This window comes from Corynebacterium sp. ACRPH, from assembly GCF_022347285.1.
Taxonomy (GTDB): domain Bacteria; phylum Actinomycetota; class Actinomycetes; order Mycobacteriales; family Mycobacteriaceae; genus Corynebacterium.
Genome location: NZ_JAKRND010000003.1, coordinates 1 through 57671 on the forward strand (window position 1 = coordinate 1; position 57671 = coordinate 57671).

Annotated in this window: 51 protein-coding genes and 1 pseudogene (1 of these 52 running past the window's edge); 40 read left to right on the top strand and 12 right to left on the bottom strand. The window is 63.9% G+C overall.

The features are described 5' to 3' along the window. The first annotated feature begins 199 nt into the window (after window positions 1-199). The 7 genes from MHX66_RS01985 to rplQ all read left to right on the top strand — a co-directional run bounded on the left by MHX66_RS01985 (window position 200) and on the right by rplQ (window position 5295). A complete protein-coding gene (locus MHX66_RS01985) occupies window positions 200-1393 on the top strand; it encodes a dicarboxylate/amino acid:cation symporter (protein WP_239199105.1) in 1194 nt (397 codons plus the stop codon). Window positions 1394-1643: 250 nt separating this feature from the next. Continuing rightward, window positions 1644-1862 carry a translation initiation factor IF-1 gene (infA, locus tag MHX66_RS01990; protein WP_003854422.1) on the top strand — a complete coding sequence of 73 codons (219 nt, stop codon included), beginning with the start codon at window positions 1644-1646 and terminating at the stop codon, window positions 1860-1862. A 247-nt stretch (window positions 1863-2109) separates the two neighbouring features. After that, the gene (gene rpsM / locus MHX66_RS01995; protein WP_005291872.1) at window positions 2110-2478 is read left to right on the top strand and encodes a 30S ribosomal protein S13; all 369 of its coding nucleotides are present in this window, start codon (window positions 2110-2112) and stop codon (window positions 2476-2478) included. A 3-nt stretch (window positions 2479-2481) separates the two neighbouring features. After that, window positions 2482-2886 (top strand): 30S ribosomal protein S11, encoded by a 405-nt coding sequence (gene rpsK, locus MHX66_RS02000; protein ID WP_005291870.1) that lies wholly within the window; start codon window positions 2482-2484, stop codon window positions 2884-2886. Window positions 2887-2912: 26 nt separating this feature from the next. Further along, window positions 2913-3518, top strand: a complete 606-nt coding sequence (gene rpsD, locus MHX66_RS02005) for a 30S ribosomal protein S4 (protein WP_005291869.1) — start codon at window positions 2913-2915, stop codon at window positions 3516-3518. Between the two features lie 144 nt (window positions 3519-3662). Beyond that, entirely contained in the window at window positions 3663-4676 is a 1014-nt protein-coding gene (locus MHX66_RS02010; RefSeq protein WP_239199108.1) for a DNA-directed RNA polymerase subunit alpha, read from the top strand. 55 nt (window positions 4677-4731) lie between these two features. Next, window positions 4732-5295: a 50S ribosomal protein L17 gene (gene rplQ / locus MHX66_RS02015; protein WP_239199111.1), complete on the top strand. Its 564-nt coding sequence runs from the start codon at window positions 4732-4734 to the stop codon at window positions 5293-5295. Window positions 5296-5461: 166 nt separating this feature from the next. Here rplQ and MHX66_RS02020 read toward each other — a convergent pair whose 3' ends face one another. After that, window positions 5462-6076 (bottom strand): cation transporter, encoded by a 615-nt coding sequence (locus MHX66_RS02020; RefSeq protein WP_239199114.1) that lies wholly within the window; start codon window positions 6074-6076, stop codon window positions 5462-5464. Between the two features lie 102 nt (window positions 6077-6178). Here MHX66_RS02020 and truA point away from each other — a divergent pair, with 102 nt between their 5' ends. Next, window positions 6179-7156 (top strand): tRNA pseudouridine(38-40) synthase TruA, encoded by a 978-nt coding sequence (gene truA / locus MHX66_RS02025; protein WP_239199117.1) that lies wholly within the window; start codon window positions 6179-6181, stop codon window positions 7154-7156. A 1308-nt stretch (window positions 7157-8464) separates the two neighbouring features. Further along, entirely contained in the window at window positions 8465-9760 is a 1296-nt protein-coding gene (gene eccB, locus MHX66_RS02030; RefSeq protein WP_239199120.1) for a type VII secretion protein EccB, read from the top strand. A gap of 209 nt (window positions 9761-9969) precedes the next feature. Here eccB and MHX66_RS02035 read toward each other — a convergent pair. After that, a pseudogene (locus MHX66_RS02035) lies at window positions 9970-10644 on the bottom strand (S8 family serine peptidase); the annotation flags it as partial. A 175-nt stretch (window positions 10645-10819) separates the two neighbouring features. Then, the gene (locus tag MHX66_RS02040; RefSeq protein WP_239199123.1) at window positions 10820-11971 is read right to left on the bottom strand and encodes an EsaB/YukD family protein; all 1152 of its coding nucleotides are present in this window, start codon (window positions 11969-11971) and stop codon (window positions 10820-10822) included. Between the two features lie 234 nt (window positions 11972-12205). On the opposite strand from MHX66_RS02040, the gene MHX66_RS02045 reads away from it, so the two are divergent. From MHX66_RS02045 to glmM, 8 genes are all read left to right on the top strand, one after another. Further along, window positions 12206-15382, top strand: coding sequence for an FtsK/SpoIIIE domain-containing protein (locus MHX66_RS02045; RefSeq protein WP_239199126.1), 3177 nt, complete (start codon window positions 12206-12208; stop codon window positions 15380-15382). Between the two features lie 54 nt (window positions 15383-15436). After that, on the top strand, window positions 15437-16720 hold the full coding sequence (locus MHX66_RS02050; RefSeq protein WP_239199129.1) for a type VII secretion-associated protein: 1284 nt from the start codon (window positions 15437-15439) through the stop codon (window positions 16718-16720). A gap of 150 nt (window positions 16721-16870) precedes the next feature. Further along, on the top strand, window positions 16871-17158 hold the full coding sequence (locus tag MHX66_RS02055) for a WXG100 family type VII secretion target (RefSeq protein ID WP_035003052.1): 288 nt from the start codon (window positions 16871-16873) through the stop codon (window positions 17156-17158). A 60-nt stretch (window positions 17159-17218) separates the two neighbouring features. After that, on the top strand, window positions 17219-17500 hold the full coding sequence (locus MHX66_RS02060) for a WXG100 family type VII secretion target (RefSeq protein ID WP_071057436.1): 282 nt from the start codon (window positions 17219-17221) through the stop codon (window positions 17498-17500). 385 nt (window positions 17501-17885) lie between these two features. Then, complete coding sequence (locus MHX66_RS02065) at window positions 17886-18791, top strand: PRC and DUF2382 domain-containing protein (RefSeq protein WP_239199132.1); 906 nt, start codon at window positions 17886-17888, stop codon at window positions 18789-18791. A 297-nt stretch (window positions 18792-19088) separates the two neighbouring features. Next, window positions 19089-19532 (top strand): 50S ribosomal protein L13, encoded by a 444-nt coding sequence (rplM, locus tag MHX66_RS02070; RefSeq protein ID WP_034984948.1) that lies wholly within the window; start codon window positions 19089-19091, stop codon window positions 19530-19532. Beyond that, on the top strand, window positions 19532-20092 hold the full coding sequence (gene rpsI / locus MHX66_RS02075; protein ID WP_005291842.1) for a 30S ribosomal protein S9: 561 nt from the start codon (window positions 19532-19534) through the stop codon (window positions 20090-20092). Before rplM ends, rpsI begins: the two co-directional genes overlap by 1 nt. Before the next feature lie 160 nt (window positions 20093-20252). After that, window positions 20253-21596 (top strand): phosphoglucosamine mutase, encoded by a 1344-nt coding sequence (glmM, locus tag MHX66_RS02080; protein ID WP_239199135.1) that lies wholly within the window; start codon window positions 20253-20255, stop codon window positions 21594-21596. Between the two features lie 183 nt (window positions 21597-21779). On the opposite strand, the gene MHX66_RS02085 is transcribed toward glmM, so the two are convergent. Both MHX66_RS02085 and MHX66_RS02090 read right to left on the bottom strand, forming a co-directional pair. After that, window positions 21780-22433 carry an NAD(P)-dependent oxidoreductase gene (locus MHX66_RS02085; protein WP_005291837.1) on the bottom strand — a complete coding sequence of 218 codons (654 nt, stop codon included), beginning with the start codon at window positions 22431-22433 and terminating at the stop codon, window positions 21780-21782. Beyond that, complete coding sequence (locus MHX66_RS02090; protein ID WP_239199138.1) at window positions 22430-23329, bottom strand: EamA family transporter; 900 nt, start codon at window positions 23327-23329, stop codon at window positions 22430-22432. The genes MHX66_RS02085 and MHX66_RS02090 overlap by 4 nt, the downstream gene beginning before the upstream one ends. 79 nt (window positions 23330-23408) lie before the next feature. Here MHX66_RS02090 and MHX66_RS02095 point away from each other — a divergent pair, with 79 nt between their 5' ends. From MHX66_RS02095 to MHX66_RS02110, 4 genes are all read left to right on the top strand, one after another. Beyond that, window positions 23409-24302 carry a LysR family transcriptional regulator gene (locus tag MHX66_RS02095; RefSeq protein ID WP_231913371.1) on the top strand — a complete coding sequence of 298 codons (894 nt, stop codon included), beginning with the start codon at window positions 23409-23411 and terminating at the stop codon, window positions 24300-24302. Between the two features lie 234 nt (window positions 24303-24536). Continuing rightward, window positions 24537-24821, top strand: a complete 285-nt coding sequence (locus MHX66_RS02100) for a hypothetical protein (protein WP_143336411.1) — start codon at window positions 24537-24539, stop codon at window positions 24819-24821. Next, a complete protein-coding gene (locus MHX66_RS02105; RefSeq protein WP_239199141.1) occupies window positions 24818-26425 on the top strand; it encodes a hypothetical protein in 1608 nt (535 codons plus the stop codon). The genes MHX66_RS02100 and MHX66_RS02105 overlap by 4 nt, the downstream gene beginning before the upstream one ends. Beyond that, window positions 26422-26655, top strand: coding sequence for a hypothetical protein (locus MHX66_RS02110; RefSeq protein WP_239199144.1), 234 nt, complete (start codon window positions 26422-26424; stop codon window positions 26653-26655). Before MHX66_RS02105 ends, MHX66_RS02110 begins: the two co-directional genes overlap by 4 nt. A 26-nt stretch (window positions 26656-26681) precedes the next feature. Here the strand turns inward: MHX66_RS02110 and MHX66_RS02115 are convergent, their stop codons facing one another. Continuing rightward, complete coding sequence (locus tag MHX66_RS02115; protein ID WP_239199452.1) at window positions 26682-27557, bottom strand: dienelactone hydrolase family protein; 876 nt, start codon at window positions 27555-27557, stop codon at window positions 26682-26684. Window positions 27558-27618: 61 nt separating this feature from the next. Between MHX66_RS02115 and glmS the strand changes: the two genes are divergently transcribed. The 6 genes from glmS to groL all read left to right on the top strand — a co-directional run bounded on the left by glmS (window position 27619) and on the right by groL (window position 36717). Further along, the gene (gene glmS / locus MHX66_RS02120) at window positions 27619-29481 is read left to right on the top strand and encodes a glutamine--fructose-6-phosphate transaminase (isomerizing) (RefSeq protein WP_239199147.1); all 1863 of its coding nucleotides are present in this window, start codon (window positions 27619-27621) and stop codon (window positions 29479-29481) included. Window positions 29482-29558: 77 nt separating this feature from the next. Continuing rightward, window positions 29559-31292, top strand: coding sequence for an alanine racemase (gene alr, locus MHX66_RS02125; protein WP_239199150.1), 1734 nt, complete (start codon window positions 29559-29561; stop codon window positions 31290-31292). 257 nt (window positions 31293-31549) lie between these two features. After that, on the top strand, window positions 31550-34105 hold the full coding sequence (gene tsaD, locus MHX66_RS02130) for a tRNA (adenosine(37)-N6)-threonylcarbamoyltransferase complex transferase subunit TsaD (RefSeq protein WP_239199153.1): 2556 nt from the start codon (window positions 31550-31552) through the stop codon (window positions 34103-34105). A gap of 74 nt (window positions 34106-34179) precedes the next feature. Next, complete coding sequence (locus MHX66_RS02135) at window positions 34180-34608, top strand: hypothetical protein (RefSeq protein WP_034972438.1); 429 nt, start codon at window positions 34180-34182, stop codon at window positions 34606-34608. 177 nt (window positions 34609-34785) lie between these two features. Beyond that, on the top strand, window positions 34786-35085 hold the full coding sequence (gene groES, locus MHX66_RS02140) for a co-chaperone GroES (RefSeq protein ID WP_034972436.1): 300 nt from the start codon (window positions 34786-34788) through the stop codon (window positions 35083-35085). Window positions 35086-35097: 12 nt separating this feature from the next. Then, the gene (gene groL / locus MHX66_RS02145; RefSeq protein ID WP_049049767.1) at window positions 35098-36717 is read left to right on the top strand and encodes a chaperonin GroEL; all 1620 of its coding nucleotides are present in this window, start codon (window positions 35098-35100) and stop codon (window positions 36715-36717) included. Between the two features lie 94 nt (window positions 36718-36811). Here groL and MHX66_RS02150 read toward each other — a convergent pair whose 3' ends face one another. Next, window positions 36812-37117, bottom strand: a complete 306-nt coding sequence (locus tag MHX66_RS02150) for a WhiB family transcriptional regulator (RefSeq protein WP_005291806.1) — start codon at window positions 37115-37117, stop codon at window positions 36812-36814. A 421-nt stretch (window positions 37118-37538) separates the two neighbouring features. Here MHX66_RS02150 and MHX66_RS02155 point away from each other — a divergent pair, with 421 nt between their 5' ends. Both MHX66_RS02155 and MHX66_RS02160 read left to right on the top strand, forming a co-directional pair. After that, on the top strand, window positions 37539-38177 hold the full coding sequence (locus tag MHX66_RS02155; RefSeq protein WP_370646250.1) for a sigma-70 family RNA polymerase sigma factor: 639 nt from the start codon (window positions 37539-37541) through the stop codon (window positions 38175-38177). A 45-nt stretch (window positions 38178-38222) separates the two neighbouring features. Further along, window positions 38223-39158 carry a hypothetical protein gene (locus MHX66_RS02160; protein WP_239199156.1) on the top strand — a complete coding sequence of 312 codons (936 nt, stop codon included), beginning with the start codon at window positions 38223-38225 and terminating at the stop codon, window positions 39156-39158. On the opposite strand, the gene MHX66_RS02165 is transcribed toward MHX66_RS02160, so the two are convergent. Beyond that, window positions 39159-39557 (bottom strand): DUF5319 domain-containing protein, encoded by a 399-nt coding sequence (locus MHX66_RS02165; protein ID WP_034985018.1) that lies wholly within the window; start codon window positions 39555-39557, stop codon window positions 39159-39161. Between the two features lie 270 nt (window positions 39558-39827). Between MHX66_RS02165 and MHX66_RS02170 the strand changes: the two genes are divergently transcribed. The 6 genes from MHX66_RS02170 to MHX66_RS02195 all read left to right on the top strand — a co-directional run bounded on the left by MHX66_RS02170 (window position 39828) and on the right by MHX66_RS02195 (window position 46623). After that, window positions 39828-40988: a DUF4143 domain-containing protein gene (locus MHX66_RS02170; protein WP_239199159.1), complete on the top strand. Its 1161-nt coding sequence runs from the start codon at window positions 39828-39830 to the stop codon at window positions 40986-40988. Between the two features lie 173 nt (window positions 40989-41161). Then, entirely contained in the window at window positions 41162-42697 is a 1536-nt protein-coding gene (gene guaB / locus MHX66_RS02175) for an IMP dehydrogenase (protein WP_239199458.1), read from the top strand. A 27-nt stretch (window positions 42698-42724) separates the two neighbouring features. Next, entirely contained in the window at window positions 42725-43888 is a 1164-nt protein-coding gene (locus MHX66_RS02180) for a GuaB3 family IMP dehydrogenase-related protein (protein WP_239199162.1), read from the top strand. A gap of 35 nt (window positions 43889-43923) precedes the next feature. Then, the gene (locus tag MHX66_RS02185) at window positions 43924-44355 is read left to right on the top strand and encodes a hypothetical protein (RefSeq protein ID WP_239199165.1); all 432 of its coding nucleotides are present in this window, start codon (window positions 43924-43926) and stop codon (window positions 44353-44355) included. A gap of 49 nt (window positions 44356-44404) precedes the next feature. Next, window positions 44405-45994, top strand: a complete 1590-nt coding sequence (guaA, locus tag MHX66_RS02190; protein ID WP_011274088.1) for a glutamine-hydrolyzing GMP synthase — start codon at window positions 44405-44407, stop codon at window positions 45992-45994. Further along, window positions 45985-46623: a hypothetical protein gene (locus MHX66_RS02195; RefSeq protein WP_239199168.1), complete on the top strand. Its 639-nt coding sequence runs from the start codon at window positions 45985-45987 to the stop codon at window positions 46621-46623. The genes guaA and MHX66_RS02195 overlap by 10 nt, the downstream gene beginning before the upstream one ends. Before the next feature lie 86 nt (window positions 46624-46709). Here the strand turns inward: MHX66_RS02195 and MHX66_RS02200 are convergent, their stop codons facing one another. Next, entirely contained in the window at window positions 46710-47132 is a 423-nt protein-coding gene (locus tag MHX66_RS02200; RefSeq protein ID WP_239199171.1) for a hypothetical protein, read from the bottom strand. Window positions 47133-47339: 207 nt separating this feature from the next. Here MHX66_RS02200 and MHX66_RS02205 point away from each other — a divergent pair, with 207 nt between their 5' ends. Genes MHX66_RS02205 through MHX66_RS02215 form a run of 3 tightly spaced genes read left to right on the top strand, consistent with a single transcriptional unit; the run spans window position 47340 to window position 51042 of the window. After that, window positions 47340-48176, top strand: coding sequence for a hypothetical protein (locus tag MHX66_RS02205; RefSeq protein WP_239199174.1), 837 nt, complete (start codon window positions 47340-47342; stop codon window positions 48174-48176). Next, a complete protein-coding gene (locus tag MHX66_RS02210) occupies window positions 48160-49965 on the top strand; it encodes a DNA polymerase Y family protein (RefSeq protein WP_239199177.1) in 1806 nt (601 codons plus the stop codon). Before MHX66_RS02205 ends, MHX66_RS02210 begins: the two co-directional genes overlap by 17 nt. Before the next feature lie 36 nt (window positions 49966-50001). Next, entirely contained in the window at window positions 50002-51042 is a 1041-nt protein-coding gene (locus tag MHX66_RS02215) for a sucrase ferredoxin (protein ID WP_239199180.1), read from the top strand. Window positions 51043-51122: 80 nt separating this feature from the next. Here the strand turns inward: MHX66_RS02215 and MHX66_RS02220 are convergent, their stop codons facing one another. Genes MHX66_RS02220 through MHX66_RS02230 form a run of 3 tightly spaced genes read right to left on the bottom strand, consistent with a single transcriptional unit; the run spans window position 51123 to window position 53790 of the window. Continuing rightward, window positions 51123-51803, bottom strand: a complete 681-nt coding sequence (locus tag MHX66_RS02220) for a methionine ABC transporter permease (RefSeq protein WP_034984925.1) — start codon at window positions 51801-51803, stop codon at window positions 51123-51125. Then, the gene (locus MHX66_RS02225; RefSeq protein ID WP_239199183.1) at window positions 51800-52885 is read right to left on the bottom strand and encodes a methionine ABC transporter ATP-binding protein; all 1086 of its coding nucleotides are present in this window, start codon (window positions 52883-52885) and stop codon (window positions 51800-51802) included. The genes MHX66_RS02220 and MHX66_RS02225 overlap by 4 nt, the downstream gene beginning before the upstream one ends. Before the next feature lie 44 nt (window positions 52886-52929). Then, entirely contained in the window at window positions 52930-53790 is an 861-nt protein-coding gene (locus MHX66_RS02230; RefSeq protein WP_239199461.1) for a MetQ/NlpA family ABC transporter substrate-binding protein, read from the bottom strand. Window positions 53791-54007: 217 nt separating this feature from the next. Between MHX66_RS02230 and MHX66_RS02235 the strand changes: the two genes are divergently transcribed. Both MHX66_RS02235 and MHX66_RS02240 read left to right on the top strand, forming a co-directional pair. After that, the gene (locus MHX66_RS02235; protein ID WP_239199464.1) at window positions 54008-57412 is read left to right on the top strand and encodes an error-prone DNA polymerase; all 3405 of its coding nucleotides are present in this window, start codon (window positions 54008-54010) and stop codon (window positions 57410-57412) included. Between the two features lie 96 nt (window positions 57413-57508). Continuing rightward, window positions 57509-57671: the start of a PHB depolymerase family esterase gene (locus tag MHX66_RS02240; protein WP_239199186.1), read on the top strand. It continues 1292 nt past the right edge of the window; 163 of the gene's 1455 nt are visible here — the first part of the coding sequence; the start codon lies at window positions 57509-57511; its stop codon lies beyond the right edge, outside the window.

Here is a 57671-nt window from a genome sequence, read left to right on the forward strand (position 1 = left end):
TGCCGCGTGCCCCGGGTGGCGGGGTGTCGGGGGCGAAGATGGGTTGGGGTGTAGCTGGGGTGGGGCGCGGATGTGTGGGGGGCAGCAGGGGTGGGGTTGGTGGGCTACCGGCGATTATTGGGGAATCAAGTATTGCGAGTAGGCTAAACATAATCGTTTCTAGAGGACCTACAAGCATTTACAAAGGGAAAGCGCCAGCATGAATGCATCCCGATTTTTTAATTCGCTGATATTCAAGATCATCGTCGCGATCGTCCTGGGTATCGTCTGCAGCCTTTTCTTCCCCGAGTGGGCAGGCCGCGTGTTCGCGACCTTGAATGGGCTGTTCGCCAATTTCCTGGGATTCTTCGTCCCGGTTCTGATTTTCGCCCTGATCGCCCCGGCTATTGCCAGCCTGGGCCGCGGGGCAGGCAAGTGGCTGGGCGTGACCGCCGGCATCGCCTACGTCTCCACCATCATCTCTGGTCTGATTGCCTATGGTGTGGCCGAGGGGTTCTACCCGTCGCTGCTGGGCAACGAGTCCATGATCGAGGCGAAGGATATTGACGAAGGCGCACTGGCGCCGTTCTTCTCCGTGGAGATGGATCCGCCGCTGGGCGTGATGTCAGCGCTGTTGCTGGCCTTCACCGTGGGTATTGCAATGGCCTCGATGCGCACCGAGGTTCTGTTCAAGGGCGCTGAGGAACTGCGCGAGGTGACCATGAAGGTCATCCAGAGCTTCATTATCCCGCTGCTGCCGTTCTACATCTTCGGCGTGTTCCTGACGATGGGTATGAACGGCAACTTGAAGCTGACGCTGTCGCAGTTCGCTAAGGTGCTGATCCTTGCCGTGGTTATGACGTGGGTGATCCTGGCGCTGCAGTACCTGCTGGCCGGACTGTTCGCGCAGAGTAACCCGTTCACTGCGCTGAAGAACATGCTGCCCGCATACTTCACCGCGCTGGGTACCTCCTCTTCTGCGGCAACCATTCCGGTGACCTTGGAGTGCACCCGTAGGAACGGGGTATCCCAGTCCGTGGCCGACTTCGTGGTGCCGCTGTGCGCGACGGTGCACCTGTCTGGTTCCATGCAGAAGATCGCCCTGTTCGCGTTCTCCATCGTCTACATGACCGGCGTGGACATGACCGCAGGCATGGCCCTGGGCTTCATCTTCCTGCTGGGTGTGATGATGATCGCCGCCCCGGGCGTGCCGGGTGGTGCGATTATGGCGGCCGTGGGTCTGCTGCAGTCCCAGCTGGGCTTCGACGATGGCCAGGTGGCGCTGATGATCGCCGCCTACATCGCCATCGACTCCTTCGGTACCGCATGTAACGTCACCGGCGACGGTGCGATTGCGATGACCGTGAACCGCCTGGCGAAGGGCGAGCTGCGCCGTGAGGAGCAGCCCGCCTAGAGGCGTAGTCCGGGCCGCCGTCAAGGTTAGGCCACTAAGAAAGAAAAGCGCTCGTGTTAGCTCCCGAAGGGGGCTGGCGCGAGCGTTTTGGCATCCGTGCAGGTCGCGTGTATTGTAAGCAGTTGGTGCATGAGGCTTTCGCATCGGTAAGTGCCCTAGGCGACTGCCATGTGGGAGATCTTGAGACTGCACCGTATGTAGCAAAACATCACCCATACCAGCTATCTGAGCTGGGGAAACGTTGGAGGATATGGCAAAAGAAGGCGCCATCGAGGTTGAGGGTCGCATCGTCGAGCCCCTGCCAAACGCGATGTTCCGTGTCGAGCTGGACAACGGCCACAAGGTGTTGGCCCACATTTCCGGCAAGATGCGCCAGCACTACATCCGTATTCTCCCCGAGGATCGGGTTGTCGTGGAGCTGTCTCCCTACGACCTGACCCGTGGGCGTATCGTTTACCGCTACAAGTAAAACGTTAAGCCTCCATACATCCAATCTAGGTAGCAGCGTCGCCGAGGCGGCAGCTACCTGGTCACTACCTCTGGCCGCGGCGGCCGGAGCCCTCCTTCCAACACCCCAATAGTTGGGGTGTTGGTTTCGCACGTTCAAGGCACCTAGTGCCCGAACAGTCTCTTCCGTGACTGTTGGCGAAATACTCGAAGGATCAAAAGGGACGAGTGTGGAGAAAACCGTCGCTAAACCGGAAGGAAAATGCCCTATGGCACGCCTTGCTGGTGTTGACCTGCCACGCGAGAAGCGCATGGAGGTCGCACTGACCTACATCTTCGGAATCGGCCCCGCCCGTTCCAAGGAGCTGCTGGAAAAGACCGGCATCTCCCCTGATCTTCGCTCCAAGGATCTGACCGACGAGCAGCTGTCCGCTCTGCGTGACGTTATCGAGAACACCTGGAAGGTGGAGGGTGACCTCCGCCGCGAGATCCAGGCCGATATTCGCCGCAAGATCGAGATTGGTTCCTACCAGGGCCTGCGCCACCGTCGTGGCCTGCCGGTCCGCGGTCAGCGCACCAAGACCAATGCTCGTACCCGTAAGGGCCCCAAGAAGACGATCGCAGGAAAGAAGAAGTAACCTATGCCTCCGAAGACTCGTTCCGGCGCGCGCCGTACTGGCCGTCGCGTCGTCAAGAAGAATGTGGCCAACGGCCACGCATACATTAAGTCCACCTTTAACAACACCATCGTGTCCATCACGGACCCGAAGGGCGCTGTGATTTCCTGGGCTTCCTCGGGCCACGTCGGCTTCAAGGGCTCCCGTAAGTCCACCCCCTTCGCCGCTCAGATGGCTGCCGAGTCCGCTGCTCGCAAGGCTATGGACCACGGCATGAAGAAGGTTGACGTATTCGTTAAGGGTCCGGGCTCCGGCCGCGAGACCGCTATCCGTTCCCTGTCCACCGCGGGCCTCGAGGTTGGCACCATTGCCGACGTCACCCCGCAGCCGCACAACGGCTGCCGCCCGCCGAAGCGTCGTCGCGTCTAAAGAGAAGAAAGGATTAGGGATAGAAAATGGCTCGTTATACCGGCCCCGTAACCCGTAAGTCCCGTCGCCTCCGCGTCGACCTCGTCGGCGGCGACAACTCCTTCGAGCGTCGCCCCTACCCTCCGGGGCAGGCTGGCCGTGCTCGCATCAAGGAGTCCGAGTACCTCCTGCAGCTGCAGGAGAAGCAGAAGGCGAAGTACACCTACGGCGTTCTGGAGAAGCAGTTCCGCCGCTACTACGCAGAGGCCAACCGTCGCCCGGGCAAGACCGGTGACAACCTGGTCATCCTGCTGGAGTCTCGCCTGGATAACGTTGTCTACCGCGCAGGTCTGGCACGCACCCGCCGCCAGGCTCGCCAGCTGGTTTCCCACGGTCACTTCACCGTGAACGGCAAGAAGGTCAACGTTCCTTCCTTCAAGGTCTCCCAGTACGACATCATCGACGTGCGTGAGAAGTCCCGCTCGATGCTGTGGTTCGAAGAGGCTCAGGAAGCCCTGGTCGATACGATCGTTCCTGCTTGGCTGCAGGTCGTACCGTCCACTCTGCGCATCCTCGTGCACCAGCTGCCCGAGCGCGCTCAGATCGACATTCCGCTGCAGGAACAGCTGATCGTCGAGCTCTACTCGAAGTAAACCTGACGAACCTATTCGTTAGAATTACTTCGGATAGAACACCAAACGCGGTTTTCTACCGTCCGCACCGTCTACCAAACCTGGTGGCGGTAGTCCCCCTAACGGCGTCATATAGCGGTCGCCGAAAAAGGAGAAGCTTAAACAATGCTCATTTCACAGCGCCCCGCGCTCACGGAAGAGTTCATCGACGATTCCCGCTCCCGGTTCGTCATTGAGCCGCTGGAGCCGGGCTTCGGCTACACACTGGGTAACTCCCTGCGCCGGACCCTGCTGTCGTCCATCCCGGGCGCGGCAGTGACCTCCCTGCGCATCGAGGGTGTGCTCCACGAGTTCACCACCATCCCGGGCGTGAAGGAAGATGTTTCCGACATCATCCTGAACATCAAGTCCCTGGTTCTGTCCAGCGACTCCGACGAGCCCGTCTCGATGTTCATCCGCAAGGAAGGCCCGGGCGAGGTTACCGGCGCCGACGTTGAGGTTCCGGCTGGCGTGGAGGTCCACAACCAGGACCTGCACATCGCCACCCTGAACGAGCAGGGCAAGCTGGAAATCGAGATGACTGTCGAGCGTGGCCGCGGCTACGTTCCGGCTGCTGCAGCTTCTTCTGAGATCGGACGCATCCCGGTCGACCAGATCTACTCCCCGGTTCTGAAGGTCAGCTACAAGGTCGAGGCAACCCGTGTGGAACAGCGCACGGACTTCGACAAGCTGATTCTGGACGTGGAGACGAAGAACTCCATCACCGCCCGTGATGCCATGGCATCCGCAGGTAAGACCCTGGTGGAGCTGTTCGGTCTGGCCCAGGAGCTGAACTACGAAGCAGAGGGGATCGAGATTGGCCCGTCGCCGCAGGAGAGCGAGCACATCGCTGCCTACAGCATGCCGATCGAGGACCTGAACTTCTCCGTCCGCTCCTACAACTGCCTGAAGCGTGAAGAGATTCACACCGTCGGCGAGCTGGCTGCACGCACGGAGTCCGACCTGCTGGACATCCGTAACTTCGGCCAGAAGTCCATCAACGAGGTCAAGGTCAAGCTGGCTGGCTTGGGCCTGGGCCTGAAGGACGCTCCGGAGGGCTTCGATATCACCGATATCGAAGGCTACGACGCAGAGACCGGTGAGTTCATCGACACCGAGGGCGAGGACATCGCGGAATAACCCGGTGGTTAACCGCACGCGCTCACTGATTTAAAGATCCACACGAGGAGAACTAATGCCTACCCCAAAGAAGGGCGCCCGCCTGGGCGGTTCTGCTTCCCACCAGAAGAAGATCCTGTCCAACCTCGCTGCTCAGCTGTTTGAGCACGGCGCCATCAAGACCACGGACGCAAAGGCTAAGCTGCTGCGCCCCTACGTCGAGAAGATCATCACCAAGGCCAAGCGCGGCACCCTGGCGGACCGCCGCAACGTGCTGAAGCTCATCCCGAACAAGGAAGTTGTTGCTTACCTGTTCAACGAGCTGGCTCCGAAGTTCGAAGGCCGTCCGGGTGGCTACACCCGCATCATCAAGCTGGAGAACCGCAAGGGCGACAACGCTCCGATCTCCCAGATCTCCCTGGTGACGGAGCCGCTGGCCTCCACCGAGGCGGAGCGCGCTAACCGCGTTGCTGCTTCCAGGGCCAAGAAGGCTGAGGCCGAGGCTGCTGAGGCTAAGGCTGAAGAGGCTGAGGAGGCCCCGGAGGTTGAGGCTGACACCGCAACCGACAAGACCGCTGAGGCTGAGGCTGCCGAGGCTGCCGACGAGGCTAAGGCTGAAGAGGCTGCTGAGGACAAGTAAGTCCGGCGCTCTCGCCTAGCTTTCGCTCTGGCTTAGCTTTCGCTTTCGCCTAGCTTTGAGGCGGGTCACGGTTACCCAATCGGGTAGCTCGTGGCCCGCCTTTTGTTGCTTATTGGTTGCTTACTTATTGACGCCACCCACCCCCGCCGTAGACCGTCCCAGTCGCCTAGTCCATCTCCAGCTCCGGCTCTTCCGCTCGAGCCTGCTCAAAGACCTCCTTTGCCGCCGAGAGGTTAATCAGACCGATGACCACGCCGACCACAATGTCCGGCCACGCGCTAGCCCAGAACATCATCACCACACCGGCGCCTAGGATCAGCACATTAGCCGCCGCATCATTCCGCGCGGCCAGCCAAGCACCCTGCACCAACGCACTATCTGCCCCGCGTAGTCGCAGCAAAAGCACTGCACAGACGAGGTTAATCACCAGAGCTCCGATGGCCGTCACGCTCAGAGTCACGGGCTCCGGGGGAGTGCCCGTCACAACCTTCCACGCGGCCGTGCCGAACGCTGCGAAAGCCGGAATCAGAATCAACCCCGCCAGGGCATAGCTGGCCTTCCGGCGGCTGGCGACCGACCACCCCAGGGCGGTGAGCACCAGAACGTTGATGAGGGTGTCTTCGAGGAAGTCTGCGGCGTCCGCAAAAAGGGCGGCGGAGCCGATGAGCAGAGCGATCGTCACCTCAACGACGAAGCCAAGGCCATTAAGGGCAGCGACCCACGCGACTAGGCGGCGGGCGCGCGAGTCGAGGGTGGAGGCGGAGAATTCGTTGTCTTGCACGCAGACTAGACTAAGGCGCGCACAGTGCCCATGGCGAATGCAGCAGTTCAGCAGCAGCTAGCCGAGTTAGTCGAACGTCCATCTGAAGGAGGCGCCCCGCCCATGCCCGAGAACCCGCAGGTTCCGCAGGCCGACCCGGCCGGTCAGGCTGACCAGCCCAACCAGGCCGCCAACCTGGTGCGCGTGCGCCTGGACGTGGCCTACGATGGCACGGACTTCCACGGCTGGGCTACTCAGTCCGGCGGGCTACGCACGGTTGCGGGAGTGCTGCAGGAGAAGCTCTCGCTGGTCACTCGCCATCCCGTTGAGCTGGTCGTTGCCGGGCGTACCGACGCGGGCGTGCATGCCAGCGGCCAGGTCTGCCACGCGGACATCCCAGTAGATGCCTTCGAGCAGCGCTCGCTGACTCGCCCGGAGGATCTGGTTCGGCGCCTGTCGCGCATGTTGCCTGCGGACGTGCGGTTGCACGGGGCGAGTGTTGTTCCGCAGGGTTTTGACGCCCGCTTCTCCGCGCTGCGCCGGCACTACATTTATCGTGTGACGACTCATCCGGCCGGGCCTGTGCCTGTGCGGGCGCGGGATACTGCAGCGTGGCGTCACCCGATTGATGTGGAGAAGACTCAGGCGGCCTCCGATGCGCTGATCGGTTTGAACGACTTCGCGGCGTTTTGCAAGGCCCGCGAGGGGGCCACGACCGTCCGCGAGCTGCAGGAGTTCCGCTGGGTGGACGTCTCCACGGAGGTGGAACCGCAAACCTATGAGGCTCACGTGACGGCGGATGCTTTCTGCTGGTCGATGGTGCGATCCCTGGTGGGGGCGGCTCTGATGGTCGGGTCGGGCAAGCGACCGGAGGATTTCACTCCGGGACTTTTGCAGGAGACGAAGCGCAGCTCTGCCGTGCCGGTGGCACCCGCGGCGGGGTTGAACCTGGTGCGGGTGGATTACCCAGCCGACGAGGAGCTGGCGGAACGCGCGCTGACGACCCGCGCCAAGCGCTCGCCGGTCGGTAGCGGGAGCGGGTCGGCGGGCGCAGGCGCAGTAGATGCGGAACTAGCCGCAGGGCCAGATACCGCGCCATGAGGAAAGCGGTGCTTGTGCGCATTCGGCCTCGCGCGGCGATGCTTTGGACGCTTTGAACGAGCGGGCGCGGGAGTGGCTGCGCCCACCGTCGGAGCCGTAGCCGGGGCGGCAACCGGCGCATTCTGTGGCACCGGCTGCGGAGCAGGTTTCGGCGCGGGTTGTGTCGCCGGCTTCGGCACGGGTGCCGTGACGGCGAAGAAGTTGAAGTACTCCCGGTGCTCACCGTGGGCCAGGATCGTACCCGTGCCAACCGGCGGAACCGCGATATACACATCGACCGTGGGGCGCCCCAGCAGTTGCAGGCGCTCGCGCCCCTGGGCGAGCACGTCCTCCGCAGCAGCGAAGCCAACACTCCCGCTGAGCGGACCGCGCGGGTTGCGCGGTCCGCGAGAAGCCACGGTAACCTCCACGAGCAGTACCTGAGTCTTCGTCCCCTCATCGCCGGCGAGTGAATCCGTCGCACCCAGGCCGTCCGCTACGCCCATCGCGCCCGCCGTACCAATGGGATTAGCCATTCCGTTGGCGCTAGCAGCGTTACCACTGAGCCTGTGCAGATCGAATAGCTCTTCCGGCCAATTCATAGACCCCTCCAGCGCCCGCAGCTGCCCGCTCGTTCCAAATACTGCAAAGGTCGCGCCGGGAATGGGGTGCACCAGCATGGATTCTCCCGCGTCGGTCAGCCCGATAAACCATCCCGGTGCAGGCGGAACGCTCAACTGATCCGCCAAGCCGGATACCTGCGCGCCCACCGGCGGAGCCTCTGCGGGCAGAGCCCACACCCCGCACCCGCTGGCGGCAAAAGGCATCCGCGCCGCCGCGTGCTCTGGCACGCCCACCAGCGTGGCCGAGGAATCCCCCAACCAGCCACGGCCGAAAGGTTTGGTGGGGACGGTTGCGGTGGAGAGGGTGGCGTCCATAAGAGAAAGACCCAAACCACCGGCCAGCCGGTCGCTAGAAATCCGTCGCGACGACGGCTCGCCCCACAACCTGTCGTGCACGCAGAGCAGACGGAACCAGCGCGTGCCCTGGTCCGTGGTGGCGCGGCTGCGGGCGAAGGCGAACCAGCCCGCTGCGATGCATCCGATCGCCAGCAATCCGCATAGAACCCATGCCCACCAGGCAGTATACCTAGCATCGGTAGAATCGGCAGCCAAAAATGCCACTGAACCCATTATTGCCATCCCCCAAAGTATGAAATTCCCCCGAAGGCGAGGTTCGCCTCGCGCAAGCAATTCAACCATGAAATACTTAAGCGCGCTAGCGGGGGCTAGAAACAACAAAAACAACAAAGGGGGGAGCGCAATAACCATGCGCACAACGGGGATACAAGTATCTGGGTTTAATTTTCTACTGCGCAGGCTCGAGCTCGCGCTGGTCATTGGGGACCCGCGAATGGCCCACGATCCGCTGCGCAGCCAGCGGCGGGCGCTGGTCGTCGGCGTGTTGCTGAGCCTGTTGATCGCCGGTGGTGCGGTGATGCTGGGGCTACTGCGCCCACAGCCAAGCCTGGACGGGGCCGATCTGGTGGCCGATGAAACCGGCACGCTGCACCTGCGCCTGGAGGATTCCTACCATCCGATCACGAACGTCGCCTCCGCGCGGCTGATCCTACAGCAGCCTGTCGAGGTGCAGAAAACCACCGCTGAACAGCTATCCCAGGTGCCGTTGGGGCAGCCGATCGGCATTCCGCAGGTGCCGGCGCTTTCTGCCGCGCCGGACCGCGAGTGGTTGTACTGCGACCGTGCGGACGGTGGCGTGGGCACGGTCGTGGCCGTCGAGCGCATCAAGGCGCATCGCCATGCTCTGCTGGCTGCGCCTTCGGGTTATTGGCTTATTGACGCCACCACTCGCTCCCGCATAACCCCAGACGCAGCCCGGGCTTTCGGCACGGAGGCGGTGCCCGCCAGCGATGGGTTGGTTCAGCAGTTCCGCCGTAGCCCCGACATCGCCATGCCGGCGGGGAAGACGAAGATGCCCGCGCCTTTCGACGTGGCGGGCAGGGTAATCACGGCTGGCGACCGGGCGTTTCTGGTGGATCGGTCGGGAGTGGGGGAGGTCAAGGGCTCGCGGCGCGACTTTGCCCTGGCCAGCAGCCCCGTGCCGCCGGTGGAGGCACCGCTGGCGGATGTGATGCGCCAGCCGAGTGTGGACGTGTTGGCGGGAATCCCGGAGTTCGACGGTGAGCAGCCCGTGACGTGGGCGCAGCCGCAGATGGTGTGCGCGGGGCCGCAAGGGCTGGCGGAGCCGGAGGATGGCGCCGCAGCTGGCAGCGGCGTAGGGAAGGATGGCGCAGGCGCGGACTCAGCCGGAATCAGCACCGTGCTGGCCGGCGACGAACCAACCGCCTTCTACGGCCCGCGGGGCACGTCGGCGCTGAAGACGGAGCGCGGATACGTGCTGGTCAGCGATAACGGAGTGCGCTACTCCGTGGGGAGCCAGGCCGAGCTGCGCGCCCTGGGGTTCAGCTCGGAGCACGAAGTTCAGTTCGCCCGCGTGGCCTCGCTGCCCGACGGCGGCCTGCTGTCCGCGGAGAAAGCCCGACAGACGACCGTAGCGATGATGCCCAGCGCCAGCACGAGGGAGAGCACGACCGGCACGGAGTAGTCGGCAGCCTCCGGCTGGTGAGGCTGGGTGCTGACGGTCTGCAGCTCGTAGCGTGCGTCGGTCGAGTCATCGCTGCCAATGCTGCCATTGTTGCCGTCGCTGCCAACGCGGTTCCGCGCATCCCGCAGGTCCAGCGCCCTATCCACTGCTGCGGCGGGATTCACAACCAGCATCTGCTTCCCCAATCCCGGGCCGCTCGCGCCGGGAGAGGCTGTGGAGGTCAGCAGCTCGCGGACCTCCTGCACACTGAGGTGCGGGACGATCTGCCAGACTAGCGCCGCTGTCCCGGACACCACCGGCGCGGCGAAACTGGTGCCCTCGAAAGGATCGGGGTTGCCGACGATGGTGTGCACCTTCCCGCGCACGTCCACCTGCCCTTCCACCGGCCCGCCGGGGGCAAATAGGTCCACCCAGTGCGTCGGCGCGCTGTACTGCGCGGGCACGCGACCCTGGTCGGCGGAGTTCTCCTTCCCGGCAGCTGGCCCTGCGACTGACCCTGCACCAGCCGCCGGCTCTTGCGCTCGCGGCGCGACCGCGCCCACTGCCAGCACCGGATCCAAACTAGAGGGAAACGTCGGCGCCCCCTCCGGGCACTGACCCGTGTTGCCAGTGGAAGCCACCACCAGCACCCCGGCCTTCTCCGCCTGTCCTATGGCCTCCCGCAGTTCTGCCGTATCCTCGCAGGCCACCATCGAAATATTGATGACCTTCACCCGCGCCTTCAGCGCTCGGTCGATCGCTCGAACCAGATCCTCCACCGTGCCCTCAGCCCGGGAGGCAACCGCGTTATGTCTAAACGAATGCACCTTTGCTTCCGGCGCTATCGCCCGCAGCACGCTGGTCACCACGGATCCGTGCAGCACGCAAAAATCACGGTCTCCCATCACGCCCGGCCCGGCGGAACCCGTATCAATCACAGCCACGTCCACGTCCCGGCCCCGGGACAGGGCGTGCAGCGCTGGGTACGAGGGGCGTCAATATCCGGCAAAGGCACAGTACCCGGCGCCGCAACGGTGCCTTCCTGGCAGTTCCCGTGGGGCGAGGAATCTTGGATGATCATCAGCCGATGCCTCGAATCGCCTCGAAAATCCCCGTGGTCTGCAGTGCCAGGGGGATGGCCAGACAGAACGCAACGGCCTCCACCATGTCGATCACCCGGCCCAGCATCGGCGACTGCATGCGCACCGCCGGCAGGCCAACCAGCACCAGGCACGCCGCACCCCAGGGTTCGTGCAACGCCAGCCACAGAATCGTCGCCGCGGACAACACCGCCAGCGCCACCGAATGCACCGGCCGGGTACTGCGCGCACTCACGCCCAGCACGGCCACCAGCACCAGCAGCGCCGCGCGCCACAGGCTCAGCGGCTCACCCCACGGCGCCAGCTGGTACACGCATGCACCCAGCACCGCCACGATTGCCACAACCAGGGCGGAGTGCACCTCCACCACCTGGCCCGCGCGGGTGGTCGTCGGCTGAGTAAACACACCAGTCGCGGGCACCTTTGGCAGTTTGATACCCGCCAGGCCGATCGCAATCTGCCCTGAATAAGCCAACGCGAACATCGCCAGCAGCAGCGTAACCCCCGGCCAGAAATTCACCGCCGCGAACACCACCCACGTGGCCGTCACGATCCGCGCCGGGCCGCTGCGCCACACCATGAGAGCCGCCACAAAGCATGCGCACAGCACATTCACGTGTAGGCCCAGCCCGAAGCCGAGGATCGCGGCCAGGTAGGTGAAGTTGCGGTGGTGCAGCGAAGCCGCCGCAGTAGCCAGTGCCGCCACCGCGGTTGCCACGATCGTTGCGGTATCTGCCGAATGATTGAGGTTAAGGACGCCCCCAGCTCCAACCAGCTGATTGTCCAAAGGGTGCCACGCAGGGGCGGCTTGCAGGCTGAACAGCGCAACGATGGCCGCGGCGATCCAGGCAGCAGGGCTGGCGGGGATAGGGCCGGAGAGCTCCTCGACCGCCTCGGCTGGCGGGGCGGGAACGGTGGCGATCTGCAAGGTCAGCGACTCGCCGGGGCGCACCCCAGCCTCCGCCAGGGTGTACTGGGGCTGGACCTGACCAACCGCCCGGTGGAGAGTCCAGTGTTCCCCCGGTTCCGCATCTACGAGGTGTGGAATGAGTTCCGCGACGGGCACATGGTCGGCGATGGCAGCGTTGATGGTGGTGCCCTTCGCGGGCACGGAAATGCTGAGAGCTAGCACAGTAGAAAATCCCCCTGGTGGTGCACGTTTTAGGCCGTGCCCGATTGAGTGTGCAGCGAGGATCCCCCCTTTGGACCCCGCCGGTGTTTCTTACACGGCACAGATAGTAACCCAGGCGAGGCGAGCGCGCTTGCCCTGCGGGCTGTCCGGGGAAGGTTTAGAATCAAAAACCACATCCAGGGGGTTGGATGGGGATTAAGTGGGGACTAGCAGGTAACCGGGGGATTTTTCACCATGCAAACACAGGCGCCGCCGACGCTGCCGAAAGACAAACAACCGTTCATCAGGCTGCTCTTGCCTGCCGTCATGCTGGTCGCTGTGGTGGGCATGGTCGCTGCCATGGTGCTTTCCGGGTCAGGGCGCAACCCGATTAGCTTCATCTTTCCGCTGATGATGCTGGGCAGCATGGCGATGATGTTCCAGCCGGGGGCGAATGTGGACGAGACGCGGCGTTCGTTCCACCGGCACATCGACGCGCTGAAGGACAGTGTGCAGCGCAGCCACGACGAGCAGCTGCAGGGCATGCTGGCAGCCCACCCGCACCCGCAAGCGCTGTGGACGCATGTGCACACCGGCACCGACGTAACCGCCGAGCCGGGCGTGGTGCGCATCGGCACCGCGGTGCAGACCCCGGACGATCCACTGGAAGTGCCGGTGAACGCCCCGCCGGAGGACCTGGAGCCGGTCAGTGCTATGAGCTTGCGGGAGGTCGCGTTGCGTTACGCCACCATCGAAGCGCCGGTATCCGTGGAGTTGGCGAGCTTTCACTGCATCGTGCTGCTCGGCGACGGGGCTGCTGGCCTGGCACGCGCCATGCAGGCGCAACTGGCGATGCAGGACCCGGACATCATCGGGATCACCGGGCCTTTCGAGGAGTGGTTGCCGCACGACGGGCCGCGCAAGGTGCACTTCTGCACGGGACAAAGCCCCGTGGTTGCCGGCGCGGTGGTTACCGACCCGAGCGAGGAGTGGGTGGAAAACGCCAAGGGGCACGGCTTGTTGCTGCAGGTGGACGATGCCGAGGGCGGGTGCCTGCTGAGCGCCTGGACCGTCGATGGCTGGGTGCCCTTCGGAGTGGCCGACCAGCTCAGCGAGGTGGAACTGGCGCAGATTTGCCGCGCCAGGTCCACCGTGAAATCCAGCACTTCACTGCTGGAACTGCCGGGCGGGGACTTGCGCGCACCCATCGGCTTTTCTGGTGCGCCGGTGTACCTGGACATCAAGGAATCCGCCCTGGGAGGCATCGGCCCGCATGGTCTGTGTGTGGGTGCGACAGGTAGCGGGAAGTCGGAACTGCTGAAAAGCGTGGTGATCAGCTTCACCCACCAGCACAGCCCGGAGGAGCTGAACTTCGTGCTCGTGGACTTCAAGGGCGGCGCCAGCTTCCTGGGGATGGATCGGTTGCCCCACACGTCCGCGCTGATCACCAACCTGGCTGAGGAGGCGGGGCTGGTCGACCGAATGCAGGATAGTTTGCTGGGGGAGATGCATCGGCGTCAAGAAAAGCTCCGCGCCGCAGGCCTGACCACGGCGGCGGAATACAACCGCGCCTACCCGGGACAGATGCCGGCGCTGTTTATCGTGGTGGACGAGTTCTCCGAGTTGCTGCACGCCCGGCCCGAGTTCGCCGAAGTGTTCGCCGCGATCGGGCGGCTGGGGCGCAGCCTGCGAATGCACTTGCTGCTGGCCACCCAGCGCCTGGAGGAGGGGCGCCTGCGCGGCTTGGAATCCCACCTGAGTTATCGCATCGCCCTGCGCACATTCTCTGCCTCCGAATCCCGCGCGCTGATCGGCACCACCGAGGCCTACGAGCTGCCCGCCACCCCAGGTGCCGCGATCCTTTCCGCCGGGGACAAAGTACGCTTCCACTCGGCCTATGTCTCCGGCCCGGAATTGCCTCGCGACCAGCGGCTGGTGCGGGTGTTGGGCTCCACCGTGGAGGCGGAGACCACCACCATGCAGATGGTGATCGACCGGCTAGAGGGGCCGAACCAGAATCCGGTATGGCTGCCGCCGCTGCCGGAAGATCTGCCCGCCAGCGAGGTTATGGAGCCCCGCGCGCCGGGCGTGGCCCGCATTGGCCTGGAGGATCTTCCCTTCGAGGGGCTGCAGGTGCCGATGGATGTGGACCTGCGCCGCAAGCATTGGGCGATCGTCGGCCAGCCGCGCACGGGCAAGACCACGGCGGTGCGCAGCCTGGTGTTGGGGTGGATATTGAGCTCGCCGGGCTGGCCCGTGTACATCTTCGACCCGGGCGGTGGACTGAGGGATCTCGCGCGTTTGCCACAGGTGGCGGCGGTGGTGGGGCCCGATGGTCTGGCGCGCCTGTTCGACGAGATGGAGCAGACGGAAGGCCAACGCCTGCTGATCATTGATGGGCTGGACCAGGTAGGGACGGCCAGCGGTGGGGCGGGCGAGGAGGAACAGCGCCTGATCCGCCTGGCCACCACCGGCCTGGAGCGCGGCCTGCATGTGGTGGTCACCGCGTTGCGGTGGAACTTCCGACCCTCGTTGCGGGACGTGCTGACCGGCCAGATCGAACTACGGATGACCCCGCTAGACGCGCATTTCCGCGAAGCGCAGAAATCCCTTCCAGACGTGCCCGGCCGGGGTGTGTCGCCCCGCGGCAAGCACGTGCAGTTCGCCAACTCCACCGCGCAGGACATCGAGCACGTGCGGATGGAAAGCACCCGTCGCGGCGAGCCGGAGGTGGCCATGCGGGTGCTGCCGGAGCGCATCGGTTGGGAGGAGCTGGGCGACCCGCAGGCATTCGCTATCGGCGGCCCGCGCCTGGATCCGGTCCGTTGGGATCGGAGGACTTTCCCGCACCTGGTGGCCATTGGCCAGGCGGGAAGTGGTGTGACAACCGCCCTGCGCGCCGTGATGCAGTCCGTCGCAGACACTCGCAGCCACACCGGCGAGCCGCCGGAGTTCCTGGTTACGGACACGCGCCGCGGGTTGCTGGGTGTTGCGGGTTATCGCGTGCCGGAGGACTTCCGCGCGGACCTGGCCGAGTGGGTTACCACGCTGCGGGACCGCATTCCGGGCAGCGACGTGACTCCGCAGCAGCTGCGGGAACGCTCCTGGTGGTCCGGGCCGGAGCTATTCGTGGTGGTCGATGATGCGGACGCCGATCCCGGCCTCGACCAGCTGCTTCCCCTGTTGCCTTACGCCGCCGACATCGGCCTACACCTGGTGCTCGGCCGCCGTTCAGGGCAGTTCGCCCGCGCGGCCTATCAGCCGCTGACGCAGGCCATGCGCGACCAGAGCGCGTGGTTGCTGTTTTCTGCGCCGCGCGAGGACGGGCCGATTGCGGGGGTTCGTTTAGTACGACGCCCACAGGGGCGCGCCGCCTATGTGCACAAAGAAACCTGGACGGTGCACGTGGCCGAGGTGGCGGAACAGAACTGAGAACTCTTGTGAGTAATTAGGAACGATTGAGAATAAATGAGTGGGGCGGGAAAAATGAGGGTAGATCAGAAGATTGGGGAAGCCCGGGGACTGCTGGCCGAGGCACTGGCGCTGCAGGAATCGGGCGTGCTGGTCAGCGGCATGACGGTGACGGATCTGGCCACGGGGTTCGTGGTGACCGGCGATGTAGAGATGCAACGACCGGGATACTTGCAGTACGAGGGGGCCGATAGCGCAGCGGACGCAATGGACGACGTGGAGTTCCAGCGTTCGGGGCTGAGTCTCGGTAGGCTCTCCGAGCTCTTTGAGATGGTCAGCGAGGTGCTGGAACAACGACAGGAGTACCCGGAGGCAGCGGCGGTGAACCCGCCGGAGCCCCGCGAGCTGTTTCCCTGGGGCATCGGACTGCGGGAGGTAGACGTTCTGGTCACCGGTTCCTTTGCAGTGCAGGTTGTGCACTATCTGCGGATCATGGGCGTGCGTGCGCGACTGGTGGATAACGACATGGTGCTGCGGGTCGCCAGTGAGCTCGCGCTGGCACAGCAAGAGCTGGAACACCTGAACTTTGCCGAACCGGTTCGCCATCGAGACGTGGACACTGCGGTAGCAGAACCCGTAGGGGAAGCGGAAGAGTGGCAGGAGGTGGAGGAGAGGGCGTCAATAAAAAAGGAAGAAAGAAAAGACATCCGCAGGCTACCCGCGGCGCTGGCCGCCTTGGCGCTGTTTATAGTCGGCGGGCTGGTGGCGACGTTCACGGTGTTCGACTCGCAGGCGGCAGAGAACACGGCTGGCGCGGAAGGCACGGAAAGCGCTGCGAGTGCCACGGGGAGCCTGAGCGTGGAGCCAGAGGAACCTATCGCGGACGAACCGGGCCCAGAAGGGACCGGCGAGGAGGCGACAGAACCCTTCCCCGAGCCACACAGGAGGGGCGTGACCACGGCCGACCAGAGCTCACGGCGCGCGGACATACCGATCAGCGTGAACGTGGACGGGTGGCGCTTAGGTAGTGCGACTCGTGCGCGGGAGGAATACGTCGGCGACGACGAAGGGATGCGTGTGCTGGTGGCGGCCAAGGAGACGCCGCTGAAAACACAGGAGGAAATGGATGCGGCGATGCTCGGCGCGCTCAACGACGTGAGCAGCAGCGACGATGGGGTGACAGTGGTGTCGACCCAGCCGGTGAGTTACGAGGAGAACTATCCGAGTTCGACGACCTTGTGGCATGTGCGGCTGGTGGACGGGCACCAGATTTCGGTGGGCTGCCAGTACAGGCAGTGGAATGAGCAGCGGGAAAAGGTGTGCCAGGAGTTTGTGGCGACGGCACGACCGGAAAAATAGGGGAAAGCAGGAAATGTGGGGAATACCGTGAACCTTTTCGCAGCGCGGCGAGTATAACCCTTACGATGGCGCCTTCAACAGGGTTTTCAAGGGGATACCCGGCGGCATGATCGACAAATTGCGGAACTTTCAACAGGGGGATTTTAAGACATGAGCTTTAAAACAGATGTCAGCACGATGAACCAGGCGGCGAACAACGTCGACCGTGTGAAGGACGAGGTGCAGGGCGAGCTCAGCCGCCTGCGTGGCGTGGTGGATGACGTTTCCGGCAGCTGGAAGGGGCAGGCACAGACCTCCTTCCACTCGCTTATGGAGCGCTGGGACGAGAACGCGCGGAAGCTTAACGAGGCACTGCAGAGCATCGCGGACAACATCCGCGCCAACGCCGGTGACTTCGATACCACCGACGTGGACAATGCGGCAGCTTTCAACGCTTAACCCGGGCCCGCTGGGCGCACAAGAGATTCATCACAGAATTTATTACAGAAGGGGACAGGAATGATTCAGTACAACTTTGCGCAGATCGCCAATGCTGCGGATGACATCAACCGTGGCAACGGCACCATCAACGGTCTGCTGGGAGACCTCAAGCGCGATCTGCAGCCGATGGTTAGCGAGTGGGAGGGTGCGGCCTCCGACAGCTACCAAGCTGCTCAGAAAAAGTGGGATGACTCCGCACAGGAGATCAACGAGGTGCTGGGGCAGATCTCCCGCACCGTCCGCCAGGCAAATGATCGCATGAGCGAAATCAACACCAACGCAGCTAATAGCTGGGCATAAAACCGGCTAAACCATTTTCTCCCGTCATGCTCTCGGGCTCCCCTTGGACTGGAAAGGGAAGCCTGAGATTTTTCATTAATCGACACTCCGCGTTGTGAAAAAAAACACACGGAACGCACTGTTAAAAAACTTGACCTAATCGTGATGTATGTAATGAACTGCGGTTATGTTCGGATAAAGCCCGGTTCGCGCTTATTGGAAAGCATTTTGGTTGAAGTGTTAATAAAACCATGCGTAGCGTTTTTTGTGTACGGGAAAGACAGAAACAATCAGCGACAGCACCGCTGTTGTTACACCACTACGTAATTCCCCACTGTTGGTACTCACCAAGCAAGACAAAACCCCCGTATTGCGTACCAACAAGGTGAAAGGATTTATTAACAAAATGAGCAACGACATCAAGGATCTTTTCAAGGCAACCGCATACGACAACGCTGGCGACAAGCTGGGCAGCGTCAAGGAAATCTTCGTTGACGACAAGTCCGGCCAGCCCACCTTCGTTGAGGTTAACCACGGCCTGTTCGGTATGAACTCCAGCCTGGTTCCGATGCGCGGCCACAAGTTCGACGGCGAGAACCTGAACCTGGCTTTCGCCAAGGACCGCGTCAAGGACGCGCCGGACTTCGATGCCGACCAGGCTCTGACCCCGGAGCAGCAGAACGAGATCTACCGCCACTACGGCCTTGACAATGTTGAGGACACCACCCGTTACGGTGAGGGTGCTGGCAACCAGGATGCTGGCGAGGAGCGCTCCACCCTGGATCGCCACGAGGCTGCCGGCGGTAACACCCCTGCTGGCGCTGGCGTGGGTGCCGCAGGTGCAGGTGTTGCTGGTGCAGGCGTTGCAGGTGCGAACGCCGACCAGGCGGGTGCCACCGAGCGCGAAGCCGCCAACCGCGAGGCCGCCGTGAGCAATGAGGGCGAGATCATCCGCTCCGAGGAGCGTTTGAATGTTCAGAAGGACAAGGTGCAGACCGGCGAGGCTCGCCTGCGCAAGTACGTAGTCACCGACACCGAGACCGTAGAGGTTCCGGTTACCCGCGAAGAGGTTCGCGTTGAGCGCACCCCGATCTCCGAGGAAGAGGCAGCTAACCTCAAGGGCAACATCGACGAGGCCGGCCAGGAAGCCTCCGTCACCCTGAATGAAGAGCGTGTCTCTGTGAACAAGGAGACCGTCCCGGTGGAGAAGGTATCTCTGAACAAGGAGCAGATCACCGAGACCGAGCGTCACACCGAAGAGCTCCGTAAGGAGCAGATCGACTCCAACGTTGACGGCGACGTCCGTAAGTAACAACAAGGACTAAGCGACAGAGCCCCGGCTCGCCCTCCCCAACGGCAGGGGAGAGCTAAAGCCGGGGTTCTTTGCTGTGCAACGTTGGCAGCGACCAGCTTGCGCGCCCAGGAAGGCGTTTTGGTTTGCGCGCTAACCTGCACTAAACTCCCAAGGGTTGTGTGCACAGTGTCCGGCCTGCCCGGGTGCATGCATTTCTGCGGGTCCCAACCGGCCGCCGCGGAAGCACTCACGTACTTCACGTTTAAGTGTTCATCTGGCTGGCAGTTCCAAGATCAAGACTTTAAGGAGTCCCCTGTGACTACTTTCCACCCGAAGAGCGGTGACATCACCCGTAAGTGGTACGTCATCGACGCCACCGACGTGGTGCTGGGTCGTCTTGCTGTTACCGCAGCTGACCTGCTGCGCGGCAAGAAGAAGCCCTACTTCGCACCGAACGTTGACTGCGGCGACAACGTCATCATCATCAATGCGGACAAGGTCCACATTTCCTCCAACAAGCGCGAGCGTGAGATGCGCTACCGTCACTCCGGCTACCCGGGTGGTCTGAAGACCATGTCCCTGGGTCGTTCCTTGGAGCTGCACCCGGAGCGCGTTATTGAGGAGGCAGTCAAGGGCATGATGCCGCACAACAAGCTGTCCCGCGCGTCCATCAAGAAGCTTCGCGTCTTCGCTGGCCCGGAGCACACTTTCGAGGCCCAGAAGCCTGAGACCTACGAGATCAAGCAGGTGGCACAGTAATGACTGAGTACAACGAGAACGTAACCGACGAGCAGAACGCTGCTGTCGAGGAGAACTTCGAGGGCGAGTACACCGCTACCGACGCAGTGAACGAAGAGTTCGTTGCCACCATCGGTGACTCTATCGCTTCCGAGGACGAGGCTGAGCAGGTTGAGGCTGAGCCGGTCGTCTTCGAGGGCACCATCCAGACCGTTGGCCGCCGCAAGGAGGCCGTCGTCCGCGTCCGCATGGTTCCGGGCTCCGGCGAGTTCCTGTGCAACGGCCGTTCCCTGGAGGACTACTTCCCGAACAAGCTGCACCAGCAGCTGATCAAGGCTCCGCTGGTTCTGCTGGACCGCGAGAACCAGTTCGACATCCAGGCCAACCTGAACGGTGGCGGCCCCTCCGGCCAGGCTGGTGCTTTCCGCCTGGCTATCGCCCGCGCACTGAACAAGTACAACCCGGCAGAGCGCACCGACCTGAAGCGCGCTGGCTTCCTGACCCGCGACGCTCGCGCCGTGGAGCGCAAGAAGGCCGGTCTGCACAAGGCACGTCGCGCGCCGCAGTACTCCAAGCGTTAAATCGCTCCATCTTTTTGGTGGCGACGCCCCCACGCCCCAACCGATCAACTTTTCGGTTGGGACGTGGGGGTTTCCCTTTTGCGCAGCTTTCGAATCAATTGCCTGTGCGCGGGAGTGGCACCCGCCCGACCTGCGGGGTGGCCGGGTAAGATTTCGCCTTATGGGTAAATTGTTCGGAACTGATGGTGTGCGCGGCCTGGCGAACAGGAAGCTGACCGCGCCGCTGGCGATGAAGTTGGGTGCCGCCGCCGCGCGCGTGCTGGTATCCAAGGAGGAAGTGGGTGGCCGCCGCCCGACCGCTGTGGTGGGCCGCGATCCGCGCGTATCGGGGGAGATGCTGACGGCCGCTCTTTCAGCGGGCATGGCCTCGCAGGGTGTGGACGTGCTGGACGTCGGTGTGATCCCCACGCCGGCCGTGGCCTTCCTCACCGACGACTTCGGCGCCGACATGGGCGTGATGATCTCCGCCTCCCACAACCCCATGCCGGACAATGGCATTAAGTTCTTCGCCGCGGGCGGCCGCAAGCTGCAGGATGACGTGGAGGACGAGATCGAAGCCACCATGCTGGAGCTGCCCGAGACGGGCCCAACCGGCGCAGCGATCGGTCGCATCCTGGATGAGTCCTCCGATGCCCTGGAGCGCTACTTGGCCCATGTCGGCACGGCGATTAACCACCCGCTGGATGGCATCCGCGTAGTGGTGGACTGCGCCAACGGCGCGGCCTCTACTGCCGCCCCGGAGGCCTACCGCCAGGCCGGCGCGGATGTTGTGGCGATCCACAGCCGCCCGAATAGCTTCAACATCAACGATGGGGTGGGCTCCACCCACATCGAGGTTCTGCAGAAGGCTGTGCTGGAGCACCAGGCGGATCTGGGACTGGCTCACGATGGCGATGCGGACCGTTGCCTGGCCGTGGATTCTGAGGGCAATGTCGTAGATGGCGATCAGATCATGGCGATCCTGGCTGTGGCGATGAAGGAAAACGGGGAGCTGAAGCAGAACACCCTGGTGGCCACCGTTATGTCCAACCTCGGCATGAAGTTGGCCATGCGAGCCAACGGCATCAAGGTGCTGGAAACGCAGGTGGGTGACCGTTACGTGCTGGCCGAACTGCTGGCCTCTGATCTTTCCCTGGGCGGCGAGCAGTCCGGCCACGTCATAATCTCCGAGCACGCCACCACCGGCGACGGCACCCTGACGGGACTGACGCTGATGGCGCGCATGGCGCAGACCGGCAAGCCGCTGTCCGAACTGGCCAGCGTTATGACGGTTCTGCCGCAGACGTTGATTAACGTGCCAGTGGCGGATAAGTCCGTGATCGCCGACGACGAGCGCGTGGTCGAGGCCATCGCCAAGGCGGAGGAGGATCTGGGTGACGCTGGTCGCGTGCTACTGCGACCTTCTGGTACCGAGGAGCTGTTCCGCGTGATGGTGGAGGCCGCCGATCCGGGCACGGCCCGTCGCATCGCGGGGAAGCTCGCGGCTGTGGTGGCGGAGGTCTAGGCTCTAGTTGTACTGACCGGAGACGTTGGTCAATCGTGAGAAGGGCGGCTGGTTCCCGCAAGCCGTGTGAGGCCAGTGCTGCGTTGGCGTGGAGCAAGAGCGTCCCCTTGGAATAGACGGAGGGGGCCGATAACTCGACCCCCTCACGGTTGTTAGCGAGGATTCCTCTGTGAACCGCTAACTTTAGGCCAGACCCTTTGCTTGCTCGATGGCGGTGAAGTGACGTTGGGTGCTGGGCTGTTCCAGCTCATCGAGTACGGCCAGGGCCAGGTCCGCAGGGGTGATCCGCGACGTACCGTCGTGGTTGATCAGAAGCGTGTCACCGCCTCGGCGATAAGCGCCGGTTCCCTGTCCGGGCTCGAAGACTGCCGACGGACTCAGGTAGGTCCAGTTCTGGTTCGGATGTTCTGTACATGCGTTGAACTGGTCGAGGCTGGCCGATGCGACGTCACGCCACTGGGGCGGCACGAAGGTGGGGTCGTCCAGGACGCGCAACTCCCGATCGTGAGGTGAGCGTAAGGGTGCTGCTCCTCCTACGACCAGAACCCGAACCCCCGCGACAGCGGCGTGGTCGAGGACATGGCTGGTCAGCGGAGCCACACTGCTCTCATCGCCGGGGGCCATGCGCACGGCGAGCACGACGGCGTCTGCGTCGTTCAGGACGGGCTGCAGGGGTGCCTCGAGATCTGTCAGATCGAGACGAGCGACGGTAGTATGCGGGTCGTTGGTCTCCGGTGGGTTACGCGATACGGAAGTGACGTGGTGGCCGCGGCGTGTGGCCTCCTGCGCGATCGCGGTACCGGCCATGCCGGTGGCTCCGAGAATCGTGATGTTCATGAATTGTCCTTTCGATAATTGGTGGGGGCGGGGAGCTGGCCACAGACCATGGCAGCCAGGGCGATCGCGAAGCCGAGGTACTGCTCGGCTCCGAGGTGTTCATGCGCGATCAGGGCGCCGAGCAGGGCGGCGACCAACGGCGAGAGGAGTCCCAGGAGGGCTGTGGACGTGACCGGAAGCCGTCGGATGCCGGTAAACCAGAGGCTGTAGGAGACCAGCGCCCCGACCAGGCCGAGCCAGGCGTACCCAAGCCAGCCATGGACAGGAATTACCGGCGGTGGTCCCTCCACCAGCAGCGCCGGGATCGCCAGCAGCAGGCCGGCGGACGTCAGCTGCCAACCGGCCAGTGCGACGGGCGAGGCACCTTCCGGGAGCTTCCACTTCTTGGTGAGGACCACGCCGGTGGCCATGGCCACTGCGCCGCCGAGTCCTTCAACCACGCCCACCGGGTCCAGGGCAGCGCTTGGACCGAGAACCACGAGGGCCACGCCCACGACACCCACGACACCCCATCCCAGACGCCATCCGGAGAGTTGCTCTTGGAGGACAGCCACGGCCAGCAGGGCAACGATGATGGGCTGTACCGCATTCAGCGTGGCCGCTACCCCGCCCGGAAGACGCTGCGCCGACAAGAACAGCAGGGGGAAGAACGCGGCCATGTTCAGACCGCCCAACACGAAGCTCTTCCACCTCCACGAACCGCGCGGCAGCTGCCTCGACAGGCACAAGGCGATGATCCCTGCCGGCAGCGTCCTCATGAACGCAGCAAACAATGGATGCCCGGCTGGGAGGAGGTGGGTGGTCACGATGTATGTCGTCCCCCACGTAGCGGGGGCCAGCGCCGTCAAACAGGTCCACAGCAACGAACCGCGGCGCCCATGAGAAGAAGTGTTCATGCATCCATCATCAGTTGCTCACCAGTAGTGAGTCCAACACATTGTTCTCACCCAAACAATGAGCTGTTATCATGGTTGGGTGGAACTCCAACAGCTCAGGTACGTCGTGGCGATCGCCGAGAAACGCAACTTCACGCGAGCAGCAGAATGCTGCTTCGTCGTGCAGTCAGCCCTGAGCCACCAGATCAAGGCCCTCGAAAAGGAACTCGGCACGGCACTGTTCGTGCGCTCATCCCGCCGGGTCGAGCTGACCCCCGCCGGCGAAGCCTTCCTCACGGAAGCACGGATCAGCCTCGCAGCCGCTGACCGCGCCGTGGCGGTCGCCGCCGAGGCCGTGGGCCAGGTCCGCGGAAGCTTGTCGGTAGGTGTGATCCCGACGGTCACAGCCGTCAGCGTGCCCGACATCGTCGCAGCCTTCCACGCCAGTCATCCCCACGTGGATCTCACCGTGCGGGGCGGGGGAAGCAATGAGTTCATGCGCGATCTCAGCAGCGGGAGACTCGACGTAGCATTCCTCGGCGTGGGCGCCGACGTCACCCCAGCGTCCGGACTCACCGCGCACGAGATCGCCCGAGGGCGTCTCGTCGCTGTCATGGCGTCACAGCATCGGCTAGCACACAGGGGCACCTTAGCCCTGGCCGACCTGGCCGACGAGACGTTCGTTGACTTCCCGGCCGGGTCACCGGGCAGGCTCCAAGGCGATCGGGCATTCGCTGCCGCAGGCCTTCAACGCCGCGTGGGCTTCGAGGCGATGTCGACCGAGTTCATGCTCGCCCTCGTCGAACGCGGGTTGGGCGTCTGCCTGCTGCCCGTCGACTGTGTGCCAGCCAACCCAGCGCTGCGAGCCATTCCCGTGGTCGATGGCCCTTGCCGGACCGAGTACATCGCGTGGGGATCTTTCAATCCGAGCCCCGCCGCTCGAGCGTTCATCGAACAGGTCAAGGAATCAATCGCCCTGCACATGGTCGACTGATGCCAGATCGCGTCGATCAACGTCTCCGGTCAGTACATCTAGTCCTCTCCCGGCCCTTCACGGTGCCGGGAAACTCCGGCGAACCTTTTTAACATCCGCGCAGTCTAACTGTGCGGATGTTTTGTTTGCGCAGTGCGGGTCGCTTGTGCGGAACCTTTATGCAGGGCATAAGCGCAAAGCACTGCCGGGGAGTTCAAGGGGGATTAGACCGTGGGAGAGTTACACATAGATCCAGTGCCCGCAGCCGATCGGGTGGCGGAGTTGCGGGATGCGCAGTTGAGCTGGGCGAATCATTTGGATGGCAGCCGGCCGAGCGTGCCTGTGGCCGCGTTCGGTACGGGTCTGCAGGCCAAGGCGCAGCAGTTTTTGGATCTGGTTGATCAGGGGCATAACGTGCGGGTGAACCACGCCCACAGGCTGGCGAAGGCAGGCGAGGATCTGACGGGCCTGGTGGATCGCGTGGGCCAGGCGGAACAGGAGAACTCCGCCAGCTTGAACGCAGGGGGTGCCTGGGCATGACGGGTTCTTTGGATCTTCGGCTGAACGCTGCACTTGATGTGATGGCCGGCTTTGGTGCTGACGTGGAGGGGGCGAAGGCTGCGGCGTCATTTACCAACGGCATGAACCCAGAGACGATCCTTACGTCGCTTGGGCCGGCGAGCAACCAGAAACAACAGGCGCCGGAGCTGGCTGCCGAAGCGTGTGTGAAAGAGAGCCTGAAGGGCACGGGTGAAGCACAGCCGGGGACGGTGACGGAGAAGGCGGGGAAGGAGCAGCTGAACCACGAACACTGCGTGCAGGATCGTTGCGTGGCGGTGCGGGATACCGCTGAGATCATGGGCACGATCTCGGAGAACTCGGTGAGTTTGATCGAGGACATTGCCGAGAAGCTGGAGCTTTTCGGCATGGCGGCGATTGGCCTGATCAATGGTGGTAAGCCGTTGCTCGATCTGTTGGCGAAGCTGGCGGGGAAGCTCTCGGAGGATATCCTGCGCAGCCGCAACAATTGCCTGGATACCACCATGGATCAGCTGATCCGCGATGCAAAGCCCGCCGCCGAGCCGGGCAATTCGGACAAGCCGGTCTGCCAGGATCCCAAGCCTGCCGAGACCAAGTGCCCGGAGCCTGTAAAGGCCCCGGAAGGTGATTGCCCAGCGCCGAAGAAGGTAGTGACGCCCCCTCCGGCGGTCGAGCAACCGTGTGAGACGGGGGCTGCACAGCACCCCACTCCACAGGCGGCGGCTCAGGTGGTCACACAGACGGCTATGGCTCAGGCGCCGCAACCGGCGCCCGCGCCTGCACCTGTGCCAGCCCCAGAGCCAGCGCCTGCACCGCCGCCTATGCCTGCACAGTCCTTGGTGCCGCCGCCTCCGCCGCCTGCTCCACCGGCGCCTCTGGCTCCTCCGCTGGCTGGCTCTCTGCAGATCAACGTCGAGGGGGCGGTGAGGCTGTGGGAGCAGATCGTGCACTGTGCGACGGAGGCTTTGGCGCCACCGGCGGATCACTGTCCGGCTTCTGCCCCGGAGCCGGCGCCGGAACCAACGCCAGAACCTAAGCCTGAGCCAGCTCCACCAACCGAACAGGTTGAGCACAAGGAAGAGTGCGAGCCAGAGCCGAAACCGGAACCTAAGCCCGAGCCGGCGGATCACTGTGAAAAGTCAGAGCAGGAGGTGGAGCAGAAGCCGGTCGGAAACCCGCAGCCGCAGCCTGAGCCGAAGCTAGAGCCGGAACCGGAGCCCAAACCTGAACCACCTCACCAGTGCGAGGAGCCGAAGCTCGAACCGAAACCTGAACCCGAGCCGGAACCGGAACTCAAGCCCAAGCCGGAACCACCGCAGCAATGCGAAGAACCGAAACCTGAGCACAAGGCACCAACACCGCCGTCAAGCGATACGAAGGGCGAACCGATCACGCCCGCGGCACCCAGCCAGGAACCTGCACCGGCACCAAACGCTGAAAATCATCCAAAGCCCCAACCGGCGCCCTCCAAGCAGTGGACTCCGGACGTGTGGGTATCGGCAGCGGGAGCTGCATCCATTGAAATGACAGGCACCTCTGTGGAATTGGCTGGTGCGGGGGCTGCGGCAGTGGGCGTCAATATCGAAAGGAGCGGTGAGTGGTGACCGGCAGGGAAGAACTCACAGAGCGCTACCAGCGCATCGTCGATGACTACATGGCAGAGGTCGAAGAATCGGTGAGGGAGTTCGAGGAAACCCTCAAGGAATGCACGCGCCAACTTGAGGAGGCCAAGAAGGCTCAGGGGGACAAGGCAAATAAGACGGTTGGAAGCGCGAACGTGAACGCGACCGCGAGCACTGGTGCCCGCGGGGTGCGCGGGCGAATCTTCGACTAAGAGGTCAAACCTTAAGAAGCTGAGCTCTAGAAGATCTCCGCCAGGCGCTCGTCCAGATCCACGTTCTCCGGCAGGTTCTTGTACAGCTCGTGCTGGGTGGCGGTGCGGGTCTTCTTCAGCTCGGCGTGGCTATCGCGGAAGGAGGCGTACTTCTTCTCGTCCTCGGCCAGAACGAAGCCAGTCATCAGGCCGCGAGCCAGCTCTTGTTGGCTGAACTGCGGTAGGCCAGCACCCAGAGCAAAGTTGCGGCCATACTTCTCGTGGAAGCCGCTGGAGGAAGCGCCCAGCAGCTCGCGGTAGGCAACGTCCCCACCCCAGTGCGCGGCCATGCGCTTGGCGTTGCCCATCGGGGTCTCGCCCAAACGGCCAGCCTCCAGCACCAGGCCCGGAGCCTTTACATACTTCGCGGCCTCCGTCGCATCCGGGGTAGTATCCGCCGGGTACACGGCCATCACGCCATTGATGGTGGGCTCGGTCTCGTAGCCCTTCAGCTCGCTACGGTGGCGGCGGCCCGTCGCCGCCAGCACGGCAGCCGAAGCACCCATGCCGTGGCCAGCGAGGTAAAGCTCGTTCGGCTGCACCGTGACGTTGCCGTTGCCCAGGCGCACACCAGCCAGGATCTGCAGCGCGGTCTCCAGGTCAGCGGCAAAACCCCGGTGGTTTGGGGAGAGGCCCTTCTCCGTATCCGGCGCCGCCACTGCGAACCCCCAGCTGGCCAGGTGGCGCAGCGTCGCGTGGTACGCATCCACGCCGACACGCCAGTCGTGCCCGAAAGCGATGCCGGGGATGCCGTTGCCTTCCGCCGGGGTGTAAACGCGCCCCGGAATTCCAGCGAAGTTCAGGTCACCGACCATCACGCGGTGCGGGCCACGCTTGCCCAAACGAGTAATCAGGTTCTTCATCTTATCTGCCACAGCCCCACAGCTTACCGAAACGGACAAGCCATTGTGTATCGTCAGAGGCATGTGTGCAATTGTTGGTTACGTAGGTGACTCCGAGGCCCTCCAAATCGGGTTGGATGCGCTGGAGCGAATGGAATACCGCGGATACGATTCCGCTGGCATCGCAGTTGTCGAGCAGGGTTCCCTGCACCTCGAAAAGAAGGAAGGCAAACTGCAAAACCTCATCGACCGCATCGATGAAGTCGGTCGCGATTCCTTCCATGGCTCTACCTGCATCGGCCACACCCGCTGGGCAACCCACGGCCGCCCGAACGACGTGAACGCACACCCGCACCGTTCCTTCGACGGCAAGGCCGCCATCGTCCACAACGGCATCATCGAAAACTTCTCCACCCTGCGCGCGGAGATCGAGGCCGCCGGCATCGAGCTGGAATCCGAGACCGACTCCGAGGTCGCCGCACACCTGCTGGCGCTCGCCTACAACGAAGGCGAAACCGCGGGCGACTTCCAGGCCTCCGCACTGAAGGTCCTCTCCCGCCTGGACGGTGCCTTCACCGTGCTGTTTGTACACGACGACCACCCGGGCACCATCGTCGCGGGGCGCCGCTCCACCCCGCTGATCGTCGGCGTGGGCGAGGGCGAAATGTTCCTCGGCTCCGACGTAGCGGCCTTCATCGACCGCACCAAGAACGCCGTGGAGCTGGGCCAGGACAACGCGGTGGTCATCACCGCCGATTCCTACTACATCTACGACTTCGACGGCAACCCGGTGGAGGGCAAGCCCTTCACCATCGACTGGGACCTGGATGCGGCGCAGAAGGACGGCTTCGATTCCTTCATGATGAAGGAAATCCACGAGCAGCCCGCCGCCGTCCGCGACACCCTGGCAGGCCACTTCGACGGCCGTCGCATCGTGCTGGACGAGCAGCGCCTGTCCGACGAGGACCTGCGCGGCGTGGAGAAGGTCTTCGTCGTTGCCTGTGGCTCGGCCTACCACTCCGGCCTGCTGGCCAAGTACGCCATCGAGCACTGGGTGCGCCTGCCCGTAGAGATCGAGGTCGCCAGCGAGTTCCGCTACCGCGACCCGGTGCTGGACCAGCGCACCCTCGTTGTGGCCGTGTCCCAGTCCGGCGAGACTGCCGACACGCTGGAGGCCGTGCGCCACGCGAAGATGCAGGGCGCCCGCGTGCTGGCCGTCTGCAACACCAACGGCTCGCAGATCCCGCGCGAGTCCGATGCCGTGCTGTACACCCACGCCGGCCCCGAGATCGGTGTGGCCTCCACGAAGGCTTTCCTGGCGCAGGTCGCCGCCAACTACCTGGTGGGCTTGGCTCTGGCACAGGCTCGCGGCACTAAGTACGCTGACGAGATCGCCGAGATTTTCTACTCCCTGGAGGCGCTGCCGGAGAAGATCGAGAAGACCCTCGGTTTGCGCGAGCAGATCCTGCAGCTGGCCGAGGAGCTCGGCCCAGTGAAGACCATGCTGTTCCTGGGCCGCCACGTGGGCTTCCCGGTTGCCCTCGAGGGCGCGCTGAAGCTGAAGGAGTTGGCCTACATTCACGCAGAGGGCTTCGCCGCCGGTGAGCTGAAGCACGGCCCGATCGCCCTGATCGAGGACGACCTGCCCGTCGTTGTCGTGGTGCCCAGCCCGAACGGCCGCCCGGTGCTGCACTCCAAGATCGTCTCGAACATCCAGGAGATCCGTGCCCGCGGCGCAAAGACCATCGTCATCGCGGAAGAGGGCGACGAGGCCGTGCGCCCGTATGCCAACTGGCTGCTGGAGATCCCGGGCACCACGTCGCTGATGCAGCCGCTGCTGTCCACGGTGCCGCTGCAGTTCCTGGCCGCCGACATCGCGCGCCAGTGCGGCAACCAGGACATCGACAAGCCGCGCAACCTGGCCAAGTCCGTCACCGTCGAATAGTTCGGGGTTTTTCTTAGTGACGCCCCCTGCCGTGCCCCTTTCCTGGAATCCCAGGAGGGGTAGCTAAGGTTATGAACATGTCGGATCGTCACCTTGCGGAACTAGTCGTTGACCTGGATGCCATCGCGCATAATGTGCGCGTGTTCCGGGAGGCTGCGGCTCCCGCCGGGGTGCTGGCCGTTGTAAAGGCCGATGCGTACAACCACGGGGTGGACGTGGTGGCGCCCGCAATGCTGGATGCGGGCGTGGAACAGTTAGGCGTGGCCACACTGGGGGAGGCCCTGCACCTGCGCGAGATTCTCACGGAACTGGGGGAGAGCTACGCTTCCGCGCCGATCACTGCCTGGATGTGGACACCCGAAGAAGACCTGGCGGATGTATTCGCCGCGGACATCAACGTTGGTGTGCCCTCGCTGGCGCACGCGCGTTCCCTGGTGGAGCAGGCCGAAAAAGCACGGCGGGAGGCGCAGGTCAGTACTCCCGTGCGGGTGACGCTCATGGTGGATACTGGCCTTTCCCGCTCCGGGGTGAGCCCCGCCGAGTGGCAGAGAACAGTCGAGCTGCTGGCTTCCAGGATGGAACTGGTGGAAGTCACCGGCGTGATGACCCACATGGCCAGCGCCGACGATCCCAAGTCGGAGGCGAACAACCTGCAGGCTGCCCGCTTCGCGGAAGCTATCGAGTTTTGCCGATCCCGTGGGCTGCGGGTGCCCCGCAATCACATTGCAAACACACCGGCTACGTTGCACCGTCCTGATCTCGCCTATGAGCTGGTACGACCGGGCGTCGGACTATATGGCATCGACCCGATCGGTGTGGGGGTCGAGCTAAAAGCGGCGATGACACTGCGCGCCCGCGTCACCACAACCCGGGTGGTGCCGAAGGGCGAGGGCGTGAGCTACAGCCACACCTGGCGGGCGCAGCGCGATACCCGCACCGCCGTGGTGGCTCTCGGATACGCCGACGGGCTGCCGCGAAGCGTGTCCGGAAAGATGCAGGTGACGATCAACGGGAAGACATATCCGCAGATCGGGCGGGTGTGCATGGATCAGATCGTCGTGGAGCTGGGGCCGGCCGATGGTGCTGAAGGGGCTGCCGACGGCGCCGCAGACGTGAAACCGGGCGACTGGGCGGTGATCTTCGGCCAGGGTGGCACCAGTACAGACGACTTCGCGGAGCTGGCGGGCACGATCAGCTACGAGGTGCTGACGATGCCGCGGGGCTCGAGGATCAAGCGGGTATTCAAGGGTGGCCGCCCGGATTTCTCCGCCGACGGTTCCTGCGCTGCCGCGACTGCCGATGACATGCGGGCTCTCGGCGAGCAGCTGGGCAAGCAGCTGGAGGCCGGGACCGTTGTGGTGCTTTCCGGCCCGCTGGGTGCGGGCAAGACGACCCTGACCCAGGGTCTGGCCGCTGGTCTGGGAGTGAAGGGGCGCGTGCAGTCGCCGACGTTCACCATCGTGCGGACTCACCGCGCCGGGCAGCGCGGGGTGGGGCTGTTGCACATGGACGCCTACCGCTTGCTGGGTGCGGACGTGGAGGAGGGCATCGAGCCGGGGCGCCACATCGACCGCAACGAGGTGCTCGACGCCCTGGAGAGCTTGGACATTGACGCGGACATTGACGACGTGGTCGTGGTGGCGGAATGGGGCCGCGGAGTGGTGGAGCCCCTAAGCGAGAAGGTGCTTGACGTGCAGATCGACCGGAGTAGCGTGGACGGCACTGCCGGTGGCGTGGAAAGCGCCGCTGACCCGGCAAATCCTGAAGCTTCGGCCACGGACGCACGCACCGTCACGTGGCGCTGGGTCTAGCTCAGCTGGGAGCGGCTGGACGCTCCCTGGCAAATTCTTAGGAAAAACTGGGGAATCTCTCGGACGGGGTTGCTTTGAGGAGCTTGGCCGTGCAATTATAGTTGACGAATCACCGTGAGGGGTGTTTCACAAGACGCTGGCATTTACGGGCCTGATCAACCCGCCAGTCGTACACCGTCCCTGAGAGGTTTACTGCGAGAGCCTCTCGGGGACTTCTTGTTTTCACCACCGCTTCCATCCGCCATAGAATAAATCCTATGATTTACGCCTTGGCCGTCGATACCTCTACCAACTACGTCACCTGCGGAGTTGTCCAGATCTCCGCGAATGGCCAGGTACGCGTGCTCTCCGAGCGCTTGGTGGATAACGTCCGCGGCCATATGGAGCTGCTCACGCCAAACATCCAGGCGTGCCTCGCCGACGCGGGGCTTTCCCCTCGCGACCTGCATACGGTCGTCGCGGGCACCGGTCCGGGGCCGTTTACTGGGTTGCGGGTTGGCATGGCTACTGCTGCTGCTTTTGGTGACGCCCTCTCGATCCCAGTCCACGGCATCCCCAGCGCGGCCGCCACGGCGTGGGGGCACGCAACCTCCTGGGTCGGGTCTAAAGCTTTCGGCGACTACCTGATCGTCTCCGACGCCCGGCGCCGGGAGTTCTATCACTCCCGTATGAGTTTCTACCCCGGCCTGGCGGGGCGGCTGTGCTCTGAAGTGCAGGTTCCAGCTTCGGTCCACGCGCCAGACGTGGTGCGAGAGATCCAGCGCGAGTTCGACCGCTGGCCGCTGCGGGTGCTCAGCGCTTCCGCGGTCGCAGAACAGGCGGAAGAGCTTCTTGGCTCCCAAGAGGGCTGCCAGATCGAAAGCGTGGATGCCCACCCCACGCCCCGCGGGCTGGTGCTCGCCGCGCTGGAGTCTCTCGGTTCGGTTCCGGGGTTGCTCGCCGACGCGTCGGCACTGCGCGCGCTGTACCTGCGCCGTCCGGATGCGAAGGAGCCGAAGGCGAAGGCTGTCTCGAAGGCGCTGGACTTCTCCCACGTGCAGGCAGATGTCGCACGGCAGAGTGGCGAGGCCGGGGCCGCAGAACCCCAGACCGCAGAACCCCAGGCCACAGACACCCAGAACGCTGACTCTCAGACGGCTCGCGTGCGCTTGCTCACTCCCGCCGACGCGCCCGCCTGTGCGGAGATCGAGCAGATCCTCTTCTCTGAGGATTCCCCCTGGTCCGCGGAAGCCTTCGCCAGCGAGATCGCCGCGCCGCACACGCACTGCCTCGCCCTGGAGGCCGCTCCCGAGGCAGCTGCAGACTCTGCCGATGGCCCCGGCGAACCCCAGTTGATCGGCTACGCCATCCTGGCCGTCGGCGGCCCAGCTAACGACCCGGAGGCGGAGATCCACACCATCGGCATTCTCCCCGAATGGCAGGGGAGGGGCCTATCCAAACTGCTCATGGATCCGCTGGTCGCTGTCGCCGACCGTCTGCGCGCCCCCGTGTTCCTCGAGGTCCGCACCGACAACCGTCCCGCTGTCGGGCTGTACGAGCGCTACGGCTTCACCATCGAAGGCACCCGCCGCGCTTATTACCAACCCTCTGGCGCCGATGCCTTCACCATGGTTCGCCCCGGCATGGTGCGCCCCGGCTTTGTTTCTGACGTCACCCCGACCCCAGATACCGGCGCCTCGAACCGGCCTACCTACATCATGGGCATCGAAAGCTCCTGTGACGAGACCGGCGTGGGCATCGTCGCCAGCACGGCAACTGCTGGTGAAGCAGTAGCTGACGACGGTGCTGCGCAGCTGGAGATCGTGGCGAACAAGGTGGCCTCCTCCATGGAGCAGCACGCCCGCTTCGGAGGCGTGGTCCCGGAGATCGCCTCTCGCGCGCACCTGGAGGCCATGCAGCCGACCATGCGTGCCGCCCTGGCGGATGCGCGCGAGAATGTCCCCGGTTTCCGCACTCCGGACGTTGTGGCCGCCACCGTTGGACCCGGCCTGGCCGGAGCCCTGCTGGTAGGTGCCGCCGCCGCGAAGGCCTACGCCCTGGCATGGGAGGTGCCCTTCTATGGCGTGAACCACCTGGGCGGGCACGTGGCTGTCGGAACCCTCGACGAGGGAGCCGCGGGTGGCTCCAACGAGGGAGCTGGCGCCGACAGCGACCTCAGCAACGCCATCGCGCTGCTGGTCAGCGGCGGACACACGCAGATTTTGCACATCACAGGCGTGGGCGCCCCGATGGAAGAACTCGGCAGCACCCTGGACGATGCCGCGGGTGAGGCCTACGACAAGGTCGCGCGCTTGCTGGGTCTGGGCTACCCAGGCGGTCCGGTGATCGACCGACTGGCGGCGCAAGGTGACCCCAAGGCCATCGCCTTCCCGCGCGGCATGATGCGCCAGCAGGATTCGCGCTACGACTTCTCCTTCTCCGGGTTGAAGACCGCCGTCGCCCGCTACGTGGAGAATGCGGAAAAAGAGGGTGCGAGCCTGCCCATTGAAGACGTGTGTGCTTCCTTCCAAGAGGCAGTGGTGGACGTGCTCGTCACCAAGGCGCTGCGCGCCTGCGAGGATAAGGACGCCCGCGTGATGCTGCTCGGCGGAGGTGTTTCCGCGAACAGACGCCTGCGGGAAGTGGCTGCCGAAAGGTGCGGAGAAGTGGGCGTCGAACTAAAAATCCCGCAGGCAAAGCTCTGCACCGACAACGGCGTGATGATGGCGGCGCTCGCGGCGCGCCTCGTTGCGGCAGGGGAGGAACCGAGCGGTTTAGCGACGCCTACCGACCCGTCGCTGGACGTGGAAGAGCCTGTCCTGCGCAATCACTAGTTTGCTGGCAAGATGTTCTGTGACTGTCCAAAAACTCACAACTTCTTCATCACACAACAAGCTAGGAGCCTAATATGCCACGCAGCATGCTGGTAACGCCGGACCTTCAGACGAAGGAAATGGACATTGACCTGTCGGAAGCTGCCGACGTTCTGGGCGGAAGCGAGCAGGATCGCCTGCACGTGGTTTTCGTGGAGAGTGGCCTGACCGTCGCCGCGATTTACTCCTCCGACGCACGCAAGGCGGAGAACCCGGAGCCGAACCCGCTGGCTTCCATGGGGCGCAAGGAGCAGGAGACCGGCGACTCCAGCTTCATCTCTGACCCGGCTCGCGCGATCCTCGGCCCCGTGCTGTTCGTCGGCGACGAGGGGGCTGGGCTGACCGACGAGGACATCGAGTCCATCCACAACGGCATCCGCGCAGTTGAGAACTACAAGGAAGACAACGCCAAGGATTACGAGCTGTGGTACAACGCGGTGGTTAACCTGACTAAGGGGATCTAGCGCCGGGGACCTAGCACCGGGGCTGGTTGAGCGTTAGCACTTGCGAGGGTAGAGTGCCAGATAGGTTGTTTGACTCACAGTTGTTCACCCGCGACGACGGCTGTATCTGGAAAACCAACCGGCACAACAGTTCACAAGAGTGAAACCTACAGCTCGAATACACGGAGGTATTCAATCGTGGCTAACGTCAACATCAAGCCCCTTGAGGACCGCGTCCTCGTCCAGATCGTCGAGGCGGAGACTACTACCGCATCCGGCCTAGTCATCCCGGACTCTGCTAAGGAGAAGCCGCAGGAGGCCACCGTCATCGCAGTCGGCCCCGGCCGCTGGGCAGATGACGACGACCGCATCCCGGTGGATGTGAAGGAGGGGGACACCGTCATCTTCTCCAAGTACGGCGGCACCGAGCTGAAGTACAACGGCGAAGAGTATCTGCTGCTGACCCAGCGCGACATCCTCGCTGTCATCGAAAAGTAAGCGGGTAGTTGCATGTCAAAACTCATCGCATTTGATCAAGAGGCCCGCGAGGGTCTGCAGAAGGGCGTAGACGCCCTGGCGGACGCGGTGAAGGTGACCCTAGGCCCGCGCGGCCGCAACGTCGTGCTGGACAAGGCCTTCGGTGGCCCGACCGTAACCAACGATGGCGTGACCATTGCTCGCGACATCGACCTGGAAGATCCCTTCGAGAACCTGGGTGCCCAGCTGGTTAAGTCCGTTGCCATCAAGACCAACGACATCGCCGGCGACGGCACCACCACCGCTACGCTACTGGCACAGGCTCTGATCAACGAGGGTCTGCGCACCGTGGCAGCCGGCGCCAACCCGATCGCCGTGAACCGCGGCATCGCCCAGGGCACTGAGCGCGTTGTGGAACTGCTGCGCGAGCTGGCGCAGCCAGTTGCGGACAACGCCGCCATCGCCAACGTCGCCACCGTTTCTTCCCGCGACGAAAAGATCGGCGCCATGGTTGCCGATGCTTTCGACAAGGTGGGCAAGGACGGCGTGGTGACCGTCGAAGAGTCCCAGTCCATCGAGGACGAATCGATCGTCACCGAGGGTGTTTCCTTCGACAAGGGCTACCTGTCTCCGTACTTCGTTACGGACCAGGAGACCGGCCACGCAGAGCTGGAAAACCCGCTGATCCTGCTGGTGCGCGAGAAGATCTCCTCCCTGCCGGACTTCCTGCCGGTGCTGGAGAAGGTTGCCAACTCCGGTAAGCCGCTGCTGATCGTCGCCGAGGACATCGAGGGCGAGCCGCTGCAGATGCTGGTGCTGAACGCCATCCGCAAGTCGCTGAAGGTCGCGGCCGTGAAGTCTCCGTACTTCGGCGACCGTCGCTCTGCGTTCATGGACGACCTGGCTATCGTCACCGGCGGTACCGTCATCGACAGCGAGCTGGGCCACAAGCTCTCTGAGACCACTCTGGAGCAGCTGGGTTCTGCCCGTCGCGTGAACATCACCAAGGAAGAGACCGTGCTGGTCGACGGTGCTGGTTCCGCCGAGGCCGTCGAGGAGCGCCGCAACCAGATCCGCAACGACATCGAGCGCACCGACTCCTCCTGGGATAAGGAGAAGTTCGAGGAGCGTCTGGCGAAGCTGTCCGGCGGCGTGGCCGTCATCCGCGCCGGTGGCGCTACCGAGACCGAGGTCAACGAGCGCAAGCTGCGTATCGAGGATGCGATCAACGCTGCACGTGCCGCCAGCCAGGAAGGTGTAATCGCCGGTGGCGGCTCCGTACTGGTGCAGATCGCCGCTGAGATCGAGGAGCTGTCCCGCCAGGCAGAAGGTGATGAGGCCATCGGCCTGCGTTCCCTGGCTCGCGCTCTGCGTCGCCCGGCATACTGGATCGCCGACAACGCCGGCCTGGACGGCGCCGTTGTGGTCTCCAAGATCGCCGAGCAGCCCAACGGCTCGGGCTTCAACGCCGCCACCCTGGAGTACGGCAACCTGCTGGAGCAGGGAATCATCGACCCGGTGAAGGTGACCCACTCCGCTGTGGTTAACGCCACCTCCGTCGCCCGCATGGTGCTGACGACTGAGACCGCCGTGGTGGACAAGCCGGCCGCTCCGGCTGCCCAGGCAGGGGCACACGCTGGCCACGCCCACTAGTGGGATAGCCGCTGTAGCCCGCTGCTAGGCAGCGCAGCATTAAAGGGAGAGGGATAGTCCCTCTCCCTTTATTCTTTGTGCACCCAGTCGGCTGCTAGGAGGCTACGCGGCGGTTGCGGTTGCGAGAAGTGGGGCGCAGGATAGCGTCGCGCTCGGACTCGCTGAGGCCGCCCCAGATGCCGTAGGGCTCGCCCACGCTGAGTGCGTGGTTGCGGCACTGCTCAATCACCGGGCACTCACGGCAGATGGCCTTGGCGCGGTGCTCGCGCATGGCACGGGCACGGCCACGCTCGCCATCCGGGTGGAAGAAGACAGAAGAATCAGCCCCGCGGCATGCGCCATGGAGTTGCCATTCCCAAGTCGAAGAAGCAGGTCCCGGAAGCTGGCTGGGCTGTGGCATTAGGTGGTTACTCCTCGTGAAAAGTCAGATGCTCACTTGTAGTGACGTCTGAGAGGTTCCAATCCTTAAATGAACTCTAAGTAAAGAACGAGTGCCTTTTGGGTATCCAAAACCTGTTCCGACATACCTATTTCACACAGCGGTAGCCGCCTACCTGCGGGAATGCGGCTAGTTGAACAATGGATTAACTTGTTTCTACGCCACGCCTAGATTCCCCCAAAGGGGGTTAAAAAATTCGCTGCTTGCTGCCATCTTCCCGTGATCTTGCTGGGGGATTGCCAAATAAGGCTGCCAGGAAGGTTGAGGTTAGCTGAAAAACCAGAGCAAAAATGGGAACATGTTTCAGGTTTGTTCCATTGCATCCGCGTGAGGAGTAATCGAACAGTCCCCTTTTTAGTCGATCTGGGGCTGTCGGCGCGGTGTGATAGTTTCAATCCACATTGATAAAGACGTTGATAAAGACGTTCGAGCATTTGACGGAGTAGAGGCGATGGCTGCAGACCAGGAAACCGACGAGGAGATTCGAGATCTCCTCCCGGCGGCCATTGATCAAGACCGTCGTGCAGTTAATCGTCTTATTCAGCTGATCCACCCAAAGGTGGTTCTCTTCTGTCGCGGCAAGCTGAGCATGAATGGCTACCCCACGCCCGATGACGTTGCACAGGATGTCTGCATTGCGGTTGCTAAGGCTCTACCCAGGTATGAGGATCGTGGGGCACCGTTTATGGCCTTCGTCTACCAGGTGGCGCGAAACAAGATTACTGACGCCTACCGTTTCCAACAGCGGGACGTATCCGATCCGACGGAGGAGCTGCCAGAGGAAGAGAGTTTCCAGGATTTACCTGAAGAGGTGTACTTAAGCCAAGATTCATGTAACGATTTGGCTAGGAAGCTCGATATTCTTAGTGAGAAATCACGAGAAATCCTTCTTCTTCGAGTTATTCACGGCTACTCCGCAGAGGAGACTGCGGAGATCGTGGGTTCGAAGCCAACGGCCGTTCGCGTAGCTCAGCACCGCGCGGTTATGAAGCTAAAGAAACACGGAATTATTCAACAGTAGGCAGCTACCTTCGGGTAGTTCAGGAAAGAAAAGAGCTCAACAGCCATGGCGCAGAATGACGGCTTCCGGGAGGGCGAGGAAAACTTCGCTTCCATCCTGGATGTAGATCGCATCCTTGATGCGATCGGCCGCGGCGAGGCGATTCCGGAAACGGAAAACTTTGACTCCAATGACCCTGTTTTTGCGGACCTGGTTGCGCACCGTGAGGAGTTCTACCGGGATATTCCGCCCGCGCCGGACGTAAGCTTCCTGTTTGCGGAAGACGGTGGCGAAGAATCCGAAGCTGAACCGGCGGAAGCGGCTGGGGGTGCCGGCAACAGTTCGCGCCTGCTGCGGACTAGCGCCAAGGCGGCTGCTGCCGGAGGTATTTCTCTGACCAGCATGCTGATCGCCGGCGGAGTGGCTGCCGCTATTGCTGTGGGAGGTCTGGGATACGCTGCCTACTCCAGCTCGCAGGGCGCGCACGTGAAGCGCGAGACAGTGGCTGAAGAGGACGCTGTCGAGGTGGAGGGCTCCAGCAGTCTTGCTGAGAGCTCCGCGGGCGGACAAAGTAGCGTCCTCAATGAAGAGAGCGTCGCAGACAAGCAGAGCCGCGGCGAACAGGGCGACCGTAAGCCCAAGGGCGAGCAGCGCCAGGAGGAAAAGGGTAAGCCGAGTAAGCCCGCTACGAAGAGCTCCAAGGCTCCTGAGGCGCCGGCTGGGGAGGCAATCCCAACGACCACCATCCTGCTCGGTGGAACGGAAACCCCTGGAGGGGCGGAAGCCCCCGGGCAGCTGGGACCGGCGATGCCGATGGGCGTCCCGGCGCCGGCTAACCCCACTGATACGACGTCGAAAACGACGACCTCGAAGACCCAGAAGCCACGCGAGCCTGCGTCGCCCCGTCAGGATCGACCGACCCCGACCACGGGCGGGGCGCGTAACCCAGAGCCGCTGCCGGTGCTTACCGACTACAACTCCCCGCGCGCGGAAGGTAGCTAACTACTTCCCCCAGAGGAACGGCGGACGCAGTCCGTGGAACGCGAAATCGATCGCGTCCGCATAGCCCAGGCAATAATCCCAAGTCACATAATCATTCGGGTTTGGCTGCGCTGACGGCTCGTGCACTGGCACCAGCTCGTTGTTCAGCATCGTGCGAATATTCGACTCGATGATGTCCCAGTCGTAGAAATGACTGTCCTCGCAATCCTCACACAGCATGGTGATCCCGCGAACCCCGCGCGGTTCCAACAGCTTGCGGAAATCCCGGACGTTCTGCAGATCCTCCCGCAGAGCCTGAACCTCATCGGGAGACAACGGCGGAACGGCCTCATCAAACTCGTCGGGATCCAGGAACGACGCAGGGTCGTTCGGATCATCGGCGAAAGGGTCCGGCGGCATCTGATCGTGGTTAAAGCTCACACCAACACCGTACCCTGTAGCCGGTAATGCAAGGCAAAAGCATCGCCTCACTCCAAACTGGGGAATGAAACGCGCCCAAACTGGGGAATAGATCGTCTACAAACTGGTGGATGAATCGCTGATAAAGTGGGGAATGAAACGGCAGTAAACTGATGGATCAAGTGAAAATGGCTGGTGAGGTTAGCTGTGGAATACCTTCCTAGAGTTGAAGATAGACGACTACAGAGCGCCTTAGAACGTGCCGGCGGAGTGCTCATCGAAGGGCCGAAAGGCTGCGGAAAGTCTGCGACGGCGCGCCAAATAGCGGGCAGCCTCGTGCAGGTGGATACGGATCTTAATCTAGAGACACAGCTCAACACCATGCCAGACCTGGCGCTGAGCGGCGCCACTCCCCGCGTATTCGACGAATGGCAGGAGGAGCCCCGACTGTGGAACCTAGTGCGGCATGAGATTGACCGGCGCCAAGCACCGGGGCAATTCATCCTTACAGGCTCAACTGCGCCGGGGGAGGAGCAGTCCCGCCACTCCGGGGCGGGAAGAATAGCCCGGTTGCGAATGCACACCTTCGGTTTCTACGAGTCTGGCCATTCCAACGGTGCTGTGTCCCTTTCGAAGCTGGTGGAAGAAGGCGAACTGACGCACAACAGTGAAACTGTGTTGGATATCCGAGGAGTCATCGACCGTATGGCCCACGGAGGTTGGCCTGGAAACCGACATTTTTCTACAGCTGCGGCTCAGGAAAACCTGCGTAGCTACGCAGAGACCGTGGCGCACGTAGACATTAATGTCACCGACGGCAGGCGTCGGGATCCCGTGAAGGTTCAGGCGCTCTTGCGCTCGTTGGCGCGAGGGGTGGCGACAGAGCAGTCCATTAGCGCGATCGCTGCCGATATTGATATTGATCGAGCGACTACTAGGGAGTACCTCACTGCGCTACAGCGGATCTTTATTGCCGAGGAGCAACGCGCCTGGTCTTCTCATCTGCGTTCGCGTGCCAGCCTCCGCAAGGTGCCGAAACGGCACCTTGCGGACCCTGCGCTGGCTGCAGCTGTGTTGGAGGCATCCCCGGAAAAGCTACTGCAGAACCTTGAATACTCAGGTCAGATGTTTGAATCCCAGGTGGTGCACGACCTGCGTGTGCTCACGGGGCGGCAGATCTTTCACGCCCGTGATGCATCCGGGCTAGAGGTAGATGCGGTCTTTGAATTGGCAGGCAGGACGGTGCTTGTGGAGGTTAAGTTGGGACAGAGCTCCCAGGTACTGGATAGGGCTGCTCAAAACCTCCAGGCTTTCGCAGATAGGTTTGGCTGGGACACGCCTCCGCTGTTGTTGATCGTTACGGGAGGTAACTTGAGTGTTCGGCTTCCCAGTGGCGTATTTGTCACCTCGTTGACCCACCTGGCGCCGTAGTGCGCACCCCGTCTTCCGCTACCTAACCCCGGCACACAAAAACGCGCTGCAAAGGGTTATTCTGTAGTACATCGGCGAAAAGACGGCGAGAACTCCCAGGCACCCAAGCCCTGGCAGGGGAGCGCCGCAGAATTTTCTAGAGGAAGGTCGGGCAACCCGTGACGAACCCAGAGATGAACGCGAAGATGTACCCAGTTTCCACCGGCGGCGACGACCCCAACAAGGTTGCACTGGTTGGACTGACTTTCGATGACGTCCTGCTGCTGCCCGCCGCCTCCGAGGTGATCCCCTCCGGCGTGGACACCTCCACGAAGTTCACTCGCAACATCGATCTGAACATCCCGGTGGCCTCCGCCGCCATGGATACCGTCACCGAGGCCCGCATGGCCGTCGCCATGGCCCGCCACGGCGGCATCGGCGTGCTGCACCGCAACCTGTCCATCGAGGACCAGGCGCAGCAAGTAGAGATCGTCAAGCGCTCCGAAGCCGGAATGATCACCGACCCGGTTACTGCTTCCCCGGATATGACCATCCAGGAAGTAGATGATCTATGCGCCCGCTACCGCATCTCCGGCCTGCCGGTTGTGGATGACGAGGGCGTGTTGGTCGGCATCCTCACTAACCGCGACATGCGCTTCGAAAGTGACTTCAGCCGCAAGGTTTCCGAGACCATGACCCCCATGCCGCTGGTCGTCGCCCAGGAAGGCGTGTCCGCCGAAGCTGCCCTGAGCCTGCTTTCCGAGAACAAGGTAGAGAAGCTGCCGATCGTCGACGGCGCTGGCAAGCTGACCGGCCTGATCACCGTCAAGGATTTCGCCAAGCGCGAGCAGTACCCGCTGGCTGCTAAGGATTCCTCCGGTCGCCTGCTGGCCGCCGCCGGCATCGGCACCGGTGAGGATGCCTGGACCCGCGCGGGCAGCCTGGTGGATGCCGGCGTGGACGTGCTGATCGTCGATACCGCCCACGCTCACAACCGCGGCGTGCTGGACATGGTCTCCCGTGTGAAGAAGGAGTTTGGCGACCGCGTGGACGTCGTCGGCGGCAACCTCGCCACCCGCGAGGCAGCGCAGGCCATGATCGAGGCCGGCGCGGATGCCATCAAGGTCGGCATCGGCCCGGGCTCCATCTGCACCACCCGCGTCGTCGCGGGTGTTGGTGCCCCGCAGATCACCGCCATCATGGAAGCAGCCGTCCCGGCTAAGAAGGCGGGCGTGCCGATCATCGCCGACGGAGGCATGCAGTTCTCCGGCGACATCGCCAAGGCGCTGGCGGCTGGGGCGTCCACAGTAATGCTGGGCTCCATGCTCGCCGGATCGGCCGAGACCCCCGGTGAGATCGTGACCATCAGCGGCAAGCAGTACAAGCGCTACCGCGGCATGGGCTCCATGGGTGCCATGCAGGGCCGTGGCCTGACCGGCGAGAAGCGCTCCTACTCCAAGGACCGCTACTTCCAGGCCGACGTGCAGTCCGAGGAGAAGCTGGTGCCGGAAGGTATCGAGGGCCGTGTGCCGTTCCGCGGCTCGATCGGCTCGATCCTGCACCAGCAGGTCGGTGGCCTGCGCGCTGCCATGGGCTACACCGGCGCGGCGACGATCCCCGAGCTGCACAACGCACGCTTCGTGCGCATCACTGGCGCGGGCCTGCGCGAATCGCACCCGCACGATGTGCAGGGCATCATGGAAGCGCCGAACTACAACCCGAACCGCTAGAGCACGCCTTTAAGGAGCAATCCAGCCATGCAGGAATACGTTGACATCGGACGTGGGCGCGCTGCCCGTCGGGTGTATGGCCTGAACCAAATCGACATCGTGCCGTCCCGGCGCACCCGCAGCTCGCACGATGTGGATACGTCGTGGAAGATCGACGCTTATTCCTTCGACATCCCGGTGATGACGCACCCGACCGATTCGATCGTCACGCCCGAGTTCGCTATCGAGTTTGGTCAGCTGGGCGGCCTTCCGGTGATCAATGCCGAAGGCCTCTGGGGTCGCGTGGATGACCTGGATGTCGCCCTGCGCGGGGTTGTTGAAGCTGCTCGCAAGGCAGAGTCCGCACTGTTCGAGGAGGATGACGCCACCTCGGACTCAGAGATCTTCGGCGCCAACGCGGAGCTGCAGCGCCTCCACTCCCTGGATCTGAACGTGGACCTGCTGCAGGAGCGGCTGAACCAGGTGCGGGAATCCGGCGTGCGCTTCGCCGTTCGTGTGTCTCCGCAGAACGCCCGCGAGCTTGCGCCGGCACTGATCAAGTCCGGCATGGACCTGCTGGTGGTCCAGGGCACCCTGGTCTCTGCGGAGCACGTGCACCGCGACGGCGAGCCGCTGAACTTGAAGGAGTTCATCGGCAGCCTGGACATCCCGGTGATTGCCGGTGGCGTGGTGGACTACACCACTGCCATGCACCTGATGCGCACAGGCGCGGCGGGTGTGATCATCGGCTCTGGCCACACCACCAACAACGACTCGCTGGGTATCGACGTGCCGATGGCCACCGCCATCGCCGATGCGGCCGCTGCGCGCCGCGACTACCTGGACGAGACGGGTGGCCGCTACGTTCACATCATCGCTGACTCCTCGCTGCGCAATTCCGGTGACGTAGCTAAGGCCATCGCCTGTGGCGCAGATGCCGTTTCGCTGGGGTTGCCCCTGGCCACTGCTGCCTCCGCGGGTGCTCCTAACTGGTACTGGCCGTCCACGGCGGGGCACCCGAAGCTGCCGCGCGGCCTGGTGGAAGAGGTAGGTCTGGGGAACGAGCCGCTGCCGCTGAAGGAGCTGCTGTTCGGCCCGACTGCCAATCCGGTTGGTGGAGAGAACATTATCGGCGCCCTGCGCCGGTCGATGGCCAAGTGTGGATACACGGACATCAAGAGCTTCCAGAAGGTCGACCTAGTCGTTCGTTAGTCGTCCGTTAATACAGAAAGACACAACTGATCTGAATGAAGATTTCCCAGTGGTGGCAGCGCACAACTGACCGGTTGCCGATGCAGCTAGCGGTGCTGTCGTGGGCGTCAATAATAATCGGCGTGATTGGCATCATCGCCACGACCGTGCTCTACCTGGGCTACCAGCCACAGCATGGCGACGAGACCGTGAAGATGAACGTCGGTGCCACCGGCGTGATGGTGGGGCTGTACTTCTTTGCCTTCGCGCTGTTCGGAGCGATGATTATCCAGGGACGTACGTGGGGTTTGTCGGGACTGGTGCTCACGCATGTCACGCTGGTGTTCATCACGATCACGGTGATTAAGGCGAGTGTGTTCTGGCTCGCGACGATCTTCGGCGTGATTGCGGCGGTATCTCTTGGGCTGATTTTCTCCCCACCGTCGATGGAGTGGTACAAGCAGCGCTTCGTGGACGGACGGAGCTAGTAAGCGACCGGTGTGCCCCGTAGCGCGCAGGTGCGTTAGAGTTAGGGACGTGACTCAACAAGACCCAGCTGCCGCCGCTCCACGGCCCGTACTTGTCGTGGATTTCGGCGCGCAATACGCACAGCTCATTGCCCGCCGGGTGCGCGAGGTGAACCTGTACTCCGAGGTCATCCCGCACACCATGCCCGCCGACGAGGTCGCCGCGAAGAACCCCGCGGCCCTGATCCTTTCCGGTGGCCCTTCTTCTGTTTATGCAGATGACGCCCCCTCGCTTCACCCCGAACTGCTGGAGCTAGGGGTGCCGGTATTCGGCATCTGCTACGGCTTCCAAGCAATGACCCAGGCCATGGGTGGAACCGTAGCGAAGACCGGCCTGCGCGAGTACGGCCGTACCGAGCTGCAGATCCAGTCGGAGGCTGGCGTGCTGCACGAGGGCATGGGGGAGAGCCAGCAGGTGTGGATGAGCCACGGCGACTCCGTCTCTGAGGCGCCGGAGGGCTTCACCGTGACGGCCCGCACCGAGGGTGCGCCGGTGGCTGCCTTTGAGTGCCCGGAAAAGCGCATGGCGGGCGTGCAGTACCACCCTGAGGTGCTGCACTCCCCGAAGGGGCAGGAGGTGCTACGCCGCTTCCTGCTGGAAACCGCCGGGTTGGAGCCGACCTGGACCGCGGGCAACATTGCCGAGCAGCTGATTGAGCAGGTGCGCGAGCAGATCGGCGACGAAGGGCGCGCTATCTGCGGCCTGTCCGGTGGCGTGGATTCCGCCGTGGCCGCCGCGCTGGTGCAGCGTGCGATCGGTGACCGTTTGACCTGTGTGTTCGTCGACCACGGCCTGCTGCGCGCCGGTGAGCGCGAGCAGGTGGAGAAGGACTTTGTGGCCGCCACCGGTGCGAAGCTGGTGACGGTGGACGAGCGCGAGGCGTTCCTGCAGAAGCTGGCCGGTGTGACCGAGCCCGAGGCTAAGCGCAAGGCCATCGGCGCGGAGTTCATCCGCTCCTTCGAGCGCGCCGTTGCGGGCGTGCTGGCTGATGCCCCGGAGGGATCCAGCGTGGACTTCCTGGTACAGGGCACCCTGTACCCGGATGTGGTGGAATCCGGTGGCGGCACCGGCACCGCGAACATCAAGAGCCACCACAACGTCGGCGGTCTGCCGGACGACGTGGAGTTCGAACTGGTTGAGCCGCTGCGCCTACTGTTCAAGGACGAGGTTCGCGCGGTTGGTCGCGAGCTGGGCCTGCCGGAGGAAATCGTGGCACGCCAGCCGTTCCCGGGGCCGGGTCTGGGCATCCGCATCATCGGTGAAGTGACGGAGGATCGCCTGGAGACTCTGCGTGCTGCTGACGCTATTGCCCGCGCCGAGCTCACCGCCGCGGGTTTGGATGATGTGATCTGGCAGTGCCCGGTGGTTCTGCTGGCGGACGTGCGTTCCGTGGGCGTGCAGGGCGATGGCCGTACCTACGGCCACCCGATTGTTCTGCGCCCGGTATCCAGTGAGGACGCCATGACGGCCGACTGGACCCGCATTCCTTTCGACGTGCTGGAGAAGATCTCCACGCGCATCACCAACGAGGTGGAGGAAGTGAACCGCGTGGTGCTGGACGTCACCAGCAAGCCGCCGGGAACCATCGAGTGGGAGTAAGTGTTGCATCCGCCGCGCCGGCTGGTTCCCTGGGTGGCCTGACTGGCTCCCTGGGTGGCAAGAAGGACCTGGATACCCCGGAGGGGGACAAGGTCAAGCTGGGTAACGTCGGTGGTCCGGCCTGGAATGTTGACGTGTACAAGCAGGTTCACGGCGCAGCCACCGTTGCTCCGGGCGCTACCGTGAAGACCCGTGTTGAGATTCAGGGTGTGAAGGGCGATACCCGCATCGACGAGGTCCTTGAGTGGATGCCGAAGGGCTTCAAGCTGGTGAAGGTTGAGCGCATTAAGGGTGGTCTGCTGGGTGATAGTGTCCACGAGCTGGGGCAGTCCGAGTACGCAGTGAAGCAGACCGATGACCGGACCGAGGTTCGCGTTTCCTGGACGGAGGGACTGCTGATTAAGCAGAAGCCCAAGGTTAATACCGCCACTCCGCTGCTGCTGGACTTCACCTGGAAGGCTCCGGAGAAGGAGGGTACCTACAAGAATGGTGCCGGCGTAAAAGTCGGCGCTGTTGTGAACAACAACAAGACCTTCGACAATGGGGCGCCGATCGTTGTGAAGAAGGGTGCAGCTCCGGCCGGCTCCGGTGCTTCCGGCAGCCTGTCCGGAAGCCTCTCCGGCTCCTAATAAAAGCTGAAATAGCTTTTCGGCCCGCCCTCCCCGGTGTTTGGGGAGTGCGGGCCGTTTTGCTTTAGCGCAGTGCTCTTTGAGCGCTACTTCTTCTTGGTTTTGTCGATCGGCTTGATGTGCGCGGTGCCGTCGATGTGCGGGTAGATAAACCAGGTGTACGCGCTGGCGATGACCCACGCGATGGCCATGAGAACCCACGAGCGTGTATTCAGTAGCGGGAGCGCCATCAGTGCGATCCATAGCGGGAATAGGGGTGCGACCTGTGCTGCGCTGGTGCGGTAGCGCTCGCCACGCTTTTCCACCTCTGCGCGTACCTGTCGGCGGTAGGGGTGGCTAAACGTCAGAAGTAGCGCCGCGCCGACATTGAGGATCAGCACGATAGCTTGAAAGCCGGGCGCGAGCGGCGCAACCATAATGCCCACTGCCAGGCCGAAGAGTACCGAGGCGGCGGCACGCACGGGCGTAGGTGGGGCGATGACGGGCTCGTTGCGGTTTGTTGGGCTCATGGTTGCCCATTTTAGGTGACGCCACCTTTTCCGCCCCCTTCAACCTGCGCCTTTGTTTCTGCGCTTGACGCTGCTGCGCGGGGAGGGATATATTCGACCCCATCAAGTTAGAACAGGTGTTCTAATATGTGTTGCGTGCGGGGTAGCCCTGTACGAGGGCGCTGATAGAACATGCGGTGTCGGAAAAAGGGAAGGGAGGTGGCAACCATGGCGCAGTCTGCAGGGGAATCTGCGGCGCAGGCGACGATTGCCAGCTTGCGGCGCAAGATGCAGCAGATCGAATCCGGGGGAGCTCCGATGGCCAGCGTTTCGAGCGCGGCGGTGCTGGAATCGGCACCGGCGGGGAAGGTGGCGTCACAAAGAAAAGAACTGCACAGAGAAAACAGTGTGCGCGTCGCACCGGTCCCGGCGTGGCTGGCCGAGCACCTGCCGGGTGGCGGGGTGGCGCGTGGGCAGGCAACGCAGATTTCGGATTGCCCGGCGGTGCTGGTGGATGTGCTGGCGCACCTGACGGCGCAGGGGATGTGCGTGGCGGTGGTCGATTATCCGCGGCTGGCGATCGCGGCGGTGGCGGCCGCTGGCGGTGACGTGGAGCGACTGGTGCTGGTGCCGGATTCCACCCCGCACACGGCGGCAGTGCTGGGCACGCTGGTGGAAGGGATGGATGTGGTGCTGTTTGCGGCGGGTGGGCAGCTCGGCAAGCAGGGCGGTGGCGGGGCCGTGAGCTCGACCGTAGCGCCGACCTTCGCGCGACCCGTGGAGGCGCGGCTGCGGAAGAGCGAATGTGCCTTGCTGGTGTGTGGGAAGGCGTGGCCGCAGGCCAGGATGCACGTGGAGCTGCAGGTATGCGGTGTGCTGGGGCTGAGCCGCGGGAGTGGGCGCATCCGTGCCGTGGAGGTCGCGGGGCGCGTGTGGGGTAAGGCCCAGCCGCCGAGTGCGGTGCGGGCGACGATTGGTGCAGAGAGCACAGCGGGCATAGCGGGCACCGTGGACACAGCGGATACATGGGGTACAGAGGACACGGCACATGCGTACTCCGGATAGCGCGGTGCGGGAGGCGCCTGCAGCCCACAACAGGCGGGTGGCAGTGCTGTGGTTCCCGGATTGGCCGGTGTACGTCCAGGCGCAGTCGCGCGGGTGGGACGTGCTGGCGCCCGCTGCGGTGATCGCCGATTACCGGATGCTGGCCTGCAATGCGGCCGCGCGCGCCCAGGGAATCCGGATCGGAATGAAACAGCGGCATGCCCTGGCGGCGTACCCGCAGCTGAACATCGCGGCGGACGATCCCACCCGGCAGGCCTCCGTGCACGAGGACGTGCTGGCCGCGCTGCAGGACGTCAGCGCAGTCGTGGAGACCCTCCGCCCCGGACTGCTGGCCTTCCCGGTGGACTCGCTAGCCAGGTACTACGGCAACGAGGCCAGCGCGGTGGAGAAGCTGCTGGATGCCGCCGCGCGGATACACGCCGACTGCTTGGCCGGCGTGGCCGATGACTTGGTCTCGGCGGTATGGGCGGCCCGGCTGGGCAAGAGCATCCCCGTGGGCGGCAGTGCGGAGTTCATCGCGGGGTTGCCGATCAGCGTGCTGAGCATCGAGCCGGAGCTGCGCGCCCCCGCACACCTCAGCGCCACCTTGCAGCAGCTGGGGCTACGCACGATGCGCGACTTTGCCGGGTTGCCGCGCGCGGACGTGGCCGCGCGCTTCGGGCAGGAGGCCGTGGAGTGGCACCGCATCGCCAGCGGGCACGTCGACCGGGATGTGGCGCCCCGACGGCACCGGGAAGATCTAGAGCTGCGCTACGAGGCCGATGAACCCATCGCGCGGACCGAAACCGCCGCGTTTATTGCTCGACATGTAGCCACTGCGCTGCACAACAAGCTCTTCGCAGCTGGCGAGGCCTGCCTGCGTCTGGCCGTGCGAGCCTACCTGGAACCCCCGGTGGGATACACCGGGCCGACCGTCATCGAGAGACTGTGGCGCTGCCGTGAACCACTGTCGGAACAGGACACCGCCCAGCGGGTGCGCTGGCAGCTCGACGGCTGGCTCACCCGGCTGCGCGCCGGGGCGGGGAATGCTGGCGGAGCCGACGGAGGGGTCATCGAGGCCGACTGGGCGGACAACACCGTCGGGGTGACGTGCATCGAACTCGTTCCCGTGGAGACCGTCCCGGCGGGCAGCCTGGCAGCGCCACTGTGGGGCGGGCCAGATGAAGGCATCCGCGCCGCCCGTGCCGCCGCCGGGCGGGCGCAAGCACTGATCGGCATGAACCGCGTGCTCCGTCCCATCCACCGCGGAGGCCGTGCCGTAGCCCGCCGTATCGCCACCGTGCCCTACGGGGAGGACGACCCGGAGGAGGTAACCGCCCTGCCGACCCGCCAATGGGAAGGGCAGCTGTTGCCCCCTTTGCCAGGGCTGATCGGCTCGCCAACCAGTGATGATGGCACCCCCGGTGCCAGCGGTCGCAACTCCGGCGGCCGTGGCCCCAGTGAACGTAATCCCAGCGCCGCGCACCCCGCAGCGCGGCTGGCGCTGCTGGACCGCCAGGGTGATGCCGTGTACGTTACCGGCCGCGGGCTGATGAGCTCCCCGCCGGAAACTCTGCACTGGGGCGCCCGGCGGCTCCGCATCACCGGATGGGCCGGCCCCTGGCCGGTCGACGAGCACTGGTGGGCCGAGGGGAAGCGCTACGCCCGGCTGCAGGTCGCAGCCCGCGAGGAAACCCGCGAAGAAACCCATAGTGGGCCCCACAGCGGACACCGCAAGGATGCTCCGAAAGACCACGCATTTCTGCTGGTATGCAAAGGGAAGCAGTGGCGGATCGAAGCGACTTACTAGCCCGCCTGCAGCTTCCAACTTGGTACTGTTGTAGGCATGCCTACAACTAGAAACGCGCAGGCCGGACAGCCCGAAACCGGGAAGCCCGCCACTCAGACCTCCGGCGGAATCCACGCGGACATGTGCTCCCAGCGAACCGATGAGGCTCTCCCCGGCACCGCCAAGCCGGGCAAGATCATCCTCGCCCTCGAGTTCGTCACCAACTGGGGCCACGACATCCTCGACGGCACCGCGCTAGGGGAGGAGCTCACCGAAAAGGTCGAGAAGTTCCTCAAGGACAACGGCGCCCAACTGCAGTTCATTCGCCGCCCCGGCCGCGAAGGTCAGCAGCGCGCAGCCAGCGCCACCCGGCAGCTCTATATCAGCTGGGCCGAAGGTTACGGCGACGACCCCACGCCCATCCTCGAAAGCCTGCAGGTCTCCGGACCCGAGGCGCTGCTGGATCTCGACCTCAGCGCCCCCGGCGCCGCCGGCGGCCAGCGCATCGACGGCCCGCTGCTGCTGGTATGCACCCACGGCAAGCGCGACAAGTGCTGCGCGGTCTTCGGCCGCCCGGTAGCCGACGAGCTCACCGCCAAGTACGGCCAGATGGTCTGGGAATCCTCCCACACCAAGGGCCACCGCTTCGCCCCCTCCATGATCCTGCTGCCCCACAACTACTCCTACGGCCAGCTCGGTACCACGGGCGCCAGCAGCATGCTGGAGCGCGCCAAGCAAGGCGAGCTGTGGCTGGAGGGCTGCCGCGGCCGCGGAGTCTGGGACCCGGTCGGCCAGGCCGCGGAACTGGCCGTGGCGGAGAAGCTGGCCAGCGAAGGCCGCCACGTCAAGCTCGCCAGCATGCGCGTGACCAAGCCGGAAGCGGCCGGAGACGCAGACGGCGCCACCGAGGTGCGCGTCGTGACCGTTGCGGCGGATGCGACCCCAGAAGCGGGCACGGATGCGAACCCAGATGCGGGCCCAGAAACGGGCGCAGAACAGGCAATCACGGTCCGCCTGAGCGCGCACCCAGGCGGAACCTCCGTTCCCTCCTGCGGTAAGAAGCCCAAGCAGACCGTGACGTGGGTCGCGGAATTCTAAACGCACGACAAAACCCCGGGGCAGTTCACTTGTGTGTGAACTAGCACCCGGGTTTCGTGCTCTCTAGCAGCGCGTGCTCGCTAGCGGCGCATGATCTTTTTCGACAGCCAGTTTCCGCCCAGCTGCGCGATCTGCACGATCACGATGATCACTGCGACGGTCGTCCACGTAACGGCGTCATTAAACGAGCGGTAACCGTAGACAATCGCGAAGTCACCCAGACCACCTGCACCGATGTAACCGGCCATGGCGGACATATCCACGATGGCGATGAACATGAAGGTGAAGCCAAGGATCAGCGGGCCCAGCGCCTCGGGGATGATCACCGTGAAGATGATCTTCAGCGGCGAGGCACCCATCGCCTTGGCAGCCTCGATTACGCCCGGGTCGATCGCCACCAGGTTCTGCTCGAAAATACGCGCAGCGCCGAAGGTGGCGGCGACGACCATGCCGACGATGGCCGCTTCCGTACCGATACGGCTCTGCACCACCAGATCTGTCAGCGGGCCGATAGCCGTCAGCAAGATGATGAACGGAATCGGGCGGATGAAGTTCACCAGGAAGTTCGTGATCCAGTAGACCACCCGGTTCTGCAGAATGCCGCCCTTGCGGGTGGTGTACAGCAGCAGGCCGATGATCAGGCCTAGTACCGAGGAGATCAGCAGCGTGATCGAGACCATGTACAGCGTCTCGAAAATCGCCTTTTGGAACGTGTTGCCGTAGCGGTCCCAATCCATTTGCGCGAGGGTCATCGTGTTCATCGGATCTCCTCAATCTCGGTGGAATCCTGCATGTGGCTGTGGAACTCCTCGATCGCCTTCTCGCCGTCGGTATTGTGGGCCGTCAGGCGCAGAGTAAGGCGGCCGAAACTGTGGTTCTGGAGGGTGGTGACGCCACCGTGGACGATGTTTACCGTCACCCCTGCAGCGGACAGCTTCGAGATGGCATCGAAAAACCCGATTCCCTCGGCCATGGTCACAGTGAAGAGTCGACCGTTTTCGGACTGCAGCGCCTCCGCCTCGACCATGTCGGGAGTGTTGCGCAGCGAGGTGGCCACGAAGTTGGCGGCAGTCTTCGTCTGCGGGTTGGAAAATACCTCGTAGACGCTGCCCTGCTCCACGATGCGGCCGTTTTCCATCACGATCACGGAGTCGGCGATGGAACGCACAACCTCCATCTCGTGGGTGATCACCACGATGGTGATGCCGAGCTCGCGGTTCACCTTACGCAGCAGCTCCAGCACGTCGCGGGTGGTGGAGGGGTCCAGCGCGCTGGTGGCCTCGTCGGCCAGCAGCAGGCTGGGGTTGGTGGCCAGCGCGCGGGCGATGCCGACGCGCTGCTTCTGGCCACCGGACAGCTGCTCCGGGTAGGCATTGCCCTTGTCGGACAGGCCGACGAACTCCAGCAGCTCCTTGACGCGCTCTTCCCGCTGCTGCTTGGGCATACCCTGCAGGCGCAGTGGGTAGGCGACGTTGCCTGCCACGTTGCGGGAGGAGAACAGGTTGAACTGCTGGAAGATCATGCCGATGTCGCTGCGCAGCTTGCGCATTTGCGATTCCGGCAGGGGAACGATGTCCTGGCCATCCAGCAGGATCTGCCCGCTGGTGGGGCGGTCCAGGCCGTTGATCTGCCGGACAAGGGTGGACTTGCCGGCGCCGGAGTAGCCGATGATGCCGACGATGGAGCCCGCCGCGATCTGCGTGTTGATGTCCTGCAGGGCGTGAATTTCCTTCTTGCCCTGCTTGAAGACCTTCGTCACGTCGCGGAAGACGATCTCCGTGCCGGTACTGCCGGTATTGCCGGCGCTGGGCTGGTCGACGCCAGGTTGTGCGTCTGTAGCCATAGGGAACCTCTTTTAAGAGTTGGGGTTAGTAGTGCCGATTGGGCCTACTTCTTGATCTGGTCCTCAGTGTCCTTCAGAACCTTAGCCAGCTCCTCCGGGCCCATCTGAACCTGGACGGAGGTGCCCTTGGACTGCTCGTTCAGTGCATCCTGAACGTCCTTGGAGTGCCAGACCTCAACGAGCTTCTTCAGATCCTCGTCGTCCTTCTTCTCCTCGGTGGTGACGAAGGCGTTGATGAACGGCTTGGCGGCCTCTGCCTTCGGGTCGTCCTCGACGATGGCGGACTTCGGGTCGATGTTGCCGCGCTCCAGGAAGGAGTTGTTGATGACGGCCGGGGTGCCATCCTTGTAGGCGGTCACGGTCTGGGCAGCGTCCACCGGGGTGACCTTGACCTTGGACTTGCCCTCGTCGACGTCGGCCGGGGTCGGGGAGAGGATCTTGTCGTCCTTCAGCTTCACCAGGCCAGCGGATGCCAGCACGTGCAGGGCGCGGCCCTGGTTGGTCGGGTCGTTCGGGATGGCAACCTCACCGGCTTCCTCGATGTCCTTGACCTCGCTGTGGTCCTGGTAGTACACGCCCAGCGGGATGATCTCGGTAGCGCCGATCGGCACCAGGTTGGAGTCGTTGTTGACGTTGTAGTCAGCCAGGAACATCAGGTGCTGGAAGTTGTTGACGTCGATCTCGCCGTCGGCCAGCGCGCGGTTCGGCAGGCTGTAGTCGCCGAACGGAACCAGCTCAACGTTCAGGCCTTCTTCCTTGGCCTTTTCCTCAAACACCTGCCACTGCTTCTGGCCCTGGTCGGTGGTGCCGACCTTGATCGTGTCGTCGTCACCGCCGCAGGCGGTCAAGCTGAAGGCCATAACTGCTGCAGCTACACCGGCTGCTACTTTACGGCGAAGGGACATGGGATCCTCCTGGATAGTCATGGAGCCCGGTGCTCTATCGAATGTCCGGGCTGAACTGTGCGATTAAAGTAGCACTCTAAACCAGAATGAACAACTTAGTCTAGTCTTAGTTTCCACTAGTTTTAAAGGGATTTGCTCCCGCTGGTAGTTAATAGAATGTCTGTTCTATAATCGCTCTGTGTCTGTTGAACCCCGCGACCCCACCGATGAGCCAAACCTGGCATCTCGCCGCACGCTACGCAAGCCACAATCCAGGAGCTTTTCCCAGGGTCGGCCGCTGAGCTGGGCGCAGCTCGAAAGCGTGCTCTCCGGCAGAGGGCCGGGGCTGCGGAACCTCCGCGCGGTCGGAGTAGGGGAAGGCCAGCAGCGCACCACGTCTCTCGACCTTGCGGAGGCGGATGGCGCTGGGGCCGAGGGGGCGTCACAAAAAGAAGCAACAACCCCCTTCGCGGAGCTCCACGCCTGCAGCGCCTACAACTTCCTGCGTGGCGCGAGCCAGCCCGAGCAGATGGTTACGGCGGCCCGTGAACTGGGGCTAAGCGCGCTTGCGTGCGTGGACCGCGACGGCTTCTACGGTGCGGCGCGCTTCGCTACGGCGGTGGCGGAGAGTAAAGCGGACCTCGCCACGGTATTCGGCGCGGAGCTGAGCCTCGACGTGCCACTCACGGTGCTGTGCAAGGGGCGCGAAGGCTACACGCGGCTCAGCCGGGTTATTGCTGACGCCCGCATGGCCGACCCGGACAAAGATTCCGTCCGGTATCCCAGCTTGCCCCGGCTGGCGGAGGTGGCGGGCGGCCACTGGCTAATACTGCTGGATTGGCGCTGGGCGGACGCGCGGCTCGTGGACATCTTCGGTGCGGACAACGTCGTGGTGGAGCTGCAACACACGATGAACCCCGCCGACGCCGACCGCAACGAGCGTCTCCACGCCCTGGCGGTGCGCCACGGCCTACGCGAGATCGTCAGCAGCGCCCCGACGTGCGCCACCCCTAAGCACTCCCGGCTGGCTGGGGCGAAGGCCGCGCTGCGCGAGCGGAAAGACATAGCGGCCGCGGAGCCGACCACCCACCCGGTCGGCGGCTCGTGGCTGCGCTCGGGCGAGGAGATGCTGCAGCTCGCGGGCGATTGTGAGTGGCTGGCGCGCGCCGTGGAGACCTCCGTGCAGGTTGCCGAAGAATGCGCCTTCACACTGGACCTTGTCGCGCCAAACCTGCCGCACTTCTCCGTACCGGAGGGCTACACGGAAATGACCTGGCTGCGCGCCATCACCGAACGCGGCGGGGCACAGCGCTACGGCCCGCGCGGTTCCTCCGCCGCCGCCAACCAGGCCTGGGCCACCATCGACCGCGAGCTGGAAGCCATCGAGCAGCTGGGATTCCCCGGCTACTTCCTGATCGTCCACGACATCGTCTCCTTCTGCCACGAGAACAACATCTTCTGCCAGGGGCGAGGGTCCGCGGCGAACTCCGCGGTGTGCTTTGCACTGGGGATCACGACGGTGGACGCTGTGGCCTCCGGCCTGCTCTTCGAGCGCTTCCTTTCCCCGGAACGCGACGGGCCGCCCGACATCGACCTCGACATTGAATCCGGGCGGCGCGAGGAGGCTATCCAGTACGTGTACTCCCGCTATGGCCGCGAGAACGCCGCGCAGGTGGCGAACGTGATCACCTACCGCCGCCGCGGCGCCACCCGCGATGCCGGGCGTGCCCTCGGCTACGCGCCGGGCCAGATCGATGCCTGGACCCGCCACCCGGAACAGACTCCCGACGCAGTACAGCACTTAGCCGAGCAGATGCTGGACCACCCCCGCCACCTGGGCATTCACTCCGGCGGCATGGTGATCTGCGACCGCCCGATCGCGCAGGTCGTGCCGACGGAATGGGCGCGGATGGAAGGCCGCTCGGTGGTGCAGTGGGACAAGGACGACTGCGCGGCCGTGGGGCTGGTGAAGTTCGACCTGCTGGGGCTCGGCATGCTGGAGGCGCTGCACCACGCGGTGGATCAGGTGCGTGCCCACCGGGGCCGGGAGGTTGAGCTGTGGCGGCTGGACCCCACGGAGCCGGAGGTCTACGCGATGCTCTCCCGCGCGGACGCGGTGGGGGTGTTCCAGGTGGAATCCCGCGCGCAGATGTCCACCCTGCCGCGCCTAAAGCCTCGCACCTTCTATGACCTGGTGGTGGAGGTCGCTCTGATCCGCCCCGGCCCCATCCAGGGCGGCTCCGTGCACCCCTATATTCGCCGTCGCAATGGTCTGGAGCCCGTGACCTTCGACCACCCGTGCTTGGAGCTCGCGCTGACGAAGACCCTGGGTATTCCGCTGTTCCAGGAGCAGCTGATGCAGATGGCCGTGGATGCAGCGGGCTTTAGCGGCGCCGAGGCCGATACCCTGCGCCGGGCGATGGGGTCGAAGCGCTCGCCGCAGAAGATGGAGCGGCTGAAAAAGCGCTTCTACCAGGGGGTGGAGGCGAAGAACGGGATCCGCGGGGTAGTGGCTGACCGGTTGTGGGACAAGATCGTGGCCTTCGCTAGCTACGGCTTCCCGGAATCACACTCGCAGTCTTTCGCCTCCCTGGTCTACTACTCCGCGTGGTTCAAGTACCACTATCCGGCGGAGTTCTGCGTGGCCCTGCTGCGCGCCCAGCCGATGGGGTTCTACTCGCCGCAGTCCCTGCTGGCCGACGCGCGCCGCCACGGCGTAGAGGTCCTTCCCGTGGACGTGAACGCTTCGGACGTGCAGGTGGATGCGGTTGTTTCCTTAATGACGCCCCCACGCACCAACCGGCCCACGGGAGTTCACGGGTTAGGCCGGGGGACCGGCGAGCCGGTGGGGCAGATCCGGCTCGGGCTCAGTGGGGCGGGCGGGGTGAAGGGGATTTCCGCCGAGGTGGCGGAGCGTATCGTGGAGGCGCGCGAACGGATCGGCCGCTTCACCAGCGTGGAAGACCTATCCCGCGAAGCCGGGCTGACCGTGGCTCATGTGGAGAAGCTGGCGCGGGCGGGGGCTTTGGGGAGCCTCGGGCTAACCCGCCGCCAGGCCGTGTGGGCCGCCGGGGTGGCAGCGACCGAGCGGCCGGGAATGCTGCCGGGGACGTCCGGTGTGCAGGCGCCGGCGTTGCCTGGGATGAGTGCTTTTGAGATGGTGGCGTCCGAACTAGCGACAACGGGCGTGACGACGGCCGAGCATCCGGTGCAGCTCCTGCGCGAATACCTGGACGAGTGGCACCTGCGCCCTGCCCTGCGCGGTGTGCACTCCGGTGATGCCGCCCCGCGCGGCGGCGCGGCGGTGGTGACAGCCGATAGCCTGCTGCGCGTCCTCGATGGCACGCGGGTGCGCGTCGCCGGTGTGGTGACCCATCGGCAGCGCCCCGCAACCGCAGGTGGGGTGGTGTTTTTCGGCTTGGAAGACGAGACCGGGCTGGCGAATATTGTGGTCTCGCAGGGGCTGTGGGCACGGCAGCGGGCAGTCGCGCTAAATGCAAAGATCCTGGTCGTGCGGGGGATTGTCCACAACGCGGAGGGGGCGGCCACCGTGACGGCGGATTTGCTGGAACAGGTGGAGACACAACTGCGGCCGGCGGGTGAGATCGCGGGGGCGCACGCGGGCTCGCGGGACTTCCGCTGAGGTGACGCTCGAGTGGCACTGGGGCGGCTCTAGGGTGACACTGAACACGAGGGCCGGTGATTGACACAGGCGGATGAGCAAAGAACAATCGTCCCCGTGACTCGTAAGCCTTTCGACCCCGATGCCCCGCGCGCGCCACGCCACGCGCGGGAAAACTCGGCTCGGAAGGAGCGCCACCACCTAGCGGTACCTCCGCAGGTCAGCGACCAGGATTCCGCGAGCTTCGGGGAGGATTCCTGGCGGGGGAGCCGGCGGCGTC

Coding starts and splice junctions, on each gene's coding strand:
- MHX66_RS01985 (WP_239199105.1), top strand. CDS start 200: ATGAATGCATCCCGATTTTTTAATTCGCTGATATTCAAGATCATCGTC.
- infA (WP_003854422.1), top strand. CDS start 1,644: ATGGCAAAAGAAGGCGCCATCGAGGTTGAGGGTCGCATCGTCGAGCCC.
- rpsM (WP_005291872.1), top strand. CDS start 2,110: ATGGCACGCCTTGCTGGTGTTGACCTGCCACGCGAGAAGCGCATGGAG.
- rpsK (WP_005291870.1), top strand. CDS start 2,482: ATGCCTCCGAAGACTCGTTCCGGCGCGCGCCGTACTGGCCGTCGCGTC.
- rpsD (WP_005291869.1), top strand. CDS start 2,913: ATGGCTCGTTATACCGGCCCCGTAACCCGTAAGTCCCGTCGCCTCCGC.
- MHX66_RS02010 (WP_239199108.1), top strand. CDS start 3,663: ATGCTCATTTCACAGCGCCCCGCGCTCACGGAAGAGTTCATCGACGAT.
- rplQ (WP_239199111.1), top strand. CDS start 4,732: ATGCCTACCCCAAAGAAGGGCGCCCGCCTGGGCGGTTCTGCTTCCCAC.
- truA (WP_239199117.1), top strand. CDS start 6,179: ATGCCCGAGAACCCGCAGGTTCCGCAGGCCGACCCGGCCGGTCAGGCT.
- eccB (WP_239199120.1), top strand. CDS start 8,465: ATGCGCACAACGGGGATACAAGTATCTGGGTTTAATTTTCTACTGCGC.
- MHX66_RS02045 (WP_239199126.1), top strand. CDS start 12,206: ATGCAAACACAGGCGCCGCCGACGCTGCCGAAAGACAAACAACCGTTC.
- MHX66_RS02050 (WP_239199129.1), top strand. CDS start 15,437: ATGAGGGTAGATCAGAAGATTGGGGAAGCCCGGGGACTGCTGGCCGAG.
- MHX66_RS02055 (WP_035003052.1), top strand. CDS start 16,871: ATGAGCTTTAAAACAGATGTCAGCACGATGAACCAGGCGGCGAACAAC.
- MHX66_RS02060 (WP_071057436.1), top strand. CDS start 17,219: ATGATTCAGTACAACTTTGCGCAGATCGCCAATGCTGCGGATGACATC.
- MHX66_RS02065 (WP_239199132.1), top strand. CDS start 17,886: ATGAGCAACGACATCAAGGATCTTTTCAAGGCAACCGCATACGACAAC.
- rpsI (WP_005291842.1), top strand. CDS start 19,532: ATGACTGAGTACAACGAGAACGTAACCGACGAGCAGAACGCTGCTGTC.
- glmM (WP_239199135.1), top strand. CDS start 20,253: ATGGGTAAATTGTTCGGAACTGATGGTGTGCGCGGCCTGGCGAACAGG.
- MHX66_RS02085 (WP_005291837.1), bottom strand. CDS start 22,433: ATGAACATCACGATTCTCGGAGCCACCGGCATGGCCGGTACCGCGATC.
- MHX66_RS02090 (WP_239199138.1), bottom strand. CDS start 23,329: ATGAACACTTCTTCTCATGGGCGCCGCGGTTCGTTGCTGTGGACCTGT.
- MHX66_RS02105 (WP_239199141.1), top strand. CDS start 24,818: ATGACGGGTTCTTTGGATCTTCGGCTGAACGCTGCACTTGATGTGATG.
- MHX66_RS02115 (WP_239199452.1), bottom strand. CDS start 27,557: ATGAAGAACCTGATTACTCGTTTGGGCAAGCGTGGCCCGCACCGCGTG.
- glmS (WP_239199147.1), top strand. CDS start 27,619: ATGTGTGCAATTGTTGGTTACGTAGGTGACTCCGAGGCCCTCCAAATC.
- alr (WP_239199150.1), top strand. CDS start 29,559: ATGTCGGATCGTCACCTTGCGGAACTAGTCGTTGACCTGGATGCCATC.
- tsaD (WP_239199153.1), top strand. CDS start 31,550: ATGATTTACGCCTTGGCCGTCGATACCTCTACCAACTACGTCACCTGC.
- MHX66_RS02135 (WP_034972438.1), top strand. CDS start 34,180: ATGCCACGCAGCATGCTGGTAACGCCGGACCTTCAGACGAAGGAAATG.
- groL (WP_049049767.1), top strand. CDS start 35,098: ATGTCAAAACTCATCGCATTTGATCAAGAGGCCCGCGAGGGTCTGCAG.
- MHX66_RS02150 (WP_005291806.1), bottom strand. CDS start 37,117: ATGCCACAGCCCAGCCAGCTTCCGGGACCTGCTTCTTCGACTTGGGAA.
- MHX66_RS02160 (WP_239199156.1), top strand. CDS start 38,223: ATGGCGCAGAATGACGGCTTCCGGGAGGGCGAGGAAAACTTCGCTTCC.
- MHX66_RS02165 (WP_034985018.1), bottom strand. CDS start 39,557: ATGCCGCCGGACCCTTTCGCCGATGATCCGAACGACCCTGCGTCGTTC.
- guaB (WP_239199458.1), top strand. CDS start 41,162: ATGAACGCGAAGATGTACCCAGTTTCCACCGGCGGCGACGACCCCAAC.
- MHX66_RS02180 (WP_239199162.1), top strand. CDS start 42,725: ATGCAGGAATACGTTGACATCGGACGTGGGCGCGCTGCCCGTCGGGTG.
- MHX66_RS02185 (WP_239199165.1), top strand. CDS start 43,924: ATGAAGATTTCCCAGTGGTGGCAGCGCACAACTGACCGGTTGCCGATG.
- MHX66_RS02200 (WP_239199171.1), bottom strand. CDS start 47,132: ATGAGCCCAACAAACCGCAACGAGCCCGTCATCGCCCCACCTACGCCC.
- MHX66_RS02205 (WP_239199174.1), top strand. CDS start 47,340: ATGGCGCAGTCTGCAGGGGAATCTGCGGCGCAGGCGACGATTGCCAGC.
- MHX66_RS02210 (WP_239199177.1), top strand. CDS start 48,160: ATGCGTACTCCGGATAGCGCGGTGCGGGAGGCGCCTGCAGCCCACAAC.
- MHX66_RS02215 (WP_239199180.1), top strand. CDS start 50,002: ATGCCTACAACTAGAAACGCGCAGGCCGGACAGCCCGAAACCGGGAAG.
- MHX66_RS02220 (WP_034984925.1), bottom strand. CDS start 51,803: ATGAACACGATGACCCTCGCGCAAATGGATTGGGACCGCTACGGCAAC.
- MHX66_RS02225 (WP_239199183.1), bottom strand. CDS start 52,885: ATGGCTACAGACGCACAACCTGGCGTCGACCAGCCCAGCGCCGGCAAT.
- MHX66_RS02230 (WP_239199461.1), bottom strand. CDS start 53,790: ATGTCCCTTCGCCGTAAAGTAGCAGCCGGTGTAGCTGCAGCAGTTATG.